Here is a 57,671-nt window from a genome sequence, read left to right as displayed (position 1 = left end):
CAAGGTTTTTACGTTCGAATCGTAGATGTTCAAACTCCAATATTGAACCAAGGTTTGAACCACGAGTTGGGAAAGAACATAAATCAATTCTTCCCTTTTGATTACCGTATTCTGTCTTAAAATGGCCTCTCTGTCTTTTTGAGTTTTTCCGAAACTGTACTTTAAAATTTCCTGGCTGAGAGTGATCGTCAAAGCGCTCGTATAGAGAGGCGGAATTGCAAGAGCCGCTAAGTTGGAAGGTGTTGTCGCCGAATTTTCAAAGGCGCTCGTATCGAAACGAGTGGTACTCGCTTCGAATTTTGCATACGTTCCGGTTTTAAAATTTTTCTCGATACCTACGCTGAGTTTGTCTTGGCTTTGTTTGGTTCCCAAAAAGATGTTGTTTCTGTTGTTGGGAAGAGTTGTCTTGAAGACTAAAATTCCTCCGACCAGATTCCAAGTGAACTGAGATTCGTTTTTGAGTTCGCCCGAGTCCGCTTTTACGTATTCCATTTTTGCGTTTTGGATCGTAATATTTTTTTCGAGAACGTAATTGACCGCATCTTTCAGAGTTAAACGAAGTAATTTTTTGGAATCGCCGAGATTCGTTTCGGAAGATTTTTTTTCTTCTTCCAAAGCAACTGTTTTGTCGGGTAGGATGTCCTCACCGAAAGTAGGCAAAGTCGACGCAAAAAGAATGATACCGAAAAGAAGATTTCCGAATTTTGACCTTTCCTTTTTGCAATCCATGTAAGTGCCTACTGAATGGACATGGTTGAATGTAGGAAGTTTTTTAGAAATCGAAAAATGGATTTTATGAGTCTAAAAGAGAACAATTCAATGCAATTCAGTCATCGTAACCCGAACCGCCTCTCAAAAGAGAAAAGTCCTTATCTACAACAACACGCCTATAATCCGGTCGATTGGTTTCCGTGGGGTGAGGAGGCCTTAACCAAGGCAAAAGATCAAGACAAACTCATTTTTTTATCCGTCGGTTATGCAACCTGTCATTGGTGTCACGTTATGGAAAGGGAATCCTTTGAGAACAAAAGGGTCGCGGATTATCTCAACGCTCATTTTATATCGATTAAAGTGGATCGGGAAGAAAGACCGGACATAGATCGGATCTATATGGATGCGTTACACGCAATGGATCAGCAGGGCGGCTGGCCGCTCAATATCTTTTTGACTCCGGACGGGAAACCGATCACCGGTGGAACGTATTTTCCGCCCGAACCCAAATACGGTAGAAAGAGTTTTTTAAAAGTTTTGAATGTCATTCAGAAAGTTTGGAATGAAAAACGTTCGGAATTGATCGCCGCGTCCTCGGAACTTTCGCAGTATTTAAAGAGTTCCGGCGAGGGCCGGGCCGGTGAAAAACAGGAAGCGGATTTTCCTCCGGAGAATTGTTTTGATTCCGGATTTTCCCTCTACGAAAGTTATTATGACGCTCAATTCGGGGGATTCAAGACAAATCACGTCAATAAGTTTCCTCCGAGTATGGGGTTATCGTTTTTGCTCCGATATCACCGTTCTTCCGGAAATCCAAGGGCTCTGGAGATGGTGGAAAATACGCTTCTCGCGATGAAACAAGGAGGAATTTACGATCAGGTTGGCGGAGGACTTTGCCGTTATTCCACGGATCATCATTGGTTGGTCCCTCATTTTGAAAAGATGCTCTATGATAATTCTCTCTTTTTGGAAACTCTCGTGGAATGTTCCCGGATTTCTAAAAAAATTCCCGCCGAGTCCTTTGCGCTCGACGTCATTTCCTATCTGCATCGGGACATGAGAATTTCCGGCGGAGGAATTTGCAGCGCGGAAGACGCCGATTCCGAAGGGGAAGAAGGTCTTTTTTATATCTGGGATCTAAAAGAGTTTCGGGAAGTTTGCGGAGAAGATTCTCCCGTTTTGGAAAAATTTTGGAACGTGACGGAAGAGGGCAACTTCGAAGGGAAAAATATTCTGCACGAAAGTTTCGGCGGTTCGAAATTTTCCGAAGAAGAATTGAAACGGATCGACGAAACTCTCTCAAGAGGCAGGACCAAACTTCTGGAAAGAAGAAGTAAAAGAATCCGTCCCCTCCGAGACGATAAAATTTTGACCTCTTGGAACGGGCTATATATCAAGGCGCTCGCAAAAGCCGGTACCGCGTTTCAAAGGGAGGATTTTTTGAAACTCGCGGAAGAAACGTATTCTTTTCTCGAAAAAAATCTGATCGATCCGAACGGTAGGATCCTGCGCAGATTTAGGGACGCCGAGTCCGGAATATTAGGATATTCGAATGATTACGCGGAGATGATCGCGTCTTCCGTCGCCTTGTTCGAAGCGGGGAGGGGAATTCGTTACCTCAAAAACGCGGTTCTTTGGATGGAAGAAGCCGTCCGTTTGTTTCGCTCTCCCGCGGGTGTTTTTTTTGACGCCGGAACGGACGGAGAGGTTCTCTTGCGGAGGAGCGTGGACGGTTACGACGGCGTGGAACCTTCCGCGAACAGTTCTCTCGCCTATTCTTTGGTGAAGTTATCCGCGCTCGGTGTGAATGCGGATCGATACCGTGAAATCGCCGAATCGATCTTTTTATATTTTACAAAAGAGTTATCTTCTTATGCTCTCAGTTATCCGTATCTGCTTTCGGCGTATTGGGCTTACAAACATCATTCCCAAGAAATCGTTTTGATTCGTAAAAATGCGGACGCGGGTAAGGATCTTCTCGCTTGGATTCAATCCAAGTTTCTGCCTAACTCGGTCCTCGCCGTTTTGAACGAGGATGAGTTGGAAGAAGCCAGAAAATTTTCCACTTTGTTCGATTTACGGGACAGCGGAGGAAACGCGCTCGTTTATGTTTGCGAGAATTTTTCCTGTAAACTTCCCGCGAGTAACGTCGCGGAGCTCGAACAACGGATTTTATGATATTTAACGTAAGTTCGGTATAACCAATGCGTGAGCGATCGTAGTGAAAATCCTGCAACGCGCCATGAGTTAAATGCAGAAACCGGAATATACGAAAAGTTTGAAATGGTGCGTTGCAGATTGAAACGAAGAGCGCGACCCGGCGCAAAGCGCCGGGGCACGCCCCTGATTAGGGATCAGTGAATAGAAATCAGGTTTCAGTTGCATTTTCATAATAGAGCATTTAGACTTTAATAAAGTATAATTTCCTTATTCTGTAAATTAACTTGTAAAGTCCTCAAACCCTGAGATCTGACTCCTAACCCTAACCTCTGATTCCTAACCACTGACCCCTAGTACGCACACGTCGCAGTTCCCGCATCCCGTAAATTTCGCGTCGAAATATTCATACACGAATTCTCTTCTGCATTTTTCCGACTTCAAATAAAGGAGCATTTGATACAAACGTTTCAGACTGGTTTTCTTTTTTCGTTCCAAAAGTTCGACGGAACGAAGCGCGTCCGGTAGCGACGATCTCAACTTCAGGGAATTTTTTTCCAATTCTCCCGAAGTAACTCCGTGTCTTTCAAACAAATTGAGAACGGTTTGAAGTCTATGATCCCCCCGATTTTTATGGACGATCCTGGATTGTAATTCGTCGTATTCGATCGAAGATAGTTTTTCTCCGAGTTGTTCCATCGTTTGATACGCGCGCGCGATAAAAACCGCGTCCGGATTTTGCCATTCTATAAAATCCATCAACACGGTGAGATCGTCCTGATTGTAAAACACATGACAATCGGATGCGGCTCCGTCCCTTCCGGCTCTTCCGATTTCCTGATAATAACCTTCCAGGGAAGAAGGAAGTTCCGCGTGAATGATCGTTCGTATGTTCGGTTTATCGACCCCCATTCCGAAAGCGTTCGTAGCAAGCAGGATCGTATCCTCCGATTTTAAGAATTGATTTTGAACCTTCTTTCTTTGATCCGGGGACAAACGTCCGTGATAGATACGATGCGGAATTTTTTGAATGTCCAGTTTCTCGCCGAACTTTTCCAAACTTTGAATCAGATTGAAGTAAACGATCGCGCTTTTCTTTTGTTCCTTCAAAAGTTCCAGAATCGCTTCCGATTTGGAAGGTTCGTCTACGAAGGTCCGAACGTCCAAAAACAGGTTGGGCCTACAGATTCCTTCGTTATAAATTTCGATCTCCGATTCCTGCAGACCCATTTGAAGGACGATGTCCTTTTGAATTTCGAGCGTCGCGGTTGCGGTTAACGCGATCGTAGCCGGTTTGCCTAAAATTTCCCGAAACTCGGCAATCTTGGTATAATCAGGCCGGAAGTCGTGTCCCCACTGACTGATACAATGCGCCTCGTCGATCGCAAGAAGGGAAATTTTTCTGCTTTGAAGAGAATCGATGAACTCTTTCTTACGAAATCGTTCCGGAGAAACATACACGATTTTATATTTGCCCCTCCTTAAATTTTCGTAACTAAGAAGTCTGTCCTGTTTGGAAAGGGAAGAGTTGATATATCCCGCGTCGATTCCGAGGTTTTTCAGTTTTGAAACCTGATCCTGCATGAGCGCGATCAAAGGAGAAATGACGACGGTTAAACCGTCCAGAGCCAGAGCGGGCAGTTGATAACAAATCGACTTTCCCATTCCGGTCGGCATGACGACGAGACAATTCTTTCCGGAAAGAACTTCGGAAATGATCCTCTCTTGAGAAGTTCGAAAAGAGGAAATTCCGAAAAGGGTTTTGAGCTGACTCAGAGAAGGCATTACGATTAGAATTTACTTCGGATCGCTCAGAGCAAGAGAAAATGTAATTACTTGCCACGACGTCGAATTTTTGGAATGCTCGTATTTCGGGACCGGAGAGAAATCGTTTGTCGATCACACATATCACAAGTCTATCGCTCGACGACATAGCCGCGGAACTCTCTCGTAATATTCTCGAAGAAAGAAAAAAATTTCCCTTACACGCGCCCGTGATCGTGGTTCCGAGCGCGAACATGAAACTCTGGTTGAATCTGAATCTATCGAAGATATCCGGACTTTCAGCAAATCTTCGATTTCTTTATCTCGAAAAAGCTCTTGAAGAATACTTTCATCTCAGAGCGGATTTGGATTACGATCCGTTCAGGCGCGCCTTCCCGAGTCAGGAGGCGACTCAAAGAAAAATTCTTACCTTTCTGATTGAAAACGCAAACGCGGAAGAAACAAAATTCTTACGCTCCTACTTAGGCAGTATTTCCCGCGCTTTTTCCCTGAGCGCAAAGTTGGCCGGACTTTATAAAGATTACGAATTGAACCGATCTTCTTGGATTTGGAGTTGGGCAAAAGAAAAAGGAATCGACGTTCCGATGATCTCTCATCGACCGACTCCGTTTCCCAAAGAGGACGAGTATTATCGTTTTCAAAAGGAATTGTATCAAAAAGTTTTTTTGAATTCCAAAGAACCGAATACCCTCGTTCAATTTTTTTTGAAAGAAACGCGGAAGAATAAAAAACAGTCCCCTCGTAATTTTCCTTCTTTGCATCTTTTTTGTTTGTCCAATCTCGCCGATACGTATCTCGGAATTTTGGAATCCCTTTCCGAAAAAGACAGACTTCCGATCTATCTCTATCAATTTTATACGGGTGTCGTTCCAAAGACGAATAACGCGGAAGGTCCTCAAAGATGGTCCAATCCTCAGATTCATATCGCGTCGAGGACGGCTTCGATTTCCGGAACCGTTTTCAAAAACACGGAAAGTTCCCGCACGTATCCCAAAAAACTCGCAGTTCTTAGGAATATCCTCAAAGGAGACGAAAGCGCGCCTAACGCGGATGAACTTGCACAAGACGTTTCGGTTCGATTCTGGAACGCCCCTTCCGTCTATCGGGAGACGGAGTCGGTCGCAAACGATATCCTTTATAAGATGAATCAGGATCATAAATCGACTTATCTGGATTTTGCGATTCTCGTTACGGATATGAAGGTTTATCGTCCCGCCGTCGAATGGGTGTTTGACGGAGGAATTCTTCTGCAAACTCAAGCGGACGCAAGTCCCGTTCGAAAAAAAATCCCTTATTCCTTGACCGATATCAAGGCCAACGAAGCCTCTTTACTCTATCGAGGTTTGATGAACTTCTGGGAGATTTGTTCCCGGAATTCCATCGATAAAAACGGTCTGCTTAAACTTCTCAGAAACCCCCTTTTGCGGAGAAAAGTTCGGATTCATTCCGTATCGGATCTGGAGAAATTGATCGAAACGTCGGGGGTTCGATACGAAGAAACCGGAAGGGAAAAAGATATATTCCAAATTTCTAATGGACTGAAAAGAATCCGTCTTTCCTCGATTTTATCCGCGGAAACGGCATGGACAAAATACAAGATCGCGCGGGTCCCGCTGGAATCGGACGCGAGTTCCTCGGATCTCACCGATTTTTGGGAGGCCGTTCTCAAGGCGAAAAACGAGATTCTTTCTTTTTTCGAGGGTAAAACGATCCGTTGGACTTCCGATTATCTCGAGACGGTTCGAACTTCTCTGGAAGAACTTTTTGAATTTTCGGATGAATACGAACAGGAAGGAAAACTTTTTCAAGATTGGCTGGAATCCCTTTTCGAATGGGAAGGTATCAGTTTGCAAAATAAGGAAGAAGGAATCGCGCTTTTAAAATTCATTACGGAACAAACTTTCGATCGGATTCCGTACCGCAAAGGCGCCTATCTTACGGGAGGAGTTACGATTTCTCTTTTGCAACCTATGCGGCCGATTCCTTTCAAACATATTTATATCTTGGGACTTGGAGAGGGAAAATTTCCAGGCTCCAACGATCGTTCCCGACTCAACTTAAGAAACGATTTCCGGGAAGAATGGGATATTTCCCGGAGAGAAATCCAAGAATCCCTTTTATGGGAAACGGTTCACTCCGCGCAAGAATCGCTTACGTTAAGTTACGTCGGTAAAAATCTTCAGGAAGATAAAACATTCGAACCCTGTTCCCATCTTTTCGAAATTATGGAATCCCTGCGGGTCGAGGAGGCGGTCAAACTTCCGTTACATTCGTATAGTATGAAATACGAACATACTCCGGAAGAATTAAAACAGGGACTTGTGAGTTACGATTTTGCCAGAGTTTGGGTCAACGGAAATCGGAAGGACCATACGATTCTCCGTCGTTTTCAAAATCCGGACGAGCTTGCGAAAGTAAGTTCGGCGCCTCCCCAATCGGGGATAGACGTTAAGGAACTCTCTCGATTTTTAAGCGATCCGTTGGACGCATATCTCAAAAGAAAACTCGGAATGTATCTAGAAGAGGAGGAAATACGGGAGAACGAAAGGGAACCCTTCGAGTTGGACGCGATCGCGGAAACGTCCATATTAAAAAAAGTGCATGCTTTGATGATCCCGGATCTGGTATCCAAGGAAACTTGGAGCTGGGGCCGCGAAAAAATTTCCGAAACGCTTTCTCCGATTTTGGAAATGGAAAAGTCCTCGGCGAAATTTCCGATGTCGGTATTCGGAAGAATTCAAGAAGCCGATCTCGTTCAATATCTCGTAACGACGAGCGAACATCTTCGAGAATGGAAACCTCTGTTTCAAGGAGGAACGTATTATCCTTACTTGAGTTTGGGAGACACGGGCCTACCGGATTTTATCTGCAAGAAAATGCCGGAACTCAAGATTCCTTTGGAATCGGGCCGCTTTTCCATCAAAGGGGAATGGGAACACGTCATCGAAAAGGACGGGAACTTATATTGGTTGTTTTCGAAAAGTTTGGAGGAAAAACCCGAAGAAGATTATTTCGGTTACAAGGATTATTGGAAGGTGATGAGTTTCCCTTTTTTAACCGGAGTCGCCTTCGCTTCCGCGAACGAGAATTTTAAGATTTATTCCTTTAAACCCCGTCCTTCCGAAGAATCCAAAAAGAAAAACACTTTCCCGCTCGAATATCAAATCGAAAGCGCTTCGGTCGGAATCGAATACCTTGCAAAAATTCTAATGGACTATCTGAAGGAAGACCCCGTCTTTTTTCCTCGAAGGGCCTTTCTCAATTATTACGTAAAACACATTCAAGGCGGAGGCAAAACGCAGGAGCCGGACGACGTTTCTAAGTTCGAGGATGAAACCGCGTGGATCCGTTTTCTCAAGGAAGAATTGAGCGGCGTCAAGGAAGGATTGCCTTCTTTGGTAAAGCTCTATCCTAAAACTCCGGACTTGATCCTACAATCCAGGATCGAGTGGGCCAGAAACTTCTACAAACCTCTCTTGGATTGGAAGAAGGATCTATGAACGTTAGTCGCCCTTATAAATTGAAATCCGGTTTTATCGAAGCGTCCGCGGGAACCGGAAAAACATACACGATTATGGAGATCGTGGGCGACTTGATCTTGGAACACAAGATCCCCTTGACTCGGATTTTGATTCTTACCTACACCGAAAAGGCCGCGGGCGAACTCAAAGAACGACTTAGAAAAAAACTGATCGCTTCCGATCTTACCAAAGAGGCGAGGGAGCTCGATCAGGTTACGATTTCAACCATACACGGTTTTTGTAATATGATTTTGCAGGAATATCCGGTGGAAACGGAAACTCCGTCCGACTGGATTCTTACGGATTCGAAAGAAAGACTGAACGAGGCCCTGTATCGACTTCAACACGAGGAATGGAATTCTTGGGCGGACCCGAAAGAACTGGAAACGTTCCTTTCCGCATCCGAATATATATCAAAAAAAGAGAATATACTTGTCGCGGGTTCCAAACTTTTGAGCGGAAAAAAATATCCGTATTCCAACGAAACGACTCCCATGAGCGCGGAAACGTTCATTCAAAAAACCGCATTGATCGCGGTTGAGGCGGTCGAACGGGAATTTAAGACCTCCGAATGGATGAGTTACGATCAAATGATTTTGAAAACGAGGGATTCCCTCGGAAACCCCCGTCTTCGCAAGGTTCTTCAGGGCAGATACAGAGTCGGAATCTTGGACGAGTTTCAGGATACGGACGGCGTTCAATACGAAATTTTCTCTCGACTTTTTTTGGAGCCGAGCGGCGAAGGGGAATCGAGAGCCCTTTATCTCATCGGAGATCCGAAACAATCGATCTACGGATTTAGAGGAGCGGATATCGGAACCTATCTCCAAGCTAAGCAAGAATTAAAAAAACAAGATGCGGAAGAAATTTCGTTGAACGTCAATTATAGATCCGTTCCCGAATTGATCCGCGCTTATAACGAAATCTTTGGAGGTAAAACGGGGGAACGAAGTTTTTTTCCGATCGTAGAACGGGGTTTCGAGTCGACTCCGATCGAATACTCGGAAGTTTTCGCTCCCGAAAAAGACGCGAAGATTTTGTTAAGCGACATACACAAACAAGGCCCGATTCAAATCGTACGTTTTGCCGGAAGGGACACTTGGAAAACGGACGACGCAAGAAACGCCTGGGGACAATTCATCGCGGAGGAAATCTTAAAACTTACGAACGACCACGATCCGTTTTCGTATCAAGTTGCCGAAGAATACGAAGCCGCTCGGCGTTTTGTCGAAAGGAAATTGAGTTTTAAGGAAATCGCGATTCTCGTAAAAAGTAAGGCCGAAGGAAAACTCGCGGAACAATCCTTAAAACTCAGGGGAATACCTTGTTCGTTTTATAAACAGGAAGGGATTTATCAATCCCCCGAATCATATCAGATTTCCAATATATTCGAATGTCTTTTAGATCCGAACAAACCCTCCTCCTATCGAAAACTTTTATTGGGAGATCTTTTTCAAATTCATCCGAATCGCCTGCCCGCGTTCGACGAACACTCGATCGACTCTTACGAAAAAACGACCTTGGATCGATGGAAAACCCTCGCGATCGATCGTAAATTCGCCGAGTTGTTCCGTTCCGTCGAAGAAGACAGCAGGATTTTTCTAACCGAAGACGAAACGGACATCGAATGGGAAAGAAAAAGAACGAATTACAGACAGATCTTTCGTAGATTGTTGCAGTTCCAAATCGCCAATCAAGCCGATTTGGAAGAAATATTAGAAGAATTGAAAATACTTCAGACCAACTCCAAAAACGAGTCGGAACTTCCCTTATTCGAAAAAGAAACCGAAAAAGACGCGGTTCAAATTCTTACGTTACACGCGTCCAAGGGTTTGGAATGGCCCGTCGTTTTTTTGTTCCATCTTTCCGGCAATTTCGTTCCGGAGATTTACGACTATCCCTTTGCGGAAAAAGAAGGAAAAAGATCCTGGAAGTTGAGTCTTTGGGACGACGAAGCGGAAAGGAAAATTAGTAAAGAAGAATATTCTTATCAATCCTTGAACGAAAGCAAGAGGCTTTTGTATGTGGGAATCACCCGTCCCAAGGCCAGGCTTTATCTCCCCTTTTACGTTCCTACGAACCACAAAAAAACAAGGGATTCCGCATATTATAAAATTCTTTATCCCCGGCTTCAACACATTCTCGAAAACGAACCGGACCCGAATTTGTTTCACTCCGTAACCTGGACCCCCGTTCCTTTCGATCAAACCGATCCGGATGTACGAAATTTCAAACGAGATCGGGAAGTTCACCTAACGCCTCTGCTTCATCGCGAGTCGGAGATTTTCAAAACGATTCGTTTGTACAGTTATTCTTCTTTGAAAACGGGGGCGAACGTTAACGTTCCTCTTTCCGCTATGGAGGAAAAAAAACCGTTCCGATCGGAAGAGGACGAAGACTCGGAAATCGAAGACGTTCTTCCTTCGTCCGCCGCGACCGGTTCTTTTTTACACGCGCTTTTGGAAGAGTTGGATTTTTCTTTTTTTAAAACGAAAACCCCGCGGGAGGTTTTGGCGAACGGAAAAGTTCTTTCCAGAATGGATTTTCATTTGAACCGCTTTCGACTTTCTAAAACGAACTCTCCTTTTGAAAAGGAAACGATTCGAAAAAGGGCCGGAGAAATTCTCTGGAATTCCCTAAACGCAAGTATTCCTTTAGGGGACGGGAGTTTGTTCAAACTTGCGGATCTTCCCAAGGAAAATAGAATTTCGGAGATGGACTTTCATTTGAATTTGGATGCGGCAAAAAAAAGTTCCGGAAATTTTTTAAGAGGTTCCATCGATTTGGTTTTTCAGATCGAGGACAAGTTTTATCTTGCGGATTACAAATCCAATCTGCTCGAAGATTATTCGCCGTTTTCGTTAAAACGAAACGTGGAAAATACGGAGAGTCGGTACGATCTTCAAAGGGATATTTACGCGATGATACTTTACGAATATCTAATGAGTTTGTTCGATCCGAAGGAGGCTCTTCAAAAAATCGGCGGAGTGTATTACTTTTTTCTAAGGGGAATGAAACGCGGGGACAATTCCGGAATTTATTCGGACTTTCATTGGAGTTCGGAAAGAATGGAAACGATCCGTAAAACCGTTCGGGAATTGACCGAATTTCGACGGGAGGAAGACCTTTGACGGAGTCGTCGTTTTCCAGTTTTATCGAAAAACTTAGGACCGACATTTTGGATTTGGGGGAGTCCGTATCCGGAAAAAAAGATTCGAAAAAAATTTCCGAGGAGGACTCGAATTATTTATTAGAGATTTTGAATTCGATTTGGAACGCGATGGAAGAGGGGAGTTTATGCGTTCCCGTAAAAACGGAGTGGAAAAACCTCCTAAAAACAAAACCCCCCGGTTTGATCGTGGATAAATTCGAAAACGAAGAATGGGTTTATTTCGAAAAAACATATCGATCCAAAACCGATCTGGAAAGTTTTCTCAAGGAAAGGATTAAAAACGAAATTCCGCCTAACGTAGATTTGCGCCGCGCCGGGGAAATTCTAAAAAACCTGGAATCGAAAAGTTTTCCTCTGAAAAAAGCGCAGACAAAAGCGATCCTTTCCTGCCTCAATTCCTCCTTTCAGATCGTCAGCGGAGGCCCGGGAACCGGAAAAACGACCGTTGTAGCGTTTCTATTAGAAATCTTGAATGAACTAGGGCAGCTTCCGCCTCCCGAGGAAATCGCGCTCGTCGCCCCGACCGGAAGGGCCGCGCAGAGACTGACGGAATCGATTCAAGAAAATCTAAAAAGAATTTCCGAAACACAGGAGGCTCGCGGACAAACCATCCACGGACTTCTTTCCTACAAACAGTCGTTAGGCGGATTTTATTACAACCGGGAAAGATATCTTCCGCATCGATTGATCGTAGTGGACGAGGTTTCTATGGTCGATTTGAATCTGATGCTTTCCTTATGGAACGCGATTCCCCGCAATCCGCAAAAAAACGAAGATAAGATTCCGTTTCGATTGATACTGATCGGTGATCCGCATCAACTTCCCTCGGTGGAAAAAGGCGCGGTGTTAAGCGACTTTTTATCCGTACTCGAATTGAAAAAGGCGAACTTCGTATCCAGACTCGAAGAGAGTAATCGCCAGAAACCGAACGCGAAAGGAAACGTTTCCAAGATCGTAACTCTAGCCGAAGAGATTCTCGGATATTCTCCCGAAAACCTAAATCTCGGAACTAAGATCGACGATTCCTTTTCCAGAACGGTTACGATCGGAGAAAATTCTGAGTATGAAAGCGAAGTGGTATGGTTGCAAAATCCTGCAAGTACGAAGTCGGATTATTGTTCGAGGGACGAGGTGATCGAAAAACTCTGGAGAGAGGTTTTTTATCCTCAGATTTCCAGAATCGGAACTTGGAGGATTCAAGATTCCTACGATTTGAACGAACCGGGATTCGTTCAAAAATTTCAGGAAGAACTGAAACGATTTCGTTGTCTTACGATTTTTAGAAGGGGTTACTGGGGTGTGGAGGCGATTCAGACAAAAATCATGAGCCTGGCCGCGCAGAATCTTTTTCGTAAAAAAAGTCAAGACGCTAACTTTTATGCAAAAAGGCTTTCCAAAGGGCTCTACTTTACGGGGCTTCCGATTTTAATCGCACAAAACGACAAAAGCAGAAAACTTTTTAACGGAGATATCGGAATCGTTTTAAGAACGGAATCCACCGGAGAACTCAGGGCCGTTTTTCCGATCGAAGGGAAGCTGTTTCCGTTCGCGTTAGACACGCTTCCAGAACACGAACCCGCGTTCGTAATGAGCGTTCATAAAAGTCAGGGATCGGAATATGATACAATTTTAATGTACATTCCCGACCGTCCCTCCTCGCTGGAAGACGAAAGATCCGGAAGATTGCTCAATCGTCAAATTCTTTACACCGGAATCACAAGGGCCAGAAATCAAGTGATCCTCGCGGGCAATCCGGAGACATGGGAAATCGGAATCTCAAATTTCCGGAAAAGAGACACCGGTTTTAGAATATAACGAAAATCGGTTACAAATCTACTTTCAAAAAATGAAATAATGCTGTGCTAAAAAAGGGATTTAGGCATTCTACCCCAATCGATTTTACGAAATTAAAACGTAAGGAAGAACATGAAACCGAAAACGAAGTCGTCCATTGTCTCCGTAAACAATCTTTCTAAATTTTACTCGAACGGTTTTCAAGCGTTGAAAAACGTTTCTCTGGAAATTCAGGACGGAGAAATCATCGCCCTCCTAGGTCCGAACGGGGCGGGCAAAACGACTTTGATCTCCGTCATTTGCGGAATCGTAAATCCGAGCGAAGGTTCGGTGTATGTTTCCGGAAAAGACATTCTCAAAGATTATCGTTTTACGAGATCCCAGATCGGGCTCGTACCGCAGGAACTGAGCGTACACGCGTTCGAATCCGTATGGACTACCGTGAGTTTTACCAGAGGTTTATACGGGAAATCGCCTAACCCCGATTATATTGAACGACTTTTAAAATCGCTTTCCCTTTGGGATAAAAAAGATCAGATGATTCTTACGCTTTCGGGCGGAATGAAACGGCGCGTTTTGATCGCAAAGGCGCTTTCACACGAACCTAGGATTCTCTTTTTGGACGAACCGACCGCGGGAGTGGACGTAGAACTCAGAAAGGATATGTGGAACATCGTTCGTAATCTCAGGGAAAGCGGAGTGACCATCATTCTCACCACTCACTACATCGAGGAGGCCGAGGAAATTGCGGATCGAATCGGAGTGATGAACAAGGGTGAGTTGATCCTCGTGGAGGATAAAAAGGAACTCATGCAGAAACTCGGTAAAAAACGATTGTTGATCGATCTGAATCAAACTCTGAAAAAAATTCCGGCAACCTTAAAAACGAAAGGACTCGAAATCGTAGGCAACGGGAAACAACTTTTATATACGTACGATTCTCACGGGAAACAAACCGGAATATCGTCGCTTTTACAGGATCTTAAAAAAGCCAAAATCGAATTCAAAGATTTGAATACGAATCAAAGCTCGTTGGAAGAAATATTCGTTCAATTGGTATCACAATGAATCTACACGCGATCAAATCCATCTATATCTTCGAAATGTCCAGAACTTGGAGAACTCTTTTTCAGAGTATCGCTTCTCCCGTCATTTCCACTTCCTTATACTTCGTCGTATTCGGTTCGGCGATCGGTTCCAGAATTCAGGAAGTGGACGGGGTCGGTTACGGTTCCTTTATCGTTCCGGGTCTTATCATGTTGTCCTTGTTGACGGAAAGTATTTCCAACTCTTCCTTTGGGATTTATTTTCCTAAGTTTACGGGAACGATTTATGAAATTCTTGCGGCCCCGATTTCTATGATCGAAATCGTGATCGGTTTTGTGGGCGCAGCCGCGACAAAATCGGTGATCCTCGGAGCGATCATGCTCGCCACGGCTTCCTTGTTCGTTCCCGTAAAGATCGCACATCCGTTTGTGATGGTTCTGTTTCTCGTTTTAACTTCGATCTCTTTCAGCTTGTTCGGATTTATCATCGGGATCTGGGCCGAAAGTTTTGAGAAGTTGCAGATCATTCCCTTGCTCATCATCACTCCTCTCGTATTTTTGGGCGGAAGTTTTTATTCGGCGAAGATGCTTCCTCCTTTTTGGCAAAAGGTGACTCTTTTTAATCCGGTTCTTTATCTAGTGAGCGGATTTCGTTGGAGTTTTTACGAGATTGCGGACGTAAGCGTGGGAGTAAGCCTTTCGATGGTCTTTGTGTTCCTCACGATTTGCCTGAGTTTGGTTTGGTTGATTTTTAAAACGGGATACAAAATTAAAAAATAGGTTTTGAATATTCAAAAATATTAAAATATCTGGAATTCGGTGAATCGTTTCGAAAGTCGTTTTAAAAGGAAGGGAAAACGTCGAATATGAAATCGAATCATACGCGATTTGAAGGTAAAAAAGTATTTATTTCCGGCGGTTCCGCCGGAATCGGTAAGGGACTCGCCGTCCAGTTCGCAAAACAGGGAGCGAGCGTGGTCGTCTCGGCCAGAAACAAAAAAACGTTGAAAACGACCGTAGCCGAATTGCGCGGGATCGGCTCCAAAGCCGCGGTCTTCGATTTTGCGGTTGCGGACGTTTCCGAAGTGGAACAAACCGAAAAGGCCGCAAAAAAAGCCCTCGGAGTTTTAGGAGGACTGGATCTACTCATCTGTAACAGCGGTTATGCGAAAGTAGGAAGGGTCGGGGATCTGAGCGAATTGGACTTTCGTCGGCTGATGGACGTGAATTTTTTCGGACACGTTAACTTGATTTTGGCCTTTCAGGATCATTTCGTCCGACAAGGTTCCGGAGATATCGTGCTTGTTTCTTCCATGCTCGCGACGTTTTCCATTTACGGCTACGGAGCTTACTCCGCGAGTAAATTTGCGATTACCGGTTTTGCACAAGCGTTACGGCAGGAAATGATGATTCACGGAGTTCGAGTGAAAGTTTTTCTTCCTCCGACCACGGATACTCCCGGATTAAAAAAAGAAAATCAGGATAAACCCGAGCTTGTAAAAGAAATCGAAATGGGGTCGGCGATCAATGCGGTCCACTCCGTCGAAAAGGTGGTGATCGCATTTATGAATTGGTTGCCTAAGAAGAAATTTTTAGGATATGCGACCTGGGATTCCTGGCTTCAGTATTTTTTAGCGAGACATTTTCCGGAATGGACCTTGTCGATTGCCGACGCAGAATTAAAATCCGCTCGAAAAAGATTGGAACGAAAAGCGAAACGTGCGCTTTTTTGAAGAGATTGGAGGAAATTCCGGAAACTTCCACATATCAGAAAATCATACTTTTTGCAAGTAAAAAGCTTCATTCTTGTCGGAACACTTGCGTTTTATTGTGTAAAGTCCTAAAATCTAACCACTCGCTACTTGAAACGTGCATTTTTGATCCTTCTTCTTCCAAAACCCTGTTTTGTAACGGATCAATCCACGTAAGAGCAGCAATAATCGCTGATCTTTTTCACATCCATTTGAAATCTGGATTTTGCGGGGACTTCAAAAGATTGGCCGCCTTTGATTTCTTTCCAAATCTCCTGGCCCGGAAGTTTGACCAAAAGGTCTCCGTCTAAAATTTCCATGATTTCTTTTTCATCCGTTCCAAAGTCGTATTGACCCGGCATCAATATCCCGAGCGTTTTTTTACTACCGTCCGCAAACAGAATGCTTCTACTCGTTACCTTTCCGTCGTAATAAACATTTGCTTTTTTAATGACCGTAACGTTTTCAAACCGTGCCATATCTTCTCCGTGTATACAATAAAAATCCCGTTTTAAAACGGACCGAAAGCTTCCTTTTGGAAAGCGCTCTTTAAAACTCCCAAAAAAAAGTGAGAACGAATTCCGAATCTTTCATTGATTAGCTTATAACTTGATAGGACTTATTTTGTAAAACCAATTATAGTTTCTATAGTAAAGGAAACATGACCTCTTTTATGAATCGAATTTTCGGCTTCTTTTGGATGTTCACCGCAACATCGTTCTTTGCATTTTGTTCTCAAGCCGATAGAATCAGCATCGATACTTCTTCCGCGGCAGGGCTTCTTTTCCAAGGAGGAGTAGAGGCATTCCTACTCAATAACCAGAACCAGGATAATACCCCGGAAGTACCGGAAAAACCGAAAGAAATCACTTCCTTTCGGTTTCAAGCCGTCGACAATTTTTTTACGACCGACTTTGTCGGAGAAATTTCAGGATCGGAGATTACGGTTCAAGTTCCGTTCGGGGCAATTCGTCGTTTGAAAGCGGCTTTTGTTAGTACCGGAGTAAAGGTCGAAGTAAACGGAGTCGTTCAAAGAAGCGGACAGACCGTGAATGATTTTTCTTCTCCGCTGACATACAGAGTTACCGCAAGCGATGATAGCGTTCAGGATTACACCGTCCAGGTTGTTCGTATATTTCGTCTAACGGATGCGGGACAGACCAATTGTTATTTTTCCTTTTGCTCCGACGATCCGGGTCAGGATGCGGATTATTCAACCGGAGTTCCGGCAGCTTTTCAATCCAATGTTGTGATGCCCGGTTACACTCCTCAGCCGGTAACGATCGATCGGCAAACCGGTTTGATCTGGAAGTATTGCTCGGCCACCGGAAATAGTAGTTCTTGTTCTTTGCCTACTTACGCTTATACTCATTCGATGGCTGTGACTTATTGCAATGATTTGAATCAGATGAATGTTGGGTTGGGTTATGCCGGAATACAGGGCTGGAGACTTCCGGAAATCGAAGAGTTAATGACTCTCAGTACGCATAAAACCCCGAGCGGAGCGTATATCGATCTTGCCGAGTTTCCGAACGGAAGCGGCACGCTTTGGTCGAACACGACGAACGCTTCCAATGTGACCGAGGCTTGGACTTTTAATTTCGCGGCCGGATTGAATCCTTTGGTACCCAAGTCCTGGGGAAATGTGGATGTTCGTTGTGTGTCCGGCGGTGTTATGCCCGATCGAACCTTTTCGGATTTGAACAATGGAACCGTAAGGGACGATCGCACAACTTTGGTTTGGCAAAAATGTTCCGTTGGGCAAACTTGGTCGCCCGCTTCTCCACAGTGTGCTTCGGGTGCCGTCACTTCCCATAATTTCATTTCGGCTTTATATACATGCAGAAATTTGAATTTAGCGGGGCGCACCTGGAGACTTCCCAATGTGCACGAACTGAGAAGTTTATTGGATTTTACCAATTCGTCTAACGGTGCAAAAATCGATTCAACCGCTTTTCCGAATACTCCTAATACTTCTCAATACAATACGAGCAATTCCATACCGGCCTCGCAGATTTTTAGGGTGAATTTTACGAATGCGGCGATCAATACCACCGCATTAAGCACTCAAAGTTATGTACGTTGCGTCAGCGACGGTCCTTGATCCGATATTCCTTTTTCTTCCCCAAACTTTCGTAATTCCTGAGTCAGGTTCATCGAACAGAAATGAGGTCCGCACATGGAACAAAAATGCGCGGTTTTCATTCCGTCTTGGGGAAGCGTTTCGTCATGAAAGGACCTTGCCGTTTCCGGATCCAAGGAAAGAGCGAATTGATCCTCCCAACGGAACTCAAAACGAGCCTTGCTTAATAGATTGTCCCTTTCGATCGCACCGGGATGACCCTTTGCCAAATCGGCGGCATGGGCCGCGATTTTATATGCGATCACTCCTTGTTTGACGTCTTCCTTATCCGGAAGTCCGAGGTGTTCTTTCGGAGTCACATAACAGAGCATAGCCGTTCCGAACCATCCGATCATCGCCGCACCGATCGCCGAAGTGATGTGATCGTAACCGGGAGCGATATCCGTGACAAGAGGGCCTAACGTGTAGAACGGGGCTTCTTGACAGAGTTTCATCTGAAGGTCCACGTTTTCCTTGATAAGATTCATAGGAACGTGTCCCGGACCTTCGATCATAACTTGAATGTCTTCCTTCCAGGCAAGTCGCGTCAATTCTCCCAGGGTTTCCAATTCTCCGAACTGAGCCTTATCGTTTGCGTCAGCGATCGAACCGGGACGAAGGCCGTCGCCAAGGGAAAAGGAAACTCCGTATTTTTTCATCACTTTGAGGATTTCGTCGAAATGTGTGTATAAAAAATTTTCCTTGTGATGAGCAAGGCACCATTTCGCTAAAATCGATCCTCCTCTGGAAACGATTCCGGTGACACGATTTGTGGTCCATGGAATATAACGCAATAGAACTCCCGCATGAATCGTAAAATAATCCACTCCCTGTTCCGCCTGTTCTTCCAGGGTCTCTAAGAAAACTTGAATATTCAAATTTTCTGCTTTACCCTTCACCTTTTCGAGAGCTTGATAAATGGGAACGGTTCCGATCGGAACGGGAGAATTTCTCAAAATCCACTCCCTCGTTTCGTGGATGTTCTTTCCGGTCGAAAGATCCATGACCGTATCGGCTCCCCATTTTACGGCCCAATGTAACTTTTCGACTTCTTCTTCGATCGAGGAGCCGAGAGCGGAGTTGCCTATATTCGCATTAATTTTTACGAGAAAATTTCTTCCGATAAGCATCGGTTCGAGTTCGGGATGGTTTCGATTGGAAGGTAGAATCGCTCGACCGCAAGCGATCTCGGAACGAACAAATTCGGGATTCATATTCTCCCGAACGGCCGCATAACGCATCTCTTCGGTGACGATTCCGTTCTTAGCATAATACATCTGAGAATGATTTACGTCTCCGCGTTCCAGCCGTTTTCGAATCCATTCTTTTCGAAAAGGAAAAATCCCGTTCTTATAATCCGACGGTGATTTATCCGAAAGGGCGCCTTCGGTATGATAGGATCGGTATTCGGTACCGTCCGTAAGACGAATCGTTTTCAGCGGAATTTGAAATTCTTGAGCAGGCTCCATATGTTCTCCCGGCGTCGGATCGGAGAGTCGGAACGAAAGCCGAGGAAAAACACCAAAAACAGGAGTTCGCCAGAAATTCTTTCTAAAACAAATACGGAGTTATATTCAAAAATTTGAATGAAAAAATTCTATTGGTCCGTTTTCCTACGCAGGCTTTATCCTGATCAGGTTCCGGGGACTCTCTCAGAGGCTAATCTTTAGCCCCACCCCCAACGTCCAAGTGTAGAATTTGTCGGAAAGAATGTTACGACAAGGAGAAAAAGTTCTATAATTTTTTTCTTCTAAGTTACGTGAGTTCGGTATAACGAATGCGAAAGCGATTGTCGCGGGATCAACAAATTGGAATGACGGAAGAATTGCGTTTTTCGAGCAAACCATCAATTTGTTGATCGGAGCAGAAAGCGCGGTCCGGCCCTTGGCAAAGCCAAGGGCCGGATTCGCCCAATCGAATGTTCCGTAGCCTTTTATGCGCCGCGCTTGCGTTCGGCCCTAAGATTTCGGAATTTACGGGAGTTCCCGCATTTTAAGAGATCGGATTTCAAGTTTTACGAATATTTTTTATTTGATCCTAGGTTTCGCAAAACTCGATCGGATATACAAAAAATCAAAGATCGGAATTCATAACGATTTTTGCGCCGGTTTGAAGTCGGCGATAAATATCCTTGAATTCCTCGTTGTATAGATAGTGCGTTCCAAATCTCGGTTTTAGACCTTCGAGAAAATACATGGCAATCTCACCTTTGTTTTTCGCGGCTACACGGCCGCGAGACGTTAGTCGAAATAGAGGTCTTAGTAATTCGTAACTTGCCGCCGAAACGTTGATCTTACCCGGTTCGCCCGAGGATTCCATTCTGCTCGCGGTGTTTACCGCATCTCCCCAGATATCGTAGCTGAATTTGTTTTTACCGATCACTCCGGCTACTACGGGGCCCGTATGAAATCCGATTCTGACATCCCAGTAGGCGAATCCTTTTTGTTCCCGTTTCGTTTTCAATCGATGAATCGCATCGCGCATTTTGAGCGCGGCCAAGGCCGTATCGTAAACGTGAGTATGATTCGTTTCCGGAATTCCTCCGGCGCACATAAAACTGTCGCCGATCGTCTTGATTTTCTCGAGGCCGTGTTCCGCACAGATCTGATCAAAGATGGAAAAACATTCATCGAGATTTTCGACAAGTTCCCGAGGAGGCATTTGTTCGGAAATCTGCGTAAAACCTTTGAAATCGGTGAAGAGTACGGTCGCAGACGTTATGTGCACCGGCGCGACTTTTTGTTTTTGTTTGAGTTCCGTTACGATCGTTGTCGGTAGAATATTATGCAACAGACGATCCGATTCGTCTCTCGCATCCTGGAGCCTTTTTTCAAAAACCTCGTTTACTGTTTCCTGATAGTTTTTACTTTGTTCAAAAAGAATTCCCCAACCGGCTTTGGAATCCATATTCGGAATCGTTAACATGATTTCGCGCATCATCTCCCGCATATTGTTTTCTACGCGTATGAGAAATGAAATCGAAAATCCAGCCTGCGTATAGTCGAATTGTTTAAAGTTGTCGAGCGTGGCTTCCTGAAAACGCCTCGTACTTTCTTCGGAGTTGTCGCGTAACGCAAGCAATCGTTCGATATAAAGACGGTTATAACGGTCGAATAATTATTCGTCGTAATGAAACGCAAAACGATTGCGTTTTGCCCATTCGCGGACGAGGTTGAACGGCGGTTCCGTCGAATTTTCAACGCCGGGGAATTCGCGCAAAACTCGCGCGAGAATTTCGCGGTTTGTTTCCTCCGAGGTCTTGCCGTCGTAACCGACCTTCGTTTGTAGTTGTTCGGGTTTTATAAGTTCCGCGAGCAAGTGGTGATAAAAATAACGAGCCAACTCGTTTGCGATCGTCGAATGGATGTTTTCAGTGAGATTTTGCATCGTTGTTTAATTAAACGTTTTTATATTTAAGCTGCTTTAAGTCGCAATCGCTCTCGTCCGCGTCGGTACGAATTCCTAGATACGTCGGCTGATACAAGGAACCGCCGCGATACGCGTACAAATAACGCACTTCGATGATATCGTTTTCATTAGGTATTTCTGCGTTAGGCGGAATTGTTACGTTGCCGACGGAAATCCACGAGTCGCCGTCGTAAAGTCGCATACTCACGCTACGTTTGAGATTTACGGTTTCTACGTTTACGGTGGCCGTTTCGTAAAATTTGAATTTGATCTGAGTTCCTTTGCTCGCGGGTCTACCGGCCTTGTAAGGTGCGTTCAAATCTTTGAATACGATGCCTTCTTTTTGTTTTTCGCGTAATTCTTCGAGTAGAGCCGTTTTGTTTTTTGTAGAAGTGACCAACTCCACAAGGCGAAATATTCCGTTCTCCCGAGTCCGGCTCCTTAAAATAGTTTGTAAAAGCGCATAACGTTCTATATACGGTAGATGTTGAATCTCTTTCCCGTCTTTCGAAAAGATATCGAAAGGATAAAAGACATCGCCGATCGTTTCTCCGTCTAGAATAAAATCTTCCTGAAAATCAAGAGCCTGATCGTGTATGATTTCCGAAATGGCGATGATCAATCCCTTACGATTGATTCCTTCCACCGAGTCGCCGATCTTACGGATCATCATACGATTGCCATCGAGTTTCTCTTGAGCCCCGTATTGATCGTTTTCAAGATAAACGGAAAGCTCTTCCGCGTCGATGGGATTGAGCAGTTGACAATGAATTCCGCTGATTCGTTCTTCTTTGCTCGTGTTCAGATAAGGAGTTCCGGATTCTCCTTCCGTGTATCCTTTTGCCATTTTGGAATTTACTAATTGACTCATAATTTTTTGCGCGGCTTCGTAAGAGACGGGTTTTGAAGTTTTTGTTCCGGTTTGAAGCGTGCTGCCTCGCCTACCGAAAGCGAAATTTACGACGTAACCGTTTTCTTCTTCGTCGATGTTCACGTGATAAACCTTGTCGCTGCCGTCGCCTTGGTAATGGAGACTGATTTTATCTTGAGGTTCGGATATTTCGGCTTCTGCGTTTTGTACTTGAGCTTCCGAATTTTTTCCCGTAACTTTCGTTTTTGTGTTCGGGTTTTGTTTTAGAATCTCATTGTCATCTGCAACTTCCGGATCTTGAAAGGATTGTTTGACCCCATCTTTCGATTTTTGCGATGACGGCTTTATTTCGTCTTCCGCTTTTTTTAGTACTTTTTGAGAAGTGGATTTTGTTTTTTCTTCCGTTTTCGAAATATCGGTTTTGTTCGTATCGTTTCCTTCCTGATAACCTTTTTTTAATTTTTCCCCGAGAAGTTTGCGTGCTTCTTTGACGCAGGTTTCTTCGCTTTCAAACGTTTTGGTTTGAGTTTGTCCGTTCGTTCCGGTTTTACCGTAAGTCACGGTGAAGGATTTTCCGGAAACTTCGATGTTCCAAAATTTATCGGACTTGTCGTCTTTGTACGTTAGGCGGTGTTTCATTGGATTGGGTTTTAATTTATTATTTTATCTTTATATTAAAATTTTATAAATATTTGTCGAATTCGGTGCCTCGTTCGATTCATTTTCCTCGGATCGATAAACGATTCTCAAAATAGCTTCACTCGTATATCGATCCTAATCGGTCTTATTTTTTAACCTTGATATACATTTCTCCTTTTTCGTTGACTTTATACTCGACATAGTCCGATTTTTTCACAGCCTCTTCGACTTGGGCAATTGTCACGTCGTGGTATTTGGTATTGGAGATGATCTTCTGAATGGCGCCGACGTGGTAAAACGAATCGTCCTCGATGGTGCAGAAGGCTTTGTATTTTTTCTTATTTTCGTAGATAAAAGGAATCAAAGCGACTATCTCGGCGATTGGGTCGGCAACGACGACGATCGATACGGGACTGGTAAAATCCCCCGTTTCGAGAATATACTGGAATCGCTTTTCACTTTGCTTGAAGAACTCGTATTTTTTTTCACCTTCGGAGGTTTTAATATAGAGATACTTGCGCCATTGTTTGTCGCAAATGGAGATCATGTCTTTGAGGACTTGTTTGATATCTTTTCGTTCCGCCCTTTGTGCCAAAAGTTTTTCTCCAGCCTCAATCGCCAGCTCGGGTTTATAGTCGCTGTTGTCTGCAAGGGTTCGCAGTAACGGGTCTTTGATTTCGGGATGGATGTCCAACTTTAACGGATCGCGTCCGTAGGAAACCGTCTTGTTCTTCTCCAATCGATCCTTTTTAAAACGTACATGAAATTTCTGGATTTGCTCGTCGGTGACGGGAGTTCCGTTGATATTCAGTTGTTCGAGTTCGGTAAAATTGTGGAGAAATTCGAGGTCGTTCAATTTCGTATCGCGCAGAGATAACTCCCTTAACTTTTTTAATTTCGCTAAAGAAGTAAAATCCAGGTCGGCGCATCTATCGGCGGTTAGGAAACTGATTTCTTTCAGCATCGAAACGTCTTTTACCGGCGTTCCGCTGATATCGACGCTAAAAAGTTTTTTCCCCGCCGTAGCCAAAATCGAAAGATCGGAAACGGAAGTGTCGTTCAGACGGATGATCTCGAGTTTAAATTTCTTTTCGACCAGCAGCGTTTCCAAAGGTTTAAGATCGGAGATCGCAGTCCCGTTTAAGTTGAGTCTTTCCAAAGTTAATATTTTTTCGAATGTCGGTTCTTTTTCTTTATTTTCGAATTGGTCGCGCAGGGCTTGTTTCCAAGCGTCGCTGAGGTTCTTCCACCAACCGGCCTTTGCGTCCGCGGAAGGGTCCGCCGGGCGTTCTATGACCGGTATTTCTACCTCGATTTCAAATTCATCGGCGAGTTGTTGTAGAAAGAGCGCGCCTATATTATAATATACTGGATTGATTTCGTCTTCCAGTTCGTGGATCACCGGAAAAATTGCGGGTTCTCCCTCCTTGTTTTTTTCAGTCGGGTGATAGATCCAATCCGAGTTATCCTGATAATGCAGCGGACATAGCACATTGCTTTCCTTACCGTCGAAAATTTCATAGACCCGATCGCCTTCGTCGAAGATATCGAAATCAAAGTAACATTTTCCCAGTTCTAACCGATCGGTTTTTAACGTGGCGTGTTTTTCGATCAGTTTTAGAAATGATTTTGGAAATTTTTTAAAGGAATTCGGATCGCCGGGAGATGCGACCTTAAGAGTCTTTCCGTTTTTGAATTCTACGATCAATGTTTTGCCGTTTACTTTTGCCGCCTTCGCATGTTCGAAAACTTTACGCACTACGGGCTCGAATCCGGGAGAATCGGCCAGATAGGAGAAATGTTTTGTTAAGGAGTCCTGAAGATCCTTTGAATTGGCGATTTCTTCCCATTCTTTGATGTAATCTGCCTTAGGCTCGCTATTCTTTTTTTCCGTGTTCGTGGCAGCGGATTTCGTAGTAGCAAGGTCGCCTATTTCTTCTACATAACCTTTTTTTAATTTTTCCGAGAGTAGCTTCTTCGCTTCCTTCAGACATTCTTCTTCACTGCCGAAAGTTTTTGTTTGCGTTTGTCCGCTCGTTCCGGTTTTGCCGTAAGTTACTGTGAAGGATTTTCCGGAAACTTCGATGGTCCAGAATTTATCGGACTTGTCGTCTTTGTAAGAGAGATTTTTTTTCATGACATTTTCCTTTCATGTATTTACTATTTCAGTATGAAGGCTAATAGAATGACCCTTCATTGTTTTGGCTTCAAAAATGCAGCCACGTGATCAATAAAAATGCCGCCAATACTATCGCCCAAAATAGGTTTGTGATACAAATTCAGGATTTCCGCAAAATTTTTCTTTTCGTCGTCATAGTCGGTTATATCTAAATACGGTACATGGTAATAAATTATCTTACCCGTAGTTTTTTCTCGGAAACCTGCAACATAAATGGGCCTGATCCATTGACTTAGCTCTAGTACAGTACACACTGTATCCTCCTCAGATTCGCCGTCCAATAATCTCTGATAAATAGATTCCAATATCTGAACATATCCGTCTATGGCATCGAGTTTTATTTTCTCTTTCGCCAATGACTTGCAGACCGCCAGTACGTCACCAATCAGCATTTCATCAACCCCGCCGTTAAATTCCGTTAACTGAACTAATCCTGACTCTTCTACATTTCCAAACTTGATTCTACAATGAACCTTTAAGATTTGATTAAGTTCATTGAAGCCATCACTATTTTCTGGCTTTTCAAATGGCTTTGAACAACATAAGACAAAATCATTGAAGATAAAGTTTAACTGCCCCCATTTCTCATCAAAATGTATATCTGTTATTTTTGCACAAATGGTTTGTAATAGATCCTCATCTGAAGCTGTCTTTGCCATGAACTTAAAATGTTCATACGCCGCACTTGGTTTATCGTCTGCGGCACATAACATTAGCCACTTGGTCTCAAAGTCATTCTCTTCTTCTTGGAAATTTGCTCCAGCCACCGCTTGCGAATAAGCAGCAAGAGCATCTTCCCCTCTAACAAAAATATGCGTCGTCATATCCAATGCTTTACCAAGACGAGTTCGCTTGATAGAGAAGGTAAGGCCTCGCAAAATATATTCCTTACGCATGACCTTGCTCTCAATTATATGGCTTTTTTGTTGTGTGCTATCCGCTGATCCTTTTTGGTTTTCAGGTTTGCGCTTACCCAAATACTTAGCCAGGCTTTTTGTGAAAAGAGGCCCAATGCCATCCATAAAGCCCGCACCTTCCACATCCTCGGCTTCTGGCGGAAAAAAATACAGCGATGGTTCGCCGTCTGCAGTATGCTCAGCAGGATAATACAACCACCAAGCCTCCTGATTTAGCTCTAGAGGACTGCGTATGTCCTTGGCTTTGATGCGCTTAGGCCAACTCTTAGGGGAATCCAAGTCACCGCTGGTTATTGTGCAATACCCATGGTCTCCTAACTGAAACGCGTAATAGTCCCCTCTTATGATTACCTGGATGTGTTCGTGATGCTGCATGAGTGAAATAAATGACTTAGGCCAATTCTTATAAGGTTTCAAATTGGGTGCGGGCTTACTGCACTTCATGATAAACGGTTCGAGTTCTCCTGATATTTCTTTTACATCATCATCCATTTGGGTAAAATCGTCAGCATCGCCAAAATCAGCAGCTCCAAGAAAATGCAATTCAAGCGTTGTCTCTCCACTCTTCGCGTTTTCAATAATTTTCACTGATTGTAGTCGTTCAAAAACCGAGGTCAGATATTCCTGGTAATGCGGCTTATCAGTCACCAAATACTCAAAATGAGATTTTGCGGCAGATCTAATATCAGTTGATGCCAGTAACTGCTTTATCCGTTCATCGTAAGTCGGTACATTTTCCGTCACATTCTTGGGGAGTGAATTTGATTTTGCAGTTCCCTCTTTAGGACTCATGTTAACGGAATCCACATATCCTTTCGTCAATTTTTCGTTAAGAAGTTTCTCTGCTTCCTTCAAGCACTTCGCTTCGGTATCAAAATCTTTAACCGAAGTCTGTCCGTTCGTTCCGGTTTTGCCGTAAGTTACTGTGAAGGATTTTCCGGAAACTTCGATGGTCCAGAATTTATCGGATTTGTCGTCTTTGTAGGTAAGGTTGTGTTTCATGTTAAATTTTCCTGATTCTTTAATGATTTACATTCATAGTCTCGTATCCGTTTTTATCCAGCAAACCAATAGTAAAAAGACTACTGGAATGTACGCCTATGCAGAAATACACCCGATCACGCCCTTGACTCAGAAGATATTTTGATGCTTCCGAAAAATTATCGCAACCAAAGTGGTGACAAAACGCAATCAAAACCAGGCACGCGAATATATCTGACTCGCGGAGATTATTGTCAATTGCTGCGAGGCTTCGCATTGCCTGAACAATCGAACTATTATCCATGCTGGATTGCGATCTAATATCCATACTCCAATCCGCATCATCTTCTGACCATTCAGGGCAGGAACATGCCATAATATCGCCATCGCCAATATCAAAATAGAGCGACCGATCGGAGATGAACCCAGTATTCTCTGTGTCGTTGCTTGAGGCTAATTCAATTAGCCAAGCTGAGAATTTCTTATAGGCTGCATCAAAATCAAAGTCCCGCGCAGTTTGAGCTTTTGCTTCCGGCCAAAGAGTAGTGATTCTCAGAACTTGTTTGCAATTTTCCTCAAAGCTTCCCAGCTTACTAGAAAATTCTAATATGATACTATCGTCGCTATCGTTCATCTCTAATAACCTCCTATTTATGTTGATCTGTGACACGTGAATCAAATGGCAAATTGCCAACCCATATGCACGTTGAATGGCCTCTCCGAGACCTCGATATTCCAGAATTTGTCGGTTAAGCTACATATCATACGAATGAACGTGCTTGGAGTACGGGAAATAACAACCCGGATTTAAACGAATTTGACAGGTGCGACCGGTGTCTATCTCCTGTTATGAGCGGTTGTTGCATATATGGGGATTTACGCCGGCATCTAAAAGTATTTTTACGATCTTCGAACTGCCTTCTTCCCAAACCCCAGTGCTACGTGTTGCGAATGCACAACCGGGTAGTAAGGGCAATTACCCTCGTTTGAGAGCTTGCCCTTTCCCAACCCGAATATGAATATTATTAGGGAATCTGGCGGATTTTCCTTCTGCGCAGAACTCAGCGCGAATCGACGCCTTCGGGTCGTCGGGGGGTATGGAGCGAACGTCTTTCACCTCGAGCTCGTGAAATAAAATCCGTATTTACACTCCCATGGGCAGGGCTAAGATAGTTGGTGCGTAAGGTTTTGCTAGCGATTGGCGTCTCGCTCTACGCAGTCATCGCAAACCCGCTGTTGGCTCAGGAAATCGACGTTGCAGCAATACGGCAGAATGTTCCGATTCAGCGCTACGTTCAGGTTCTTACTTTAGCCCATAAATCTGAACTAGCCGAGGCGCGGCGGGGCGGACAACCCTGGAAAAAACCGGGCGAAAAAGCGCGCGGCTTTCCCATCGGCGTCGGGGACGTCTGGGTCAGCTTTACTGTAAAAAATTCGACGCGGAAAAAAGGCCAATGGATGCTCGAATGCTATCCTGCGACGATCGATTATGTTGACGCGTACATCGTACGTCCCGGCGGCGTGGAAGAATTTGTCGCTGGCGACCGGCTGCCAGCGCGGCAGTGGAAAGTCTATAACCGCAGTCCTGCTTTTCCTGTCGATTTAGCCGGCGGCGAAAGCGCCGAAGTCTATGTGCGCTTGCGTGTTTCGGCGCCGTTCGACGCGTCCCTTGAGTTGATGGATTCCGAGGCGTTCTCACGCAAGGCTATTCGGGAATCCGTTATTTTTGGCTTATATTTTGGTGGATTGTTCTTTCTCTTTGTGTTAAGCAGCGTACTCTATTTTTTACAGCGCTGGCGCACTTTTCTTTTCTATTCGCTCTATGTTGCGACAGTCGGGTTTCTACAGGCGGCACGCTGCGGACTCGTGGCCGAGCTTGCCCCCTGGGGTGGCACCTGGCTTGCCAATGAAGGGCTGGTGATCAGTGGCATGATCGCCATGGCGCTTTCCGCCGCATATTCGCGCGAATTTTTGAACACCCGAAAAAATATGCCGCGCGTCGACTTGGCTTTCCGCATATTGATTGCCGCAATTCTTTGTGCTCCAGTCTTGTTCGCACTGGAACAAGAAACGATGCTGATCGCTCTGGGGCGAGGGTCGGTGCCTTGCCTCGCAAGCTTGCTACTGATTGCGGCGGTCATTGCCATACGTCGCAAAATATACCAGGCCAAATTTTTTTGCATCGGCTGGGGTAGTTTCTTCGCCTTTACCCTGGCGCAGATTGCGTCCAGTCTGGGTATTCTGCCGGTGGGCTTCTTGTTGCGCTATGGCCTGATGATGGGCATTCTTGTCGAAGCGACTATTTTTTCATTGGCCTTGGCGCTGCGTGTACGCGAAAGCATTTCTTTTGCCAGTAAGCAGCGAGCAGAACTGGCTTCCTACCAAAAGGAAATGGAACTTGTGCGCGTGGCACAGAACCGCATTTTTCCGGCGAAGGTGCCGCGGCTTTCCGGTCTTACAATAGAGACGCGTTATTTACCTTACTCCGCCGTCGGTGGGGATTTCTACAGCTACCATATTTTAGGCGAAGAGCGCATCGGTATCCTGATCGCCGACGTTGCGGGGCACGGATTACCTGCGGCACTGGATGCGACCATGGTGCATAGTGCTTTTGTCGGCGCCGAGCGCCATGCTGCTGCACCCGACAAGCTCTTGGACAGTATGAACCGCTACCTTGTCCCGCTCGTTGAATATCGCTTTGTCAGCGCAGACTACGTCGTCCTTGACATGGCAAAAAAGCAAATTATTTCCGCCACTGCTGGCCATCCAGCGCCGCTGATTTTGCGAGGCAATCAGGTTCAATCTTTAGATTCGATGGGATATTTACTCGGATTCCGCGCGGAAATTGAATTTCCCACACATACTTCCGTTTTGCAACCAGGTGACAGACTCATCCTCTATACAGACGGAATCTACGAGTGGGCAAAGGGGCAGGCCAATGAAATGGGCTATGATGTTTTCCTCAAAACCATTGCCCGCTGTTCCACGTTTACCGGACAACTATTTATCGACAATTTACTTTCCCAGATGAATCTTCACGGCCAGCCGGAGGACGATGTGACACTTCTGGTGGTTGATATAGAAAGCAAGGTGTCCAAAGTCTGAAGTGCTAACGGTAAAAGTAACCCCGAGTCTGACAAAAAACTGACTCCGCACATGGAGCCGGTTTGGGTGAGGTCGGAGGGGCTCAATCTGGCATAAGCCGCGGCCGGCTTCGAGTAAGCAATGGAATCCGCTTCTGGCATCGCAGCGTTCGGAGATATGGTCACATTGCCGACGGAAACCCAAGCTTTGCCGTCGTAAAGCCGCATACCCACGCTGTGTTTAAGGTTCACGGTTTCGACGCTTAATGTTGCGGTTTCGTAGAATTTGAATTTTACCTGCGCGGCTTTGTTCGTCAGTCGGCCCGCTTTTTGCGGTGCGTGCAAATCGTATGACTATTCGTACGATTTCAAAACATTCTTTCAGCGCGGAATACCTGGCCTTTTTTCCAACCGTTAACCAGTATCAGTATATCTGTTTTGCTGATGCAGAGCCTTCCGACATCATCCCACTCAAGGTTCAATGTTAGGTCTTGGGTCCTGATAACGGGTACAAGGGGATTGGTTAAGTCCATAGCTACAAGGATAATAGGTTGATTGTATCCGGCAACCATCGTGAACCAAAGCTCATTGCCGTAAACCGTTGCGTTTTCTACGTTGACGGTATTCTCGAAGTAATCATACGACTTATCGGTCTTGGTATCCCAGATGACTAACCCTCTTTTCCTTTTAGGAAAAATGGCGATCACATTGAGATGACTTAGCGCCACGCTGCGCGCATAATCACTGATAGGAAATTTCTTGATTTTCAAAAGCCGGGGGCGATGAGGAACGCTGATATCAAACATAAAAGCTCTCTTGCTGGTGAAAAGATAGAGTTTGGAATCCACGATTTCAAGGCTCACGAAAATATCACCGTACATTTCAACGCCTGCGTTGTCCATCACGACCTTGTTCTCTTTGTAAAAGAAATCGTGTTTTCCGTCCTTTAGCGAAATGACCGAACAAGAATGGCTTGATCCGATACCATATAGATAGTCACCCTTAAAAACATAGTGACCAACATAGTGCAAATCCGGACAAGCAACCTCCGTTATTTCGCCCAGTTCTGCGTTTTCGTTAAATACGCCGGAGAAGATCTTTTGGCTAGTCGCCGTCTTTGCATCCTTCTCAAAGCCAGTCATGACGATTTTTTTTCCTTCCAAAAAGAATTGCGTGCCTATAGTATCAAAATAACCTTCGGGGACTTTGGCGGACCTTGAAGGCAGATCTGAAAATTTACAGAGTTCTTGCGGAACGGGAGAAATGCTGAACGATGTCATGTTTTTATGAATGCGATCCACGCTGATAAAGTATGGTTGATCGCGAAGGCATTGTATTCCCTTTCTTTCGACATACATATCTTGCATCGTTCTGAATCCTATTTTGCTCTCGTTAAATTCTCGAAAAATAGGGTCGCCGGAGGGGGGCTTCGCCACGCTTCCCTTCTTAGCTACGTATTCATACTCAGGTATGTCCTCAATTGCCAGGTCTTGCGCAAGGCGTTTGAAAAAGACTTCATCGGCGGAGTTTTCAATGCAGTCCCTAACATCTCCACCAGCATGATCTAAAAAACAAAGAGCAGGTCGCTTTTTCAGGGTTTTAATAGTAGGATGGAAAAGCCACCAATTGGAGTAATCCGTTAAGGCGATCTTGACTTTTGAGAGATCGTCCAGCTCGTCGGCTATTGATGTACCTTCCAGAGCCTCCTTTTCGAAAGTGCCGTCGTCCCCGAATGCAACATCGATCGTATCCTTTCCAAAAGCGTATGGCCCTGCAGGGGAAACTCTCATAATGGTATCGCCAAACTCGACATGCAAAGTATCGTTTTCAATTTTTATCGTAGTTGCCCTGCTGAAAATAGGTTTCAACAATTTGAGGAATTCAGGTCTTTCCATTAAAGGAGACATATCTCCAATCAGTGCATTTCGCCAATCTTTTGCATGGACGATCTCCTCCCATTTTTTCAGATAGTTGGCCTTAGGGATATCGTTCTTTTCTTCCGATTCATTAGATTTCGTATTCGCGAAAGTGTTCTCTTCAGCATAACCCTTCTTCAACTTTTCATTGTGCAGCTTCTTCGCTTCTTTCAAACACAATTCTTCGCTGCCGAAAGTTTTGGTCTGGGTTTGTCCGCTCGTTCCCGTTCTGCCGAATGTCACCATGAAAGATTCCCCGAAAACTTCGATATTCCAAAACTTGTCGGATTTATCGTCTTTGTAGGTTAGGTGGTGTTTCATGGTTTGTTTTTTTTCCTATTGTTATTTTCGGAATTGGTTTTAAAAGGTAGTCGATCTGGGCCATGACAGCTACCCCGACCACTCTCCAGGGCCGTAGAAGACGAATCCCGGAATGCCTGCGCTTTCGATTGCTCGTTTGACCTCTTCACGTACAACGACGGCGCTCACGTTTTCCGCAAGGCGAAACAGGACCAGCCCATGGGTCTTTGATTCGTCGATGATCAACGCGTGAAAATCGACGTCTCCCATCGTGGATTGAGAGGTCCCCATCAGATCTGAAGTTTGCATGTCGGCACATGCAATCAGGCCCACGATATTGTAAGCCTTATAATTGGCGTATTCCTGACCTGTGCTGGGATCGCGGAGGACTGCATCGAAATACTGTATATTGTCGACACCGGCCCTGACGGAGTGCCTCAATGACATCCGCGCGCACTACCGGTATCGCCTCTTCATAGTACATGGCTTTGGGCAATCCAGGGTAATCAGGATCGAGGGTATAGACGAGCGGCTGTGGGACTAGCTCCCTGATCAACTGCCCATCAGACCAGATGCTGCGAAGATCGGGGCCTCTCGCAATCGGCATAATCGGATGCTTTCCTTCGCAGACCATAATGTAGTATGCCATACCCCTCTCCGTGGATTTTGATTCTTTATGGCTGTTCCTCGGTTTTTCGTTCATAAAGTCTCTATACATTTTCCACGACTTGAGATCTCCTTTATTTCTTTACCAACGCCGCTTACCTAAGATCGTGCATCTCTTTCGACTCGCAGATATCGAGCAGCGATTCTTTCGACAGATTTTCAGAAAGGAAGTTTCTTCGTACAAATTGATACCGTGTTCGAGAAGTAATTTCACAATTTCCAGATTTTTTTCACGGACGGCGACCAGCAGCGTCTTCAAACGCCATCATAATCCTCCGTCCGCTGCAGCATTAGTGCCTTGAAATTCCGCATCTGCAAGCACTCCGCCACGTCCTGCCTTACCACGAGGAGGCTCGGCCCTTCCTTCAGCCGGAAGCACTTAAGATCCAGCGCTCTATCACGGTCGATGGCCACTGAGTAGTATCTCTGGAAGGCGTCCTTCCCAATCCTGGTCTTTGTACGATCCAAGGCATCGACGCAGCCAATGAAGTTTACCGCCTTGTAATTGTGAAACTTTTCCCCCGTGTCCGTCCGTTTGAGCACCACCGTGTACGCATCGAAATTATCCACTCCGGCATCGTAAAATGCTTGGATGAGCTCGGTCGACATGACGGGCACCGTCGTGTCGAAGAAGGCTGGGAATTCCGTTCCGTATTCCGAATTCAGTTCAAGAACCTCGGTCGATAGGGGTTTAGCAAATTTCAAACCTGCAGTCCAGAAAAGCTGCCCAGTGGCGCGCGTATGCCCGCTGATCTCCAGTGTCTCTGTCTCCTCGAATAGATTTTGTCGGCAAAAATAGTACTCCATGAACTATCCTCGAACTCTCGCTTGGTCGCGAGTGAGAAAAAATTTAACAAGTTGTTCCGCATTCGGATGCGCCATTTCGACAAGCGAGGCATTGTCGTGAGCATCGGCACTCTCCTGGATCGCCTGTGGTTCAGACGCAAAAAATTTTCCGAATTCTTCGTTGTCGTCGACTTTGATTGACGCATACAGATTTGCTTCGATTTCTGCCAAAATGAGCTCCTCTTATTATTACTACTGATCTCTATAAAATTGAGTACCAATTTTATCGCAGAACACTGATTTCATACAAAATATTAGGTACTTTATCATACAGTTATGAGTAATCGCTGAATCTTTACGAAATATTTTTTAGTGACCTCTATTTCTGCGATTGTATTGGGAGCATTAATGCGAATTCTATGTTTTTGATAAATTCTTACAACGCGCTCCGCTTCTTCTTGGATTTTATGAATACTTTTTGTGTCTACCAAGCCCTTTTTGAGATCTTGCGTGACCGCATACAGTTTTTCATTCAGTTTAAGAAGTTTCTCGTCAAAAACGCCTACAAGATTCGAAAATTCCCGCAGCTCATTTTTGCTCGTTGCGTTGAGAGGAGGCAACAAAGCAATGGTCTCTAACCGGTTCAGGTGTTTGATCTGCCCTTCAGCGTAAGTTAAGCAAAGTTTGATAAACAAATCTCCCACCTTGTCTTGAACTGTCTTGACGATATTTTGGCTTGAATGACTTACGAGTACCAAGAGCGGTTCTCCTTCCTTATTTTTCCGGGTTGGATGTAACATCCATGCATCGGAAAAATACTTAATCGGAAAAAACATTTCTTCTATTCTTAATTTGTCCAATAAAGTTGAATACTGATCCAGTTCAAAATTGCCTTTGCCTAACCATAAATCCTTAGAGGTTGCCTTGCGGCTCTTTTTTCCAAACTCCAAAGCCCCATGTACGGATAAGAGCTTTTGGAATGATCGAGGCCAGGAAAAATATTGAGAGGTTAGGGCAGGAGGATGGCTTTTCATCCTTACCTCTCCCTCGAAATCAATGATTTCATACATTCCAACTTGAGATATTTGTTTGATCTTCTCAGCCAAAAGTTTAAGATGCTTTTTACCTTGGGATGATTGAACGAGATAGCCGTAGCTTTTTAGAAAATATTTATCAGCATTTCCGCCCTTATTTTCTTTCTTTCTTTCCATAGCTTTTTTTGCTTCTTTTGAAGTTTTTTATTCGTGCGCAAAAGTTTTAGTTCGAGAGATCCCTACCGTTCCGGGTTTCTCCATAGGTTTCAGTAAGAGAATTTCTAGATACTTCAACATTCTAGGATTTGTCGTTTTTGTAGATAAGGCGGTGTTTCATTCAAAATATCGTGATATGGCACCTGAAAAAAACAACCTAGATGACAAATAAGGCGAGTATTTTAAGATTCGTGGCGAGAGACCGCTTGATATCAAACCGAAATCAATACCATCTCCATCGTAATCGCATTACATACGTGGGTACCGAATAGCTTTCCAACGGTCAAAAATATCGCTTTGCTCACCCTTAGCCCGAATCTCCATGATTTGACTGTTAAGCTTGGCACGGCAGTTTTCAAAGTAGGCTTGATCATGACCCTCATATAAGCTATGAATGTGCTCTTCTCCATGCTCATTAATGTCCCGGATGATGACGGTACACGCAAATTGCATCAACTGTAAGACAGCGAGCTTATCGCTTATGTTAGGCAAAAGCTTTACCGCCAAGTTATCGAGTATATTGTACGCATCCTCCTTGGGAAAACGATCATAGAGTTCTTGAATCTTTGGATCTGTGATGTGATTTGCAGCGTTTATTCGCTCAAGTTCCCTTTTTTGCCTTTCCTTTTCTTCTCGGTTCAATTTGTTCTCCTTGCGCTTGTACAACATTATGATATATCGTTTTTCAAGTATGCGAGATTCAAAGCTTCCGAAAGCCGAAACCGATCGAGGAAAATTTTAGAATCTTCTGATCGACCAGGCCTAAGCGCTCAAATCCTGAATTTTTGATCATAATAGAAAGCTCGACATATTCATTCCGTTCAGCCTGACCTTTATCGACGGCAAAATCGAGTTCTAGAAATATGTGGCCTTCCCTCGATACTTGCTTAAACGATATTTCTCTGCGATCAGCACCGAGAATGGATAAGGAAAATAGATTTTCGAATCTGCTTTTTATTATTTCACTGGCACTAAACACTATCCGGTATTTGCCTTGCTCGCCCGTATGCAACCTTGTCACAATGTGCAGATCTTCGGTCGGATTGAACTGGGTGTAATAGGGGTAGTCGGCCGCTGTCTGGTATGATCGCTTATTGCTCTCCGGATAAATAGGTCCATCAAGGAAAGAGATAAAAATCAGAACACCAGTTAGAATACCACACAGAACACCGCCATCAAAAGGGAAAAAATGCAATTTCCAAGTGTTGTGGTTCTCTGGGATTATTTCATCCGGTTGATGTCGTTCCTGATTTCTTAATTTCCAACGCATATTGCCCCCATGACAATAAGACTTTTACGCAATTTTTCTGATAGATAGTTCTGTACTCGCAGGAGATCCTCCATGCTGACACCTCTATCACTATTTTCCTGATATTTCCCCGATAGCCGCAAACCCGCCGGAAAACCCATTGGCATACTGGAGCGTAGGCGCAATGACATATTCGCCGCTTAAGTCGATAAAACCGTGCTTTCTGGTTTTTTTGTCCCTCACGTTTGCAAGACCTTCGCGAAATTTGTCGATCGATTCAAATTTCGGTCCAATGATGTACTCGCCGTTTATGTCGATTACTCCCGTTCCTTCAAAATTCTCATAAGCCAGAGCTACCCGGTCATAAAAATGGAATGAATTCAGAAACTTGAACGGGATCACCAGCTTTCCCGATTTATCCACCGCTCCCCACTTCTTACTTTCGCTCGATTGTATGGCGCCGCGCCCTTCTGAAAAAATCTCAGTTCTTTCGTATTGCAACGGTACTGCAAATTCTCCGAGCCGATTCATATATCCGTATTTATATTTGCCGCGCGTTTCTTCGTTATAAGCCACCGCCAGCCCCTCGTGGAATTCATCGGCTCTTTCATACTCAGGTTCTATTACCCATTGCCCTGAGACATTGATATATCCCAGTTTGCAATTTTTTCGGCCGTTTGACCACCCGCGGACAAGAAATAAAGTTTGGCCTTTCATAGAGTTTTTCTCCAAAATGTCGAGTCGTTGAAAACTTCGGGAATACTTTTCGTATAAGATGGATTTCTATCCGATCCGTGTTTGTGCAACCTTATACGGATTGTATTTAAGAGCGATTCTTGTAATTCGTGCTCGTTCATATTCTTTCGTAGGCGTCTTTTTTAGGTCTATGTATTAAATACATTCTATTTTAAGAATATAGTATTATTATAATAATCAATAATTATGTTCCGCCCTAAAACAAATAAAATTCGGCGAGGTTTTCAGAGACCGAAAGACCTCTCTTTCCTTCAGGTTCTTTAAGATCGTATCCATCGCAAGTGCGTATTCGCTGTTTTTTTGCTCTAAGTCGTCGGCTTCGTAGTGTTCATTGTAAAGTTCTTCGTCAAACGGTCCTTCCGTAAAACCGTCTTCGTTTTCCTCGTTCCTCTCTTGAAAATCCGCGAGGATATATTTCCAATCCCCTACGTTATTTTTTAACTTTTGAATTTTTTCGGAAGTATCGTATGCGTTCGGCCATTTTAACTGATACTCTTCTAAAGTTTTTTCAAAGGTTTCGATGCTATTCATCTTGATGTAAGAAGCATCGATTGCAAAACCGTAAAAAGTTTCATCGACGTGGGCTTCCGCAAAGGATTTGATTTTTTGGATTGCGAAGTTCGTTAAGGCCTCAACGTCAAATCCTTGTTTGGCGGAGTTATCATGGGCTTTTTCCTTGGGTTCCGTTTCTCGTTCCGCGGGCAGGCCCAGTTCTTTTCGAAATTCTTTTCTCTCTTCATCGGATCCGAGGAGCACAATGTTTTCCAGAAAGAGATTTCCCAGAAAAGGATCTCTTGCTTGAAAAACGTGATCCCATGCCGTAAGTCCGTTTTGATCTTTTACCGATTCTTCAAGCCACATCGTATGCAGCAGATAATCCACAACCGTTATGGAATTCGTTTTAACGGCATAGATCAGGATCGGATCTCCGTGTCTGGCGGAATTTGCCTGCATCGCAAAACCGGGGTTAAGTTCGTTCGCGTTAAAAAATTCGATATCTCTGTTTTTAACGGCTTCCACAAAGACCTGGCGTGATAGGTCCGTTCTGGATATTTTTCTTTCCGAAAACTTACCCAGCCAATAACTGCGCCATTTGTCTGCGTACTCTGGACTCTCGGATTCCGGATAATAAAGCTCCCAAGTTTTCCACTTCACGAAAGCGTCCCGTTCTTTCCGAGCTTCGTCCGCGTTTTCATACGTGTACGTTTGGGAGAGAATCCGGTTTTGATCCTCGTATTGTTCTACGGTAAGTCGTTCGTTTTCTAAAGTCAATTCGAGGCTTCGTGTTCTGTTCTTTTGGATCAGTTTGATTTTACTCATGGAGATATTCCTAATTTCTTGGATATTCCTGTTTCTTGTAGAAACAATTATACGATTTTACCAAAAGCAAAGTTGTACATCCAATCATCTTATAATACGGTTTTTGTTATTACCGTTATAGAAATCGGTAATAACTATATATTAGAATTTCCTAAATTAGTTGGAGCCCGATTTGTCTAAGGCGTGCATCTCTATATCCAAAGCATGAACCGAAAGATGAATTTCCAACCAACAAATACAAAGAGAGGCGACGAGAAAGAGGAGGGCCAGAGCGAAAAGAATCCATGCGGTCTGCTGTAGATTAAACGCTAATGCGGTCAAACAAGAAGTACAAGCGAGAAGGCTTAAAATTCCCATACTCTGCGTATGACGAATCAACGAAAGACGAAAGCGAAGGTTTTGAATTTGGGAAAGTAGATCCGGATTTTTATTCTCCTGATACTTCCCGATGAGTTGTCTGGCTAGGCTCGCGAGTCCTAAAAAGCGATTTGTATAAGCGAGCATCAAAAGTGAAATTGCGGGAAACAACAAGCCCGGCGTATTGAAAGAAAGGGGGTTCATAAAAAACGAAGGATCGTACGGGAGTTCCGGCAGTAAAGTTTCATTTTTTTCCCCAATTGAGGCGCTCTTCCCGGAAAAAATCTCGCCTGAATTCCCGTCCGTAATAAGACTACACCAGGCAATCGTATGAAAACAGAACCAACTCAGCTTCAAAAACCGGATTTAACGATTCATAGAATTTTCGAAACATTGAGCGTCGTCGCCTTCGTTTTACTTTCGATTTATTTCGGTTATCAACTCGCTCGCGTATTGACAAACGACTTCGCCGCTCATTCTTATTTGGCTTGGGCGGTTCCCCTGGTAATTTTACTTTCTTGGCTCGGGGCCGATTTTCTTTCGGGTCTGGTTCACTTTTTAGGGGACAGCGTCGGTTCCGAAAATACTCCGATCTTCGGGCCTGCGTTTATCTTTCCGTTTCGAGATCATCACGTGGATCCGAAAGGAATCACCAGACACGATTTTATCGAAACCAACGGAAACAACTGCCTTGTCTCCTTACCTATTTTAGTATATTATGTTTTCTTTTGGGAGTCTGCGGGAGTGTTTAGTTCTTTACTCGCTTTGTTTTGGTTTTTTCTTCTTTTGGGAATTTTTGCGACCAATCAGATTCACAAATGGGCGCATCAGGATTCTCCAGCGGCGTTTATTAAAATATTACAAAAATATAAACTGATTTTGGGTCCGGAACACCACAAGGTTCATCATACGCCGCCGCACGAAACGTATTTTTGTATCACTACGGGTTGGCTCAATCCGATTTTAAAATCCTTGAGGTTTTACGAAACTCTCCGTTGGATTTTGAGAATTTCTCCCGCGGTCAAACTGGAAACCATTTCCGAAAAATGACCGGAACACAAGCGAGAATGAAATAACCTTCTCCGAGGATTCTGTAGAACTGATTTTTTTGAAAAGAGTTTTCGAAGATCAGAATGTTCGCCGGGATACAATAACCCAAACTCAGATAAAAAAATTCGGGGAAAATCGCGCCTTGATTTTTCCCGAGCCAAAACAAATTCAATCCCATTCCGATTAAGGCCAATACAAAAACAGATTTCTTTAAAGTCCCTGGCGAAATCCGTTTCAGGATGGATTCCGCGTTTTCTTTTCGATCGATTTCCCTTTCCATATACGAATTTACGAACGAATTACAAAGTACGGTTAAAAAAAATAAACAACACCAGGTTTCCGATCCGGTTTTTGTGGCGGATAGGATCGGAGCGAACCAAACTCCCGCGGTATAAAGAATCGATACGGAACATTCTTTCCAAAAGTAGGAAACTTGAAGATAGGAAAAGACAACGTGCAAAACGACGAAAATTCCTAGAATCAGAGCGACCGTAACCGTCCGTTCGTTTAGAAATAGAATTCCGCAGACAAAACAAAAAACCGCCGTAAAGCCTATGATTACGCTCAGGAATATTAGATTTTTAGAATGAAATTGATGACGTACGTTTGCGCTTTTCTCCCTGAGTTTCCAGCCGTCGATCCAATGATCGGCTCCGTAAATCGTCCAAACCGTCGCGGGAAGTAAAAACCAAAACGCAGAGCTCATACTTGCGTTCAGAACGGAAGAGGCAAACCAGGCGGACGCAGCGGCGCCGCAGACGATGTCAACGCTCAAAACATTCCAATAGTAGAATATTCTTTTGAAGTATCTCATATTTGAAAAACGGTTCCGGTTCGCCGATTGATCCGACGCGGATTCGCCCAAACCTTCAACCGTCTAATTGGCGTTATCCGAGTTCGATTCCCTCTTTTAGAAAACGAGAATGCAATCGTTTGATAAACTCGTGTTTGATCGGAAATTGATCCGAAAACTCGCGGTAGGGAAGGTCGATTTCGAATTGGATAAAACCTTCTCCGAACTTTTGATAAACGAAGGAAACCTCCTTGACTTCTTCGGATTTATAAAACTTTTTTAATACTTCTTTTCCGATCTGCACCGAAAGAATTTCCACCTTTTCCAAATCGTTTTGATAAGCGACTGCGGCCGTAATCCGAATCGAAAACTCCTTAGAGTGTAAATCGAAGTTCGTGAACACGGAGGAAGACATAACCGAGTTGGGAACCACGATCGTTTTATCGTCGTATTTTCGAATCGTAGTACTCCTCCAAGTGATGTCTTGAACGCGACCTTCCAATCCGTCTCCTTGCAATCGAACGTAGTCCCCTTTTTTGAGTTGTTTACCGAGTAGAATGCTTAAACCCGAAAACAGATTGGAAAGAGTGGGTTGTAAACCGAGAGCGACCGCAAGTCCTCCGACCCCGAGGGCTCCCAAGATAGGCGCGATCGAAATTCCGAGAGATTGAAGGATCAACAAAACTCCGATCGCAAATAAAATGATTCGGATCGCGTTGCCGATGATCGAGGCGGAAGGGATCAGCCCCTCCGTTTTTTCGGAATATGTTTCGAACACGGCCGAAAAAAGACGAACGAGTGCGAATGTCAAAAGGACGATCGAAAGAATTTTAAAACCCAAAAAGACGGATTCTCCGAAAATCGACGAAAGTTTTAGGACTTTGAGAAACAAAAAAGAAGCGAGCAGAAAGAATAACAAACGAATGATTTTTCTTCCCGCCTTGTAAATCGGATGTAAATTTCGGATTTGATTCCTAAATAAAACGTCCGACAATTTCGGAACGATTCTGTCCCCGAGTATATAACCGATCAATAATACGAAAAAAAAGATCCCCGTTGCGGTTCCCAATTCTAAAAGGAAATCTTGGGAGAACCGGCTTTGAATTTCGTTCCAATCCATGGGAATCAGTTTTTATTCAAATCGATATCGTGCAAGAGCAAATCGTTCGTTTCATTTCGATGTAACGTTTCCAAATTCCAAGTCTTGTTTGTGTCGATTTTCGTTCAAATCGTCGCCTCGGTACGATTCTTCCGTTTAAATTTTCGATTTTAGGATGACAGGAGAAAAAACGTCCTTATTCTACTCCAGATCTAAGGAGAACGGGAACGGATGTCCAACCTGCTCGATCGATCCAAGAGTAAAAATGATAAACCGATTCGTTGGGAAGAATTGCCGAATCTTCACTCCGATTCGCAGGATCCGGATTGGATCGTCCGAAGTTTGATTTCGGAAAAACTCGCGCTTGGAATTCGAGAGATCGTTTTTTGTCTTCCGGGAAAAGAAGCGGAGTCCCTCAAAAAATCAGATAACTTTTTAAAACTCGTCCGGGATCTTAAACACGGGGGTTTTTCGATCTCTTCCGCGAACAGCGATAAAATCCTTTCGGGAGCGGGCGAGTCTTCCGAAAAATTCTTTCATTTTTTAAAGAATCTTTCCGCTACTTCCTCCTGTCTTGTCTGGGTCGGACGCGGAAAGGTCTCCGAAATCGAATCAAAATATCATAATTTTCTTAAGCACTTGGATTTGAGCCGCGAATTCGAGCCGTTTCGTCCGTCCCGGTTTACGATTCGAGTTAAACTTCTCTCCATCGTCTCCGCGATCATCATGCTCAGCATGAGTCTGATGATTACTATGGCCACGTTTTTTTTCAGAAAGTACAGCGAGATTCTCATCCAGGAATACAATCTTTCCCTCGCGCGTATGACCGGACTTCAATTGAGCGGACAACTGAAGGAAACAACCCGGAAAATCCAGGACTTTCGTCCCGCCGATTCCGAAAAATTCTTTCGGGCCAACTCCAACGCGGTCGCATACGTTCGGTTCAAAAGCAGGGATTCCGTCCGGGAAATCGATTCTCTTTTTTGGAATTTGAGATTTTTAAAAACGAATTCGGTGGTTCCCGATCCGACAACCTTAAAAACCGCTTTGGAAAAGGCGTCTTCCCGTCTGTCAGGAACATTAGAAGTATTGAATGTTTCTTCCGAGTTCGGTTTTCCCGCAGTGGCGGTTTTACTTCCGGTCGGGGATGAAATTTCCGGTTTGGTTTTTTCGGCCTCGGAGTTTTTGGATTCTTTTCTTGCGGTGAGACAAACCGATTTTTTTCAGATGATCGTCGTGGATTCTTCCGGAAACCTAATCGCTCATTCGAACGATAAGGAAGCCGTCTCGGGGAAGGATTATAAAAAACATCCTCTTGTGGAGAATATGCTTCGCAGCCCTTCCGATAACGGATCGCAAAGATTCGATTTCGAAGGCCGGGAGGTTTTAGGTTCTTATCAACAACTCGAAGTGGGAGGTTTGGGAATCATTTTCACGTTAGACGCCGATGTCGCTTTCGAAGCGGTTTATAAAATCCGCAGACAAAATCTATTGATTATGATTTCGGTTTTGTCCGTCGCTTTTTTCGTAGTATTCGTTTTTTCAAGGACGCTTACGATTCCGATCATTCAACTTCTTTCCGCCACCAGGAAGGTGGAACAGGGAAATTACGCCGTGGACATTCGCCCCACGACACACGACGAAGTCGGGGTCCTTACCAATTCGTTTTTAAGAATGGCGAGAGGACTGGAAGAAAGGGAAAAAATCAAAAGCACCTTCGGTAAATTCGTCAACAAGGAGATCGCCGAACGCGCGTTATCTTCCGATCTGAAGTTGGGCGGAGAAAATCGGGAAGTTACCGTGTTTTTTTCCGATCTTAGAAACTTTACGGGAATGTCCGAAAAGATGAAACCGGAAGAGGTGGTCGAATTTTTAAACCAATACTTTACCGAAATGGTGGAATGTATTCATCTTACGCAAGGGATCGTGGATAAATTCATCGGAGACGCCGTGATGGCTCATTGGGGCGCGCTTGTACACGACGGAAACGAGGCGAAAAACGCGATCAACGCCGCTTTATTAATGCGAAGAGCGCTCATCGAATTCAACCGGCAAGGGAAAGAGATCGGACGCCCCTTTACACGTTTCGGCTGCGGTGTCAATTCGGGCCCCGTGATCGTGGGGCAGATCGGCTCCGAGAAGAAGCTGGAATTCACCGTGATCGGAGATACTGTCAATCTCGCTTCGAGGGTGGAATACTTGAATAAGGAGTTCGGAACCGACATTCTAATTTCCGAAAGCACTTATCTGCAGGGTAAGGATCATTTTAATTTTGTGAAACTTCCTCCCGTTTGGATCCGAGGGAAAGAAAAACCGCAAATCGTTTACGCGGTGTTAGGTTGGAAGGACGATCAGGATTGTCCCAAATCGTTGGAAGAATTACGCGCGTTATGCGGAATACCCGATCCGGAGAGCCCTTCCCGGTCCTTGGCATGAACGTATATTCGAAATTTAAAAGGGAGATTCACGTTGGGATATTGTCCCTGTTTGCCTTAGGCGTTTCTCTTTTTCTTTTTTGGAAGGAAGGTGCGGTCGATTTCGGGGAAGGAAAAAAGGAAATCGTAGGGAACATCACTTTCAAATACAGAACCGCTCAAAGAAAACTTTCGGATCATATGATCTGGCAGGATGTGGAACAGAATTTTCCGATTTTCAATCAAGACTCCGTTAGAACCGACGAACTTTCGGAGGCGGTCGTGACTTTGAAGTCCGGAACCAAATTCGAATTGGATCCAAGATCCATGATCGTGATCCATCTCAGGGAAGAAGAGGAACTTTTGAAACTCGAAGAGGGCTCGGTAAAAGTGCAATCCGATAAACCCGTGAATTTGATTTCGGATAAAACGACCTTAAAGTCCTCAAACGAGCCGAGCCTGTTTCGCATAACGCGGGAGGAGGCGAGCGGGGAAAACTTGGTGGAATCGGTAAAGGGAAATCTAAAATGGTTGGGCGCTAACGGCGCGGAAGCGAAAATCAAGGAAGGGGAAAGGGCCAGAATAGGGAACGATACCTTGTCTCCGATCCGGGAGGAGTGGAAATTATTGGAACCGAACGACAATCATCGAATTTTTCCGGAAACGGCGGAAGCCAAAATCGGATTTCGTTGGAAATCGGATTCGCCTTTTTTAGTCGGATTATTGGAAGTTTCGTTAAACCGAAGTTTTGCTCCTTTGATTTTTAAAAAAGAATTTAAGGGAGAATCGACGGACGCGAATTTTCCGGAAGGGATTTATTATTGGAGGCTCGTTTCGGCGGATAAGAAAAAAGTCTCGGAAGTTCGTAAGTTCAGAATTCTTCCCAATCCTCCGGTGGCCCTTCTTTTTCCGTTAAAGAATACGACTCTGGAAGGATCGGCTTTACAATCCTTTCGCTGGAAACCTTCCGCCTTAGCGACCGGTTATATCTTGGAAATTTCGCAGTCCGCCGATTTTAAGTCGGAACTCAGACAACTTACTGTTTTTAAAACTTCGATCTCGATTCCTTTGTCCGGCGGAAAATACCACTGGAGGGTGAAGGCGTTTTCGAATTTGCCGGGAGCTTTATCCGTATCGGAGGCGAGATCCTTTCAAGTGGAGAATTTGGATTCGGTTCGAAATGTGGCTCCCGAAACCGCAAAGAACGAATTCACTTCGTCGCAACGCCCACAGGAAGAGAATGTCTCCAAAAAAGATAACTCCGAAAACAAAATCGAACTCACTCCCACGTTGTTGTATCCGATCCAAGGAAGAACCGTAGACATGACCGGACGGAATTCGATCGTATTTCGATGGAAACACAACGTAAATTCCAAAGCGGAAAAATGGAGTCTAAATTTGTACGGAGAAAAAGGAGAATCCATACTCAAACGATCCGTAAGCGGAGAATCCTTTCGTTTGACGGATCTCGGAGTTTTGGACGTCGGTAAATTTTACTGGGCCTTGATTCAGGAAGGAAACCGGTCCAATCAAACCAAGGCGGATTTTAAGATCGTACTGCGAGAGGACTTGGCCGCTCCGGAAACGAAAACAACCGGTAAAAAAGGAGAATGATAGATTGAGATCCGCAGTTATAAAATTCACGATTCTACTTTGTTTATTTATTAGCTATTCTGCATATTCAGAAGATAGAAAATACACCTATTACATCGAGTGGAACGAAGTAAAGGGCAGTCACGGATATAAGGTCGAAGTACGAAAGGTTTCCGAGCCGGAAACTCTCGTTGCCGAAGAGAAAACGGTTACGAGCAGTTTGGAATTTTTGATTCCGGCGGGAGAATACGAATTTAGAATCTCTGCGCTCAACCGTTTCGGAAAACCTTCCTCTTGGAGTCAGTGGTCCTCTTTTCTCGTGGAACAAGACAGGCCGAAGAGTATGGTGGAAGCCGAAAAAAAACGGGCGGTGGACGGAGTTTCCACTTGGAAGGTTTGGGTTCCCGGTTTGCTTCCGATCGAAAGAAAGGAATATACGAAGGCCTCCCTGATTTTTTTATGGTTCGGAGCTTTGGCGGTTGCGGGTAACGCGGAAAGGGTCGCAGGAAATTCCCTCTCCCAATCTGCCGGGAACGATCCTTCCTTTTTAACGTTAGTCGCCTTGACGACGCCCGCTCCGGTATCGATTTATTTCCTGCAAAAAAGGGAGGACGACAAAAAGGAATACGATAGACATCAAAGTAATCAAACGAGCATAGGCGTCTTGGCCCTTTTGAGTTACGGCTTAAACGTATGGTTGGAAAAACGCTCTTTTCATTCCACCGCCGTTTTGATAGAATCAAAACCGGAAGGTGTTTCCAGATGGAATTACCCGAATCTATTACAACCGAACTCTTTGGGAAGAATCGAAATCAGTTTTCGGAAGGAGTTCGAATGATTTTCAAAGAAGTCGATTTTTTACAAAAAATCCGTTCGATCGGGAACGGCGAAAGGACCGTCTTTAATTCGGCAAAACACATTCAAAAAATGACATATTCTTTTTTGATCTGCGTTTTTTTTCTGACACGTTGTTCGACCCCGTTCCCCGATCTGAATCCGAACCTTTTGTTTTTGGCGCTTTTGGGTTCGGACAAAACCGAACAAACTTCCGATCCGAATCTCGAACTTAAATATATTTTCGTAACCGTCGCCGGAACGATGGGACAATTGGGTGCGGGAACCGTGGCGGGAGCCGATAATATTTGCGCCAATGAAAAGAATACGAACTTTGTTTCTTTGCCGGGAACCGGAACGGACTATAAGGCGATGATCGCTTCCACGGGTGCTCCCTTACGCAGAGCTTGTAATGCGACGCCTAATTGTACGAATAGAGCGGAAAATGCGAACTGGGTTCTTTTACCCAATCAGGACTATTATAAGGGCGCGGTCTCTTCGCCCGTAAAAGCGTTTACGACCAACTCCGCGGGGATTGTGGTTTTTCCGGTCCCGGGTTTACTGACGTCGATCGATTCAAACGCGGCTACGACTTGGTGGACCGGTGTCGAAGCCGATTGGACCTCCAGCGTGAATTGTTTGAATTGGACGAGTGTCGCGGCCGGAGACAACGCGCAGTTCGGGTCCGGGAACGCTCTTTCCGACGTGTCGATTGCGGACCTGTTCACTTCGAATTGTAACGTTTCCAGAAAGCTCGTCTGCGTGCGGCAATAAAGAAACAATTGGCGGACGAACTTTAAGTGGTTCGGTTTTTCGTATTTTAAATTCCTCCTGGGTTTTTCGATTAGGCGTATTTCATTTTTTTAATATAGGATTGAATCGGTTCTTTTATGGTTTTTAGGATCATCGTATCGGTGTTAATTGTATTACAATTGAGTTGTAATACTACGGCTGCTATTGTACATACTTTTGAGGGAAAAGAGAAAATTTATCCGTATTCCGGGGCGGCGCTCGCTTTGGAACGTTATATCTGGGAGACACATCCCCCTAAGCCGTTTTCAAAAAGTTTTTGGAACGTATTGATTCTAATCGACCTTCCTTTTACCCTAGTGTTCGATACCATTCTTTTGCCCGTATCTTTTCCTTATTACTTATATGTGGAATCCGGCAGACCCGGGTCTAAAGAATGGTATTATAAAAAATGGAAAGAGCGACTTTATACTTTTATAGCAAAGAATTCTTCGAACGACATTCTAAGTTTGACTTTGGATGACGCGGACGTTAGACGCGAATATGAAGAGTTGCTAAGGTCCATTTCACGTTTGGAAGGAAACATTCGGAATTTACAAAAGGAAGGAATTACTCTCAATAAAGATTTAGAATATCTAATGTCGGTTTCGTCTAACGGTAATATAGACCCTGAACTGCAATTGAAACAACACATTGAAATCGTAGGCATAATCTATGAACAATTCAGAGAACATCCGGAATTAAAATCTGCGTATGGCAAAATTTTATGGGGAAAGTATTTTGAAATCGTATGGAGAAATTATTTTTCTAAAGGGGACTTCATTCGGAATCCGGACGTTTTAAAGAAAATTTTACGTGAATTTTCGGATAAAAAGGACGTCGCTATTTTGTTCCAGGAGATTGCCACTTTCTATTCGGAGCAGGAATACGATAAGCAGCGCTTCTCCTATTTTGTTAGAAGCCCTAGTTCTCAAAGTCCTTTTGAATCTTTTGAAACCCGTTCAAGCTTAGGACTTCCGAAAACGAATCAAGAATTTTGGAAGAATCAAATTCGAATTTTATTGGAACTGGATGGAATGATTCGTAGGGATTTTCCCAATTTGAAAAATAGTTTGGATCCCGTTTGGAAAGAAGCAATTTCATCCGGAGTTCTCTCTTATAATCACTCTGCTTTGGAAAAAGCGTTTCAGGAGTTTCCGAAAGAAACAAAGATCTCTATTGGAAATTTATTTAAAAAAGCGGTAGATGATAATCCTGATTCCGTACAGTTTCTAGGAAAACATGTTTCCGATTTCGGAATCTATTTTGCATCCGATCGAAATATGATTCTTACGACGCTTCGTTCTCCTAAGATACTTGAAAAATTATTACAAACGGGACTGGACCCGAATCGGATCTATGGATTTAAAAAAAACCTATTGATTAACGATCGCTGGATCGATGGGATTGAAGAAGATACTTTTTTGATTCTTTGTTTAGAGGACCCTAAAGAAGCATCCATAAATTCATTGCGATTATTATTGAAGTACGGAGCTAAAACGGACTTAGCCGTGAAACGATATTCTCGCGGAAAAGAGTATTTATACTATCCTCGTATTGCCTTGGAGAATCCTTATCATGATTTTTCTCTTAAACGTAAGATACTTACGGAATGGATGAAGAAACAACCTTAAATATATCAATAAAGACTGAATCGAACCGGAATGAGTACCTTTACGGTGATCGGCTTTCCATCCAAAACGGAAGGAGAATATCTTTTTTTATAGAACGCGTCGATCGCCGCTTCGTCCAAGCCGAAGCCCAGAGGTTTTCCCACGGACCGAACTCTTAACACTTGTCCGTTCTCGGCGATGATGACCTCGAGAGTCGAAGTTCCCGCGATACCAGCCGATCTTGCCTCCGAGGGATAGTCGGGTGTGATATTCGGAGTCAAGTCCACGGGAGCAGTCGCTCCGGAAATGATCGCGTCTTGCGCTCCCGCAATTCTCGGATCTTCTTTTTTTTTAATCGTATCGGTCGCTTCGAACTCTCCGTCGTCGACCGCCTCACCGGCGTTAGGTTCTTGTATGACTAAATTGTCCACAAAGGCGACCTCGTCCACGAGCCGATCCAATCGATTGAATTCGATGGAAGGTGTGTACCAAAAAAACAGAACGAATATTTGAAGAAAAAACGAAACGGATAGAAAGAATTCCATCCGATATCGATCGATCCGTTTTCGGAGTTTTCCTTTTTGAACGACGTCGGTTTGTCCCATCGGTCAAAGACCTCCGCCTTGTGTGGTTTTCGTGACGAGCGATATTTTCAAGGCGCCTGCTTCCTTTAACAGTTCGAAGGTGTTGTCCAGTTCGGCATAAGGCAAATCCTTATCCGCGTGAATTAAAACTTTAAGATCGGGGGTCGTCGCGAGTTTGGCTCTCACGTTATTGATCGCTTGATTCAAGGGCATTCGAACCTGATTGAAGTAGACCGTTTTATCCTTGTCGGCGCTGAGATATAAATTCGCTATTTTCTTATTCAACTGTTCCCCGCCGGAAACGTCCGGAAGAGAGATCGGTAAATCGGGGTCGGTATCCAGAACGGAAGTGACCATAAAAAAAACCAAAAGTAAAAAGGCGATATCGGCCATCGAACTGACCGGAATCGAAGGCGGATTTTTTTTCTTCTTTAAACTCATATTCACTTCAACCTTTTTACGGAGATCTGTTTAAATCCTCGGATTTGAACGGCGGATAACGCTTCCAACATATTGCCGTATTTCGTTTCTCCGGTGGTTTTTATCAATGCGACTTTGTTTTCTATGTCGGGAATTTCCATCAGACCAAGTTGTTCCCTGAAATCGATTAGGTTTCTATAATCCTTGGTTCCGACGGATTTGTTCTTCATCTTAACCAAGTCGCCCGCGATCAAGATCTCGTAGACGTTTTCTCGAAGGATCAAAGTGGGATTGGAGTTTTTTCTGGGAAGTTGAACGTTCAATCCTTCTTTAACGAAGAATACCGCGGTCACCATAAAAAACACCAATAAGAGGAACGCGATATCCGACATCGAGGATGCGGATATTTCCTCTAAAGCGCGTTTCTTTTTGATTCGGATCATAAGGATACCTGCATGCAAAAAAGCGATTATACTTTTTGAGAATTCCGTTTTAAGAATTCCTTATAGATTCTGTTGGCCGCTTCCTCGATTTCGGAAGTAAAACCGTCGATTCTGGAAGTCAGATATTGATGAAAAGTCATTGCGGGAATCGCAACGATCAAACCCGCCGCGGTCGTAATCAACGCTTCTTTAATACCGCCCGCAACCACTTTTGCGTTTACTTGATCCGCGTTTGCGATCGCGTCGAACGCGTTGATCATCCCCGAGACCGTTCCTAAAAATCCGATCAGAGGAGCGATCGTGGAAACCGCCGCAAGAATTACGAGTCCTCTTTCCAAAACCGTAATCACTTCCGCGGCTTCCCTTTCCACGCCTTTCGCGAAAATTTCCGCGTCTCCGGAAGATACGTCGATCCCGCCCGCTAAAACCTGAGTGATTTTGTATTCTTTCCTTTCGTCGAGAAAACTCCGAACCGAATCCAAACCCTTCGCGTCCATGGTTTCTCCCAAATCGATATTATAACCTTTGGAAAGAAGTTTTGCGGTCGCTAAGAAATAAATTCTTTCGAAGATGATTCCCATTGCGATGATCGAGGAAAGAGCCAACGGATACATCGTCCAGCTGCCGAGTAAAAAGAGATCCACAAATCCCCAACTTTTGTCGGCCTTGTCGGAAGAGGGCGCCTGAGTTGTCTCTTCGGTTGCGGGAGAGGACGTTACCGCTTTTGTCGTTTCGGATTTGGGAGCGGTTGTTTCCGTCTTGGTCGGTTCCGAAACTTTGTCTTGTGCAAATAATGCCGATGCGAAAAGGGAAACGAGTCCCGAGAGGATCAGCGCGGCCATCGCCCGTTTTAATTCTTTTTTTACCGAGGAAAATTTCATCGACGTCTCCGATTCAAATGTTTCCGTAATATACTTTCGATTTGTTACCGGATAATTACAAAAGGATTACGGATTTGAGATTTTCAAGGATCGGAAACGGATAAAATGGGGCATACTACCGCGAAAGCGATCCTAGCGAAAATCCTGCTTCGCAACGTCCGTTTTGCGGGAGATAATTTTTGAATACAATTAAATTAAAATATTCTTAAAAAATAATATGTTGCGATGCAGATTGCAGCGGGGAGCGCGGTTTCTCTTCGCGGAAGCGAAGAGAAATTCGCCGCGATAATCCGAGCGTTTAGAGTTTATAAGTGGCGGAGAAGGAGACGTCCAATCCCGTTCTGTATTTTTGAAACACGTATTCCTGTCCCGTAAGAGGGTCCGTTTGTGTGATTTTGAATTGGCTGTTCATAACGTTTCTAACGGAGGATCTAAAGTCCAAACGATCGTTGTGTTTGTAGGTATAAACGACGTCCGAAGTACCGGTTCCTTTTTGGATGGCGTTGGGAACTCCGTCGGATCCCACAAGGGCGATTCTGTCGCTGAAGTAGTTATAATAAAATCCTATATTATGTTTTTTGCTTTTAGATACGAATACGTCGACTTTCAGATTGGCGACAAAATCGGATTGGCCTTGGAGAGGACGATTTAACGTAGTAGGGGCGTAAGCCGCGTAAGTGGAAATCGGATCCACTTGACCCGTCGCGATAAAACCGTAGATATTCGAGTCGATTACGTCCACTCTCGATTTGATAAAGAAGACGTTCGTTTCGACCCTAAGCCACCAAAGAAGTTCCTTGCGATAATCCAATTCGATTCCGCGTATCGTGGCTTGTTGGGCGTTCGCGTACTTATAAACCAAACTCGCGCTTCCCGCCACGGGCAAACCGATCAACTCGATCGGATTCGAAAGATTCTTAAAGAAGGCTCCTGCGCCTATATAATCAGTATTCGTAATATAGTATTCCCACCTAACATCGTAATTGTGAATGTAGGTTCTTTGAAGGCTTGCGTTTCCGAAAGTCCTATCCGCTTGAAAATAGGCCGCAAATCCGAAAGGAGAGAGTTCCCTTAAATCCGGTCTTGTCAACGTTTGGGAATACGCGAATCGGAGGTTCATGTCTTTTGCAAATTCCCAAACGACGTTTGAGGAGGGTAATTTATCCTTCGTTCGCAATTCGCCGATCCCTACGTTATTCACATCGCAAACGTTGGATCTGACCAACAGCAATCTTTCCTCTTCGGAATTCGTTTTACAACCGTAACTCGTGTTGAATCCGTTCCAACTGTTCTTAAGGTCGTAGGTTTGCGTTTTTTGATAACTATCCTCGTATCTGACTCCGACGATCGTCTTTAACTTGGCGAGAATCGGAACTTCCAGTTGTGTAAAGGCGGCCCTTAAAGCTTGAGAAGCGTCGTAGGCGTTGTTTCCGGAAGCGCGTTCGTACATCTTTCGGTTGCCGTTTGCGTACGTCAAAGGATTGTAAACGACTTCTCCTGGGATCGGATAGATGGAATCGCGGTCGCTTCCGCTGAAGTTTCTTTGCGCTATTTCCCTGAATTCGAAATGTTTGAATCGATCCAGATTACTGACTCCGAACTTCAACTTGCTCTGTAGTCCGTCCCATTGGCTGAACGGGATTTCGTATTTGAGAGATTGACTTCTGACCGTATCCGCCGTATTCGAAAAGTATCTTGTTCCGTCGGGGTTGTTTCCCAGTCTTCTATATCCGTTTGCAAGATCGGTTCCGCCCTGCGACCAGGCTTGATTCCGAGCGTCGGGTTCGTCTCTTTCGGCTAACGCGTAGTTGACGTTCCATTCCAATTTATGGGATCTTGCGCTCAATTCCTTGATTTTGATTTCGTGTTCGCCGCCCAACGTGTTGTTGAAGACGGTTCTGCTGATATAATTCAGGTTCGCGGATTTGAAGTTGAAGTTGTCTATGTAGTTTGCGCCTTCTCCCTCTCGAACGGTTTTGTCGGATTGAACCGAATATAAAGTTTTTATAAAGAACTGTTGTCCGACTTTCGGTTCGTAGGCGAGGTTCAGGTTGTTTCCCCAAAGGACTTCCTCTCCGTAAATTTTGAGATTATTTTGGTTCAGAGGACGTAACATATTAGAATCTTTTAAATAAATAGAAATAGGGTTGGAAGCTTGAAAACGCGCGTTCGATTCTTCGCGATAATTGTAACTCCTGTTATAAGTCGTTCCCGCAAGGATCCCGAATCTTCCCCATTTTTCCGTCTTAAACGAATTCCCCGCGGAAATGCTGAAGGATTTGTTAAAAGGAGAATCCTCTTCTTTTGGAGACCATTCCTGGCTGAAGGAAAGGGATCCGACTTTCACGAGGCCGGTCGGAATTCCGCCGAAACGATCCCCTTCCACAAAAGGAATCACTTTCGGTAAACCGGAGATCATATCCGGAAGTTCCTGTCTTTGGGAAACCAAGCCGAAGTCGTTATAGGCGCTGCCGGAGTTGAAGGTTTTGAATTTATGACCGGCGACTTGAGTGTTCTTTCCCACTCCCAAAGAAACGGAAAGAGAAAGTGTGTCCGGATATTCCTTGGTTTCGATCTTAACGATACCGCCGGAGAATTCCGCCGAGTCTTCCGCCGATGCGGTTTTAATAACTCGAATGTTTTTGATCACACCCGCCGGAAATAAATCCAAAGGAACGATACGTTTATCCGGTTCGGGAGAAGGTATTACGGAATCGTTTAAAATGGTATTTGAATATCTTTCTCCGAGGCCTCGGACGAAAATGAATCTACCGCCCACGAGAGTGATTCCGGTAACTCTTCGAAGAACGTCGCCCGCGGAAGAGTCGGGGCTTTTTTTGATCGATTCCTCGCTGATCCCGTCGGAGACGACGACGCTTTTTCTTTGTAAGGCCAATAACGCGGATTCCGAATTTTCAAGACCTCGTCCTTTTACTTCCACCGTATCGAGAACCTGCGCTCCCATAACTACGTTTAGGGGAAGCCGTAGGCCGGGTGCGATCGTGATTTTCTTAAATTGAGTGGCGAACCCGATCATCTGAAATTCCACGGTATGTTCCCCCGGAGGAAGGTTTAATTCGTACTTACCGTCGAAGTCGCTTCGAGTCGCCGCTTTTATGGAACGAACGATGATCACCGTTCCGAAAACAGGATCTCCGGATTCCGAATCCACGATCTTTCCGCTTAGTTTTCCGGTTGTTTGCCCGAAGACCGGACTTGCCATCATTGAAAAAAGGAAGAATAGACTGATTGTTTTGTTTTTCATCATGTTCCGTATGTACAAACTTTAAATTGATTTTTATGTTCTATAACGAGTTTGATCTCTTCGATTCGGATAGTCTTTGATCCTACTTGTAGATCGAATTCGCCGATAATATATCCGTTGATGTTTATCAGCTTACGGATGTTATGCGGCTTAGGAAAGGGGGGGATTTTTATCGCCCCTTTCGTATTTTGAAGATGTTTTCTGATTTTATCCAGACCGGCGGTTCTTCTTAAAAGAATCAGATACATAGAATCTTCTATTTTAGAATTTGCCGTTATATTATTTTGATCCGCGTTGTTCGGGAGATAGATCTTTCTGGTTTCTTCCGGGCTGCACGAATATCGAAGCAGTTCGTCGGAACGATTCGGGTTATCCCGTATCTCCGTAAGCGCTTTTTGGAGCGCCTCTTCGACGGAAGAGGAAGAGTTTTGAATCTTATAAGATTTCTTGATTTCAGACTTTAGAATTTCTTGATTTTTTTGGATTTCCAAAGCCGACTCCGACGCCGGGTCCGTAAGTTCCTTATTCAAGTCGGGTTTTTGGTTGTCTTTTTTACAATAAAACGTAGGAGTCGATAAAAGTATGAATATTAGAATATTAAAAATAACGAATTTATTCCGTATTAAAAGAACGGGACTTATTTTGTCCGTATGAAGAAAAAAACGGCCGCCTAACGACGAGCTTTTTTCTTCATACGACATCCCGTAAAAAGTTATATTGTCGAGTTTCTTTTGGGTCGCGTCCTGATGATTCTGAAACATATTCTAAATTTTTAATTAGGATCCACTAATTATGGAATCCTAATATTTAAGTTTATCTCGCTCTATAAACGGTCCAACCGAAGGCCCAGTTCAAACCGTTAACCATACCGCCGTAAGTGGTGTTATCGATAAAGAACGAGTCGGAGGATTGTGCGCTCAAAGCGGAGCCCGCGGCAGCGGCGGCTTCTCCGGAAGGTTGATAATCCGGTTTGGTCGCAAATTCGCAGTTATCCGAATCTCCTGAACCTAAGGAGGTTACCGGAGCGGAAGTGAGGCCGTTTGTAGGTAATGTACAAGCCGCGGTGTTTCCGTTTCCTTTAGAGGCTTCCACTAAAATGTTCGCGAAACTAGGGGAGGTGACGGGGCCGCCCGGAGTTGCATTTGCTACACAATCAATATTTCCGGATTGAAATCCGTAGATGGCTCCGTTCGAAAATTTTCCTTGAAGTCCTTCTCTGAGTCTTGCTCCAAATCCGTTGGAAACGCTTTTTCCAAGAATAGTAAAGTTGGAAAGTTTTACGTTTGTGGTGGGTTTAGAGGTTGTGGATGCGGTTCCGGCGCTATGGGTTCCGTCCATTTCAAACCCGTGTGGATCGGAGGATGCGGTTCCACCGCAACTAGTAGGATATTTGTGAGCGATTAAGAATTGAACTTTTCCGGTGAATGCCTCGTCCAAATCTAAGTCGTCGTCCATTCCACCTGTCATCAAAAGATATTTACCGGTCCAAGCTCCGCCCCAGGCCTCGATGCCGTCGTCCAAATGTCTGTGTACTTGAACGTGATCCAGAGTGGTTCCGCTTCCTACTACATACATGGAAATTCCGTTCAACTCGTCTCCGGGTGAAACTTCGTTTCCTGCAAATTCTACGATCGTATAAGAAAGATTACCGGAGCTTCCGTTGTCGTTTGCGCCGCTATTGTATTGAAGACCGGTTCCACCTTCCGTGTTTTGTGCGGCGGCTCTGGAACCGATACCATCGCCTACGATCAAAATCCCGCCCCAATCGCCTGGAGCTCTGTTTCCGGAAACTTTAGAAGAAGTGAAACATACGGGTGCGGCTGCGTCACCGTTCGTTACGATTTTTGCGCCTTGTTCGATAATCAGAGCGGAACCTGCAGTTCCGAAAATTACGGAACCTCTTTCAAAGGTGAGAGTGGCTCCACTTTTTATTCTTACGATTCCGCTTAACGAAGAGGAAGAGTAAGCGGGAAGATTTTGACTGGAAGTGACGTTCCCGGAAAGAACCGTGTTTCCGCCTTGAACGGAAGCTCCGTCGCAGACGGCGGCTCCGGCGTCGCTACTTCCTCCCGATAATAGGGCGAGAAGTAGCAACATACTATTGTCGTTTTTGTCTTCTTTACAATTTATGAAAGAAGAAAGTAATAAAGCCGCGCTTATAATGAAAAGCGAAGTTCTTTGTAAGAAAGTTGATTTCATCTTATAACTCCTTGGAAGTTAACCCGTAGAAGGTTTAAGGAAAAGATAAATGTTCGGAGTTACGTATAAGTTACAAACTGATATAATTCGTGTAACTTTGATCGAGTTTGATAAGAGAGTTGTTTGTAGGAATGAGGACGTTAAACGACGTGAGTTCAATGTAAGAAATGGACCCAATCTTTCTTAGGCCGAACTCGCGTTATTTACGGCAATGCGAAGAATAGAATCAAAAGTAAACTCATCTTTATAAAATTCTACAACAGTAAAAACGGAAACATTGTTACAATCGTATTAAAGATTGGGCGAATCCAGCTCCAGTTTTTTCGTACGGAAAAAACTGGAGCTGGACCGCGCTTTCTGCTCCAATCAACAAATTGATAGATCGCTAAAAGCCAAATTTTTTCCTTATATCAATTTGTTGATTCCGCTTCAATCGCTTTCGCATTGGATAAAACGGAAAAAATTTAACCCTGACCCCTGATCTCTATCCACTGACCCCTAGTACGCTCCTACAAATTTCCTTATGTTCGAAAATGTTCGAAACGATTTTTCAATTAATGTGCGTTAGGTGTTCTGAGAGGATTTTTTCGTTATTTTTTGATTTTTTTTCACACAAATCGGATCCATCGCATATTTTCCGAGAACCGTAATCGGTATGGGAACATTGTGGCTACAATCGGATTTTAAAATCAGTTCGACTCTTAGGGAAGATCGTTCCGAAACGGTTACTCTTTTGATTCCGGAAGAAAGGTGGATTCGTTTTTCCGAAAAAGATGTGAAAGCGCTTCCAAGAAAAATTCCCGAACTTTTGAGAACGTATGGAAAGTATCTTTCTGCTACGAGGCGTTTAGGTAAGAAGGCCGGTCGAACCTTGTATCAGCCCAGTCCGGGAAAACGAAAAATGAAGCGGGTGAATATTCGACTTAGCACCGGAACTTGGACTCTCTTTGGAGCTCT

At 44.3% G+C, this 57,671-nt stretch carries 42 protein-coding genes, 3 pseudogenes and 1 riboswitch (1 of these 46 running past the window's edge); of the genes and pseudogenes, 16 read left to right on the top strand and 29 right to left on the bottom strand.

Translation table 11 applies throughout. The features are described from left to right. A protein-coding gene (locus LEP1GSC194_RS05525) for a TolC family protein (RefSeq protein ID WP_020772646.1) crosses the window boundary here: on the bottom strand, positions 1-729 show its 5' end (the start). It extends 945 nt beyond the left edge of the window; only the first 729 of its 1,674 coding nucleotides appear in the window; it begins with the start codon at positions 727-729; its stop codon lies off the left edge, out of view. Between the two features lie 21 nt (positions 730-750). Here LEP1GSC194_RS05525 and LEP1GSC194_RS05520 point away from each other — a divergent pair, with 21 nt between their 5' ends. Next, complete coding sequence (locus tag LEP1GSC194_RS05520) at positions 751-2,889, top strand: thioredoxin domain-containing protein (RefSeq protein WP_020772680.1); 2,139 nt, start codon at positions 751-753, stop codon at positions 2,887-2,889. 318 nt (positions 2,890-3,207) lie between these two features. On the opposite strand, the gene LEP1GSC194_RS05515 is transcribed toward LEP1GSC194_RS05520, so the two are convergent. Continuing rightward, a complete protein-coding gene (locus tag LEP1GSC194_RS05515; RefSeq protein ID WP_020772658.1) occupies positions 3,208-4,653 on the bottom strand; it encodes a RecQ family ATP-dependent DNA helicase in 1,446 nt (481 codons plus the stop codon). 107 nt (positions 4,654-4,760) lie between these two features. Between LEP1GSC194_RS05515 and LEP1GSC194_RS05510 the strand changes: the two genes are divergently transcribed. The 6 genes from LEP1GSC194_RS05510 (at position 4,761) to LEP1GSC194_RS05485 (ending at position 15,919) form a co-directional block, all read left to right on the top strand. Further along, complete coding sequence (locus tag LEP1GSC194_RS05510) at positions 4,761-8,153, top strand: exodeoxyribonuclease V subunit gamma (protein WP_020772689.1); 3,393 nt, start codon at positions 4,761-4,763, stop codon at positions 8,151-8,153. Continuing rightward, positions 8,150-11,305: a UvrD-helicase domain-containing protein gene (locus LEP1GSC194_RS05505; protein ID WP_020772670.1), complete on the top strand. Its 3,156-nt coding sequence runs from the start codon at positions 8,150-8,152 to the stop codon at positions 11,303-11,305. The genes LEP1GSC194_RS05510 and LEP1GSC194_RS05505 overlap by 4 nt, the downstream gene beginning before the upstream one ends. Continuing rightward, a complete protein-coding gene (gene recD / locus LEP1GSC194_RS05500) occupies positions 11,302-13,161 on the top strand; it encodes an exodeoxyribonuclease V subunit alpha (RefSeq protein ID WP_020772687.1) in 1,860 nt (619 codons plus the stop codon). Before LEP1GSC194_RS05505 ends, recD begins: the two co-directional genes overlap by 4 nt. Before the next feature lie 111 nt (positions 13,162-13,272). Continuing rightward, positions 13,273-14,208 carry an ABC transporter ATP-binding protein gene (locus LEP1GSC194_RS05495; RefSeq protein ID WP_020772697.1) on the top strand — a complete coding sequence of 312 codons (936 nt, stop codon included), beginning with the start codon at positions 13,273-13,275 and terminating at the stop codon, positions 14,206-14,208. After that, on the top strand, positions 14,205-14,966 hold the full coding sequence (locus LEP1GSC194_RS05490) for an ABC transporter permease (RefSeq protein ID WP_020772693.1): 762 nt from the start codon (positions 14,205-14,207) through the stop codon (positions 14,964-14,966). Before LEP1GSC194_RS05495 ends, LEP1GSC194_RS05490 begins: the two co-directional genes overlap by 4 nt. A gap of 86 nt (positions 14,967-15,052) precedes the next feature. Beyond that, a complete protein-coding gene (locus LEP1GSC194_RS05485; protein ID WP_020772660.1) occupies positions 15,053-15,919 on the top strand; it encodes an SDR family NAD(P)-dependent oxidoreductase in 867 nt (288 codons plus the stop codon). A gap of 182 nt (positions 15,920-16,101) precedes the next feature. Here LEP1GSC194_RS05485 and ppnP read toward each other — a convergent pair whose 3' ends face one another. Continuing rightward, the gene (gene ppnP / locus LEP1GSC194_RS05480; RefSeq protein WP_020772696.1) at positions 16,102-16,416 is read right to left on the bottom strand and encodes a pyrimidine/purine nucleoside phosphorylase; all 315 of its coding nucleotides are present in this window, start codon (positions 16,414-16,416) and stop codon (positions 16,102-16,104) included. Positions 16,417-16,610: 194 nt separating this feature from the next. Between ppnP and LEP1GSC194_RS05475 the strand changes: the two genes are divergently transcribed. Next, a complete protein-coding gene (locus LEP1GSC194_RS05475) occupies positions 16,611-18,041 on the top strand; it encodes an Lcl C-terminal domain-containing protein (RefSeq protein ID WP_020772668.1) in 1,431 nt (476 codons plus the stop codon). Here LEP1GSC194_RS05475 and thiC read toward each other — a convergent pair. The 6 genes and pseudogenes from thiC to LEP1GSC194_RS05445 all read right to left on the bottom strand — a co-directional run bounded on the left by thiC (position 18,011) and on the right by LEP1GSC194_RS05445 (position 27,688). Beyond that, the gene (thiC, locus tag LEP1GSC194_RS05470; RefSeq protein WP_020772682.1) at positions 18,011-19,528 is read right to left on the bottom strand and encodes a phosphomethylpyrimidine synthase ThiC; all 1,518 of its coding nucleotides are present in this window, start codon (positions 19,526-19,528) and stop codon (positions 18,011-18,013) included. The genes LEP1GSC194_RS05475 and thiC overlap by 31 nt on opposite strands. Positions 19,529-19,652: 124 nt before the next feature. Next, positions 19,653-19,749, bottom strand: a riboswitch (TPP riboswitch). 383 nt (positions 19,750-20,132) lie between these two features. After that, positions 20,133-21,446 (bottom strand): annotated as a pseudogene (locus tag LEP1GSC194_RS05465) (adenylate/guanylate cyclase domain-containing protein). Positions 21,447-21,456: 10 nt separating this feature from the next. Continuing rightward, a complete protein-coding gene (locus LEP1GSC194_RS05460) occupies positions 21,457-22,977 on the bottom strand; it encodes a WGR domain-containing protein (protein ID WP_020772675.1) in 1,521 nt (506 codons plus the stop codon). 145 nt (positions 22,978-23,122) lie between these two features. Beyond that, on the bottom strand, positions 23,123-25,114 hold the full coding sequence (locus LEP1GSC194_RS05455) for a WGR domain-containing protein (protein ID WP_020772672.1): 1,992 nt from the start codon (positions 25,112-25,114) through the stop codon (positions 23,123-23,125). A gap of 56 nt (positions 25,115-25,170) precedes the next feature. After that, a complete protein-coding gene (locus LEP1GSC194_RS05450) occupies positions 25,171-27,075 on the bottom strand; it encodes a WGR domain-containing protein (RefSeq protein ID WP_020772685.1) in 1,905 nt (634 codons plus the stop codon). A gap of 19 nt (positions 27,076-27,094) precedes the next feature. Continuing rightward, on the bottom strand, positions 27,095-27,688 hold the full coding sequence (locus LEP1GSC194_RS05445) for a hypothetical protein (protein ID WP_020772648.1): 594 nt from the start codon (positions 27,686-27,688) through the stop codon (positions 27,095-27,097). 542 nt (positions 27,689-28,230) lie between these two features. Here LEP1GSC194_RS05445 and LEP1GSC194_RS05440 point away from each other — a divergent pair. Then, a complete protein-coding gene (locus LEP1GSC194_RS05440) occupies positions 28,231-30,159 on the top strand; it encodes a SpoIIE family protein phosphatase (protein WP_231384469.1) in 1,929 nt (642 codons plus the stop codon). 92 nt (positions 30,160-30,251) lie between these two features. Here the strand turns inward: LEP1GSC194_RS05440 and LEP1GSC194_RS21135 are convergent. From LEP1GSC194_RS21135 to LEP1GSC194_RS05390, 11 genes and pseudogenes are all read right to left on the bottom strand, one after another. Next, a pseudogene (locus LEP1GSC194_RS21135) lies at positions 30,252-30,485 on the bottom strand (ATP-dependent DNA ligase); the annotation flags it as partial. 20 nt (positions 30,486-30,505) lie between these two features. Then, the gene (locus tag LEP1GSC194_RS20805) at positions 30,506-32,374 is read right to left on the bottom strand and encodes a WGR domain-containing protein (protein ID WP_020772691.1); all 1,869 of its coding nucleotides are present in this window, start codon (positions 32,372-32,374) and stop codon (positions 30,506-30,508) included. A 69-nt stretch (positions 32,375-32,443) separates the two neighbouring features. Continuing rightward, complete coding sequence (locus LEP1GSC194_RS05430) at positions 32,444-32,794, bottom strand: imm11 family protein (protein ID WP_155826346.1); 351 nt, start codon at positions 32,792-32,794, stop codon at positions 32,444-32,446. A 480-nt stretch (positions 32,795-33,274) separates the two neighbouring features. Further along, positions 33,275-33,826 (bottom strand): hypothetical protein, encoded by a 552-nt coding sequence (locus LEP1GSC194_RS05425; RefSeq protein ID WP_017808237.1) that lies wholly within the window; start codon positions 33,824-33,826, stop codon positions 33,275-33,277. Positions 33,827-33,829: 3 nt separating this feature from the next. Beyond that, entirely contained in the window at positions 33,830-34,036 is a 207-nt protein-coding gene (locus tag LEP1GSC194_RS05420; protein WP_020772681.1) for a hypothetical protein, read from the bottom strand. A 95-nt stretch (positions 34,037-34,131) separates the two neighbouring features. Then, a complete protein-coding gene (locus LEP1GSC194_RS05415) occupies positions 34,132-35,016 on the bottom strand; it encodes a hypothetical protein (RefSeq protein WP_020772695.1) in 885 nt (294 codons plus the stop codon). A 288-nt stretch (positions 35,017-35,304) separates the two neighbouring features. Next, a complete protein-coding gene (locus LEP1GSC194_RS05410) occupies positions 35,305-35,697 on the bottom strand; it encodes a hypothetical protein (protein ID WP_155826347.1) in 393 nt (130 codons plus the stop codon). Positions 35,698-35,755: 58 nt separating this feature from the next. After that, the gene (locus LEP1GSC194_RS05405) at positions 35,756-36,325 is read right to left on the bottom strand and encodes a hypothetical protein (protein WP_036041502.1); all 570 of its coding nucleotides are present in this window, start codon (positions 36,323-36,325) and stop codon (positions 35,756-35,758) included. Between the two features lie 93 nt (positions 36,326-36,418). Then, positions 36,419-37,021 (bottom strand): annotated as a pseudogene (locus LEP1GSC194_RS05400) (WG repeat-containing protein); the annotation flags it as partial. 216 nt (positions 37,022-37,237) lie between these two features. Next, the gene (locus LEP1GSC194_RS05395; RefSeq protein ID WP_020772662.1) at positions 37,238-38,380 is read right to left on the bottom strand and encodes a DUF4303 domain-containing protein; all 1,143 of its coding nucleotides are present in this window, start codon (positions 38,378-38,380) and stop codon (positions 37,238-37,240) included. Between the two features lie 156 nt (positions 38,381-38,536). After that, positions 38,537-38,941, bottom strand: coding sequence for a DUF2721 domain-containing protein (locus LEP1GSC194_RS05390; RefSeq protein WP_017808326.1), 405 nt, complete (start codon positions 38,939-38,941; stop codon positions 38,537-38,539). Positions 38,942-39,067: 126 nt separating this feature from the next. Here LEP1GSC194_RS05390 and LEP1GSC194_RS05385 point away from each other — a divergent pair, with 126 nt between their 5' ends. Then, positions 39,068-39,787: a fatty acid desaturase CarF family protein gene (locus LEP1GSC194_RS05385; protein ID WP_020772643.1), complete on the top strand. Its 720-nt coding sequence runs from the start codon at positions 39,068-39,070 to the stop codon at positions 39,785-39,787. Here LEP1GSC194_RS05385 and LEP1GSC194_RS05380 read toward each other — a convergent pair. Beyond that, a complete protein-coding gene (locus LEP1GSC194_RS05380; protein WP_036041514.1) occupies positions 39,759-40,601 on the bottom strand; it encodes an LA_0991 family prenyltransferase-like protein in 843 nt (280 codons plus the stop codon). The two genes, LEP1GSC194_RS05385 and LEP1GSC194_RS05380, sit on opposite strands and share 29 nt — an antisense overlap. Positions 40,602-40,674: 73 nt before the next feature. Next, positions 40,675-41,700, bottom strand: a complete 1,026-nt coding sequence (locus LEP1GSC194_RS05375) for a mechanosensitive ion channel family protein (protein WP_020772701.1) — start codon at positions 41,698-41,700, stop codon at positions 40,675-40,677. A 219-nt stretch (positions 41,701-41,919) separates the two neighbouring features. On the opposite strand from LEP1GSC194_RS05375, the gene LEP1GSC194_RS05370 reads away from it, so the two are divergent. From LEP1GSC194_RS05370 to LEP1GSC194_RS05350, 5 genes are all read left to right on the top strand, one after another. Continuing rightward, positions 41,920-44,115, top strand: coding sequence for an adenylate/guanylate cyclase domain-containing protein (locus LEP1GSC194_RS05370; RefSeq protein ID WP_036041513.1), 2,196 nt, complete (start codon positions 41,920-41,922; stop codon positions 44,113-44,115). Next, positions 44,112-45,707, top strand: coding sequence for a hypothetical protein (locus tag LEP1GSC194_RS05365; RefSeq protein WP_021064413.1), 1,596 nt, complete (start codon positions 44,112-44,114; stop codon positions 45,705-45,707). The genes LEP1GSC194_RS05370 and LEP1GSC194_RS05365 overlap by 4 nt, the downstream gene beginning before the upstream one ends. 4 nt (positions 45,708-45,711) lie before the next feature. Beyond that, positions 45,712-46,524 carry a fibronectin type III domain-containing protein gene (locus tag LEP1GSC194_RS05360; RefSeq protein WP_017808110.1) on the top strand — a complete coding sequence of 271 codons (813 nt, stop codon included), beginning with the start codon at positions 45,712-45,714 and terminating at the stop codon, positions 46,522-46,524. Next, entirely contained in the window at positions 46,521-47,294 is a 774-nt protein-coding gene (locus LEP1GSC194_RS05355; protein ID WP_020772666.1) for a DUF1554 domain-containing protein, read from the top strand. Before LEP1GSC194_RS05360 ends, LEP1GSC194_RS05355 begins: the two co-directional genes overlap by 4 nt. Positions 47,295-47,410: 116 nt before the next feature. Further along, positions 47,411-48,943: a YceK/YidQ family lipoprotein gene (locus LEP1GSC194_RS05350; RefSeq protein ID WP_020772679.1), complete on the top strand. Its 1,533-nt coding sequence runs from the start codon at positions 47,411-47,413 to the stop codon at positions 48,941-48,943. A 5-nt stretch (positions 48,944-48,948) separates the two neighbouring features. On the opposite strand, the gene LEP1GSC194_RS05345 is transcribed toward LEP1GSC194_RS05350, so the two are convergent. The 7 genes from LEP1GSC194_RS05345 to lipL48 form a co-directional block, all read right to left on the bottom strand. Then, positions 48,949-49,527, bottom strand: coding sequence for an energy transducer TonB (locus LEP1GSC194_RS05345; RefSeq protein WP_020772676.1), 579 nt, complete (start codon positions 49,525-49,527; stop codon positions 48,949-48,951). A gap of 3 nt (positions 49,528-49,530) precedes the next feature. Then, entirely contained in the window at positions 49,531-49,947 is a 417-nt protein-coding gene (locus LEP1GSC194_RS05340; protein ID WP_020772654.1) for an ExbD/TolR family protein, read from the bottom strand. A 2-nt stretch (positions 49,948-49,949) separates the two neighbouring features. Next, positions 49,950-50,369, bottom strand: a complete 420-nt coding sequence (locus LEP1GSC194_RS05335; protein ID WP_020772653.1) for an ExbD/TolR family protein — start codon at positions 50,367-50,369, stop codon at positions 49,950-49,952. A gap of 26 nt (positions 50,370-50,395) precedes the next feature. Further along, positions 50,396-51,250: a MotA/TolQ/ExbB proton channel family protein gene (locus LEP1GSC194_RS05330; protein WP_020772650.1), complete on the bottom strand. Its 855-nt coding sequence runs from the start codon at positions 51,248-51,250 to the stop codon at positions 50,396-50,398. A gap of 298 nt (positions 51,251-51,548) precedes the next feature. Further along, on the bottom strand, positions 51,549-54,515 hold the full coding sequence (locus LEP1GSC194_RS05325; RefSeq protein WP_020772665.1) for a TonB-dependent receptor: 2,967 nt from the start codon (positions 54,513-54,515) through the stop codon (positions 51,549-51,551). Then, positions 54,515-55,216, bottom strand: a complete 702-nt coding sequence (locus LEP1GSC194_RS05320) for an LA3241 family PerA/PerB upregulated protein (RefSeq protein ID WP_051185247.1) — start codon at positions 55,214-55,216, stop codon at positions 54,515-54,517. The genes LEP1GSC194_RS05325 and LEP1GSC194_RS05320 overlap by 1 nt, the downstream gene beginning before the upstream one ends. A gap of 112 nt (positions 55,217-55,328) precedes the next feature. Continuing rightward, positions 55,329-56,714 carry an oxidative stress response protein LipL48 gene (lipL48, locus tag LEP1GSC194_RS05315; protein ID WP_017808860.1) on the bottom strand — a complete coding sequence of 462 codons (1,386 nt, stop codon included), beginning with the start codon at positions 56,712-56,714 and terminating at the stop codon, positions 55,329-55,331. Positions 56,715-57,369: 655 nt separating this feature from the next. Between lipL48 and LEP1GSC194_RS05305 the strand changes: the two genes are divergently transcribed. After that, on the top strand, positions 57,370-57,671 hold a 302-nt coding region (locus LEP1GSC194_RS05305; protein ID WP_020772647.1), incomplete at its 3' end, for a DUF1564 family protein.

The sequence above is a fragment of the Leptospira alstonii serovar Sichuan str. 79601 genome (assembly GCF_000347175.1).
Lineage (GTDB): Bacteria > Spirochaetota > Leptospiria > Leptospirales > Leptospiraceae > Leptospira > Leptospira alstonii.
This window is presented reverse-complemented; position numbering and strand designations above follow the sequence as displayed.

Excerpts from the sequence above, each read along its gene's own strand:
- LEP1GSC194_RS05350 (WP_020772679.1), top strand. The coding sequence starts at position 47,411 with ATGGTTTTTAGGATCATCGTATCGGTGTTAATTGTATTACAATTGAGT.
- LEP1GSC194_RS05365 (WP_021064413.1), top strand. The coding sequence starts at position 44,112 with ATGAACGTATATTCGAAATTTAAAAGGGAGATTCACGTTGGGATATTG.
- LEP1GSC194_RS05330 (WP_020772650.1), bottom strand. The coding sequence starts at position 51,250 with ATGAAATTTTCCTCGGTAAAAAAAGAATTAAAACGGGCGATGGCCGCG.
- LEP1GSC194_RS05355 (WP_020772666.1), top strand. The coding sequence starts at position 46,521 with ATGATTTTCAAAGAAGTCGATTTTTTACAAAAAATCCGTTCGATCGGG.
- LEP1GSC194_RS05335 (WP_020772653.1), bottom strand. The coding sequence starts at position 50,369 with ATGATCCGAATCAAAAAGAAACGCGCTTTAGAGGAAATATCCGCATCC.
- LEP1GSC194_RS05475 (WP_020772668.1), top strand. The coding sequence starts at position 16,611 with ATGAATCGAATTTTCGGCTTCTTTTGGATGTTCACCGCAACATCGTTC.
- LEP1GSC194_RS05375 (WP_020772701.1), bottom strand. The coding sequence starts at position 41,700 with ATGGATTGGAACGAAATTCAAAGCCGGTTCTCCCAAGATTTCCTTTTA.
- LEP1GSC194_RS05390 (WP_017808326.1), bottom strand. The coding sequence starts at position 38,941 with ATGAACCCCCTTTCTTTCAATACGCCGGGCTTGTTGTTTCCCGCAATT.
- LEP1GSC194_RS05450 (WP_020772685.1), bottom strand. The coding sequence starts at position 27,075 with ATGAAACACAACCTTACCTACAAAGACGACAAATCCGATAAATTCTGG.
- LEP1GSC194_RS05415 (WP_020772695.1), bottom strand. The coding sequence starts at position 35,016 with ATGGAAAGAAAGAAAGAAAATAAGGGCGGAAATGCTGATAAATATTTT.
- LEP1GSC194_RS05515 (WP_020772658.1), bottom strand. The coding sequence starts at position 4,653 with ATGCCTTCTCTGAGTCAGCTCAAAACCCTTTTCGGAATTTCCTCTTTT.
- ppnP (WP_020772696.1), bottom strand. The coding sequence starts at position 16,416 with ATGGCACGGTTTGAAAACGTTACGGTCATTAAAAAAGCAAATGTTTAT.
- LEP1GSC194_RS05455 (WP_020772672.1), bottom strand. The coding sequence starts at position 25,114 with ATGAAAAAAAATCTCTCTTACAAAGACGACAAGTCCGATAAATTCTGG.
- LEP1GSC194_RS05395 (WP_020772662.1), bottom strand. The coding sequence starts at position 38,380 with ATGAGTAAAATCAAACTGATCCAAAAGAACAGAACACGAAGCCTCGAA.
- LEP1GSC194_RS05445 (WP_020772648.1), bottom strand. The coding sequence starts at position 27,688 with ATGAACGATAGCGACGATAGTATCATATTAGAATTTTCTAGTAAGCTG.
- LEP1GSC194_RS05385 (WP_020772643.1), top strand. The coding sequence starts at position 39,068 with ATGAAAACAGAACCAACTCAGCTTCAAAAACCGGATTTAACGATTCAT.
- LEP1GSC194_RS05495 (WP_020772697.1), top strand. The coding sequence starts at position 13,273 with ATGAAACCGAAAACGAAGTCGTCCATTGTCTCCGTAAACAATCTTTCT.
- LEP1GSC194_RS05425 (WP_017808237.1), bottom strand. The coding sequence starts at position 33,826 with ATGGAGTACTATTTTTGCCGACAAAATCTATTCGAGGAGACAGAGACA.
- LEP1GSC194_RS05340 (WP_020772654.1), bottom strand. The coding sequence starts at position 49,947 with ATGAGTTTAAAGAAGAAAAAAAATCCGCCTTCGATTCCGGTCAGTTCG.
- LEP1GSC194_RS05325 (WP_020772665.1), bottom strand. The coding sequence starts at position 54,515 with ATGAAAAACAAAACAATCAGTCTATTCTTCCTTTTTTCAATGATGGCA.
- lipL48 (WP_017808860.1), bottom strand. The coding sequence starts at position 56,714 with ATGAAATCAACTTTCTTACAAAGAACTTCGCTTTTCATTATAAGCGCG.
- LEP1GSC194_RS05380 (WP_036041514.1), bottom strand. The coding sequence starts at position 40,601 with ATGAGATACTTCAAAAGAATATTCTACTATTGGAATGTTTTGAGCGTT.
- LEP1GSC194_RS05345 (WP_020772676.1), bottom strand. The coding sequence starts at position 49,527 with ATGGGACAAACCGACGTCGTTCAAAAAGGAAAACTCCGAAAACGGATC.
- LEP1GSC194_RS05485 (WP_020772660.1), top strand. The coding sequence starts at position 15,053 with ATGAAATCGAATCATACGCGATTTGAAGGTAAAAAAGTATTTATTTCC.
- LEP1GSC194_RS05505 (WP_020772670.1), top strand. The coding sequence starts at position 8,150 with ATGAACGTTAGTCGCCCTTATAAATTGAAATCCGGTTTTATCGAAGCG.
- LEP1GSC194_RS05490 (WP_020772693.1), top strand. The coding sequence starts at position 14,205 with ATGAATCTACACGCGATCAAATCCATCTATATCTTCGAAATGTCCAGA.
- LEP1GSC194_RS05460 (WP_020772675.1), bottom strand. The coding sequence starts at position 22,977 with ATGAAACACCGCCTAACGTACAAAGACGACAAGTCCGATAAATTTTGG.
- LEP1GSC194_RS05320 (WP_051185247.1), bottom strand. The coding sequence starts at position 55,216 with ATGTCGTATGAAGAAAAAAGCTCGTCGTTAGGCGGCCGTTTTTTTCTT.
- LEP1GSC194_RS05405 (WP_036041502.1), bottom strand. The coding sequence starts at position 36,325 with ATGCGTTGGAAATTAAGAAATCAGGAACGACATCAACCGGATGAAATA.
- LEP1GSC194_RS20805 (WP_020772691.1), bottom strand. The coding sequence starts at position 32,374 with ATGAAACACCACCTAACCTACAAAGACGATAAATCCGACAAGTTTTGG.
- LEP1GSC194_RS05520 (WP_020772680.1), top strand. The coding sequence starts at position 751 with ATGGTTGAATGTAGGAAGTTTTTTAGAAATCGAAAAATGGATTTTATG.
- thiC (WP_020772682.1), bottom strand. The coding sequence starts at position 19,528 with ATGGAGCCTGCTCAAGAATTTCAAATTCCGCTGAAAACGATTCGTCTT.